Annotated in this window: 41 protein-coding genes and 1 rRNA gene (1 of these 42 running past the window's edge); 24 read left to right on the top strand and 18 right to left on the bottom strand. The window is 70.9% G+C overall.

Annotated elements, in window-relative coordinates:
* The 4 genes from ACFVT5_RS03765 to ACFVT5_RS03750 all read left to right on the top strand — a co-directional run.
* A protein-coding gene (locus ACFVT5_RS03765; RefSeq protein ID WP_389881094.1) for an FHA domain-containing protein crosses the window boundary here: on the top strand, positions 1–388 show its 3' portion. It extends 2,891 nt beyond the left edge of the window; the window shows 388 of its 3,279 coding nt (coding positions 2,892–3,279); the start codon falls outside the window, past its left edge; its stop codon occupies positions 386–388.
* A 224-nt stretch (positions 389–612) separates the two neighbouring features.
* Complete coding sequence (locus ACFVT5_RS03760) at positions 613–1,986, top strand: ABC transporter substrate-binding protein (RefSeq protein ID WP_389881092.1); 1,374 nt, start codon at positions 613–615, stop codon at positions 1,984–1,986.
* Positions 1,987–1,993: 7 nt separating this feature from the next.
* The gene (locus tag ACFVT5_RS03755; protein WP_389881090.1) at positions 1,994–3,352 is read left to right on the top strand and encodes a carbohydrate ABC transporter permease; all 1,359 of its coding nucleotides are present in this window, start codon (positions 1,994–1,996) and stop codon (positions 3,350–3,352) included.
* The gene (locus tag ACFVT5_RS03750; RefSeq protein WP_389881088.1) at positions 3,349–4,278 is read left to right on the top strand and encodes a carbohydrate ABC transporter permease; all 930 of its coding nucleotides are present in this window, start codon (positions 3,349–3,351) and stop codon (positions 4,276–4,278) included. The genes ACFVT5_RS03755 and ACFVT5_RS03750 overlap by 4 nt, the downstream gene beginning before the upstream one ends.
* Before the next feature lie 122 nt (positions 4,279–4,400).
* Here the strand turns inward: ACFVT5_RS03750 and ACFVT5_RS03745 are convergent, their stop codons facing one another.
* Complete coding sequence (locus ACFVT5_RS03745; protein ID WP_389881086.1) at positions 4,401–6,662, bottom strand: CDP-glycerol glycerophosphotransferase family protein; 2,262 nt, start codon at positions 6,660–6,662, stop codon at positions 4,401–4,403.
* A 104-nt stretch (positions 6,663–6,766) separates the two neighbouring features.
* Between ACFVT5_RS03745 and ACFVT5_RS03740 the strand changes: the two genes are divergently transcribed.
* Positions 6,767–10,348, top strand: coding sequence for a CDP-glycerol glycerophosphotransferase family protein (locus tag ACFVT5_RS03740; protein WP_389881085.1), 3,582 nt, complete (start codon positions 6,767–6,769; stop codon positions 10,346–10,348).
* Positions 10,345–11,955, top strand: a complete 1,611-nt coding sequence (locus ACFVT5_RS03735) for a hypothetical protein (protein WP_389881083.1) — start codon at positions 10,345–10,347, stop codon at positions 11,953–11,955. The genes ACFVT5_RS03740 and ACFVT5_RS03735 overlap by 4 nt, the downstream gene beginning before the upstream one ends.
* 50 nt (positions 11,956–12,005) lie before the next feature.
* Here ACFVT5_RS03735 and ACFVT5_RS03730 read toward each other — a convergent pair whose 3' ends face one another.
* Positions 12,006–12,416 (bottom strand): organic hydroperoxide resistance protein, encoded by a 411-nt coding sequence (locus ACFVT5_RS03730; protein WP_389882048.1) that lies wholly within the window; start codon positions 12,414–12,416, stop codon positions 12,006–12,008.
* A gap of 161 nt (positions 12,417–12,577) precedes the next feature.
* Here ACFVT5_RS03730 and ACFVT5_RS03725 point away from each other — a divergent pair, with 161 nt between their 5' ends.
* Positions 12,578–13,063 (top strand): MarR family winged helix-turn-helix transcriptional regulator, encoded by a 486-nt coding sequence (locus ACFVT5_RS03725; protein ID WP_389881081.1) that lies wholly within the window; start codon positions 12,578–12,580, stop codon positions 13,061–13,063.
* Positions 13,064–13,194: 131 nt separating this feature from the next.
* Here the strand turns inward: ACFVT5_RS03725 and ACFVT5_RS03720 are convergent, their stop codons facing one another.
* Positions 13,195–14,715 (bottom strand): glycosyltransferase family 39 protein, encoded by a 1,521-nt coding sequence (locus ACFVT5_RS03720; RefSeq protein WP_389881079.1) that lies wholly within the window; start codon positions 14,713–14,715, stop codon positions 13,195–13,197.
* A 237-nt stretch (positions 14,716–14,952) separates the two neighbouring features.
* Here ACFVT5_RS03720 and ACFVT5_RS03715 point away from each other — a divergent pair, with 237 nt between their 5' ends.
* The 3 genes from ACFVT5_RS03715 to galE all read left to right on the top strand — a co-directional run bounded on the left by ACFVT5_RS03715 (position 14,953) and on the right by galE (position 19,081).
* Positions 14,953–16,293 carry a glycosyltransferase 87 family protein gene (locus tag ACFVT5_RS03715; RefSeq protein WP_389882046.1) on the top strand — a complete coding sequence of 447 codons (1,341 nt, stop codon included), beginning with the start codon at positions 14,953–14,955 and terminating at the stop codon, positions 16,291–16,293.
* 58 nt (positions 16,294–16,351) lie between these two features.
* Positions 16,352–18,019, top strand: a complete 1,668-nt coding sequence (locus tag ACFVT5_RS03710; protein ID WP_389881077.1) for a glycosyltransferase family 2 protein — start codon at positions 16,352–16,354, stop codon at positions 18,017–18,019.
* 72 nt (positions 18,020–18,091) lie between these two features.
* Entirely contained in the window at positions 18,092–19,081 is a 990-nt protein-coding gene (gene galE / locus ACFVT5_RS03705) for a UDP-glucose 4-epimerase GalE (protein WP_389881076.1), read from the top strand.
* A gap of 107 nt (positions 19,082–19,188) precedes the next feature.
* Here galE and ACFVT5_RS03700 read toward each other — a convergent pair whose 3' ends face one another.
* Positions 19,189–19,818: a TetR/AcrR family transcriptional regulator gene (locus ACFVT5_RS03700; protein ID WP_389881074.1), complete on the bottom strand. Its 630-nt coding sequence runs from the start codon at positions 19,816–19,818 to the stop codon at positions 19,189–19,191.
* 192 nt (positions 19,819–20,010) lie between these two features.
* On the opposite strand from ACFVT5_RS03700, the gene ACFVT5_RS03695 reads away from it, so the two are divergent.
* The 4 genes from ACFVT5_RS03695 (at position 20,011) to ACFVT5_RS03680 (ending at position 25,958) form a co-directional block, all read left to right on the top strand.
* Complete coding sequence (locus ACFVT5_RS03695) at positions 20,011–20,961, top strand: ABC transporter permease (protein WP_389881072.1); 951 nt, start codon at positions 20,011–20,013, stop codon at positions 20,959–20,961.
* A 100-nt stretch (positions 20,962–21,061) separates the two neighbouring features.
* Positions 21,062–21,964, top strand: coding sequence for an ABC transporter ATP-binding protein (locus ACFVT5_RS03690; protein WP_389882044.1), 903 nt, complete (start codon positions 21,062–21,064; stop codon positions 21,962–21,964).
* Between the two features lie 101 nt (positions 21,965–22,065).
* Positions 22,066–24,306 carry a CDP-glycerol glycerophosphotransferase family protein gene (locus ACFVT5_RS03685; protein WP_389881071.1) on the top strand — a complete coding sequence of 747 codons (2,241 nt, stop codon included), beginning with the start codon at positions 22,066–22,068 and terminating at the stop codon, positions 24,304–24,306.
* Complete coding sequence (locus ACFVT5_RS03680) at positions 24,303–25,958, top strand: glycosyltransferase family 2 protein (protein ID WP_389881069.1); 1,656 nt, start codon at positions 24,303–24,305, stop codon at positions 25,956–25,958. The genes ACFVT5_RS03685 and ACFVT5_RS03680 overlap by 4 nt, the downstream gene beginning before the upstream one ends.
* Before the next feature lie 62 nt (positions 25,959–26,020).
* On the opposite strand, the gene ACFVT5_RS03675 is transcribed toward ACFVT5_RS03680, so the two are convergent.
* The 3 genes from ACFVT5_RS03675 to ACFVT5_RS03665 form a co-directional block, all read right to left on the bottom strand.
* Positions 26,021–27,508, bottom strand: coding sequence for a hypothetical protein (locus ACFVT5_RS03675; protein ID WP_389882042.1), 1,488 nt, complete (start codon positions 27,506–27,508; stop codon positions 26,021–26,023).
* Positions 27,483–27,992 (bottom strand): GtrA family protein, encoded by a 510-nt coding sequence (locus ACFVT5_RS03670; protein WP_389881067.1) that lies wholly within the window; start codon positions 27,990–27,992, stop codon positions 27,483–27,485. Before ACFVT5_RS03670 ends, ACFVT5_RS03675 begins: the two co-directional genes overlap by 26 nt.
* Positions 27,993–28,145: 153 nt before the next feature.
* On the bottom strand, positions 28,146–33,119 hold the full coding sequence (locus ACFVT5_RS03665) for an NAD-glutamate dehydrogenase (protein ID WP_389881065.1): 4,974 nt from the start codon (positions 33,117–33,119) through the stop codon (positions 28,146–28,148).
* A gap of 542 nt (positions 33,120–33,661) precedes the next feature.
* Between ACFVT5_RS03665 and ACFVT5_RS03660 the strand changes: the two genes are divergently transcribed.
* A complete protein-coding gene (locus tag ACFVT5_RS03660) occupies positions 33,662–34,228 on the top strand; it encodes a DJ-1/PfpI family protein (protein ID WP_389881063.1) in 567 nt (188 codons plus the stop codon).
* Positions 34,229–34,329: 101 nt separating this feature from the next.
* Here ACFVT5_RS03660 and ACFVT5_RS03655 read toward each other — a convergent pair whose 3' ends face one another.
* Positions 34,330–34,992: an HAD family hydrolase gene (locus tag ACFVT5_RS03655; protein ID WP_389881061.1), complete on the bottom strand. Its 663-nt coding sequence runs from the start codon at positions 34,990–34,992 to the stop codon at positions 34,330–34,332.
* A 58-nt stretch (positions 34,993–35,050) separates the two neighbouring features.
* Positions 35,051–35,566 carry a DUF6912 family protein gene (locus ACFVT5_RS03650; protein WP_389881059.1) on the bottom strand — a complete coding sequence of 172 codons (516 nt, stop codon included), beginning with the start codon at positions 35,564–35,566 and terminating at the stop codon, positions 35,051–35,053.
* A gap of 309 nt (positions 35,567–35,875) precedes the next feature.
* Between ACFVT5_RS03650 and ACFVT5_RS03645 the strand changes: the two genes are divergently transcribed.
* Positions 35,876–36,496, top strand: a complete 621-nt coding sequence (locus tag ACFVT5_RS03645; protein WP_389881057.1) for an Rv3235 family protein — start codon at positions 35,876–35,878, stop codon at positions 36,494–36,496.
* A gap of 109 nt (positions 36,497–36,605) precedes the next feature.
* On the opposite strand, the gene secA is transcribed toward ACFVT5_RS03645, so the two are convergent.
* Positions 36,606–39,422 carry a preprotein translocase subunit SecA gene (gene secA / locus ACFVT5_RS03640; protein ID WP_389881055.1) on the bottom strand — a complete coding sequence of 939 codons (2,817 nt, stop codon included), beginning with the start codon at positions 39,420–39,422 and terminating at the stop codon, positions 36,606–36,608.
* Positions 39,423–39,655: 233 nt separating this feature from the next.
* On the opposite strand from secA, the gene ACFVT5_RS03635 reads away from it, so the two are divergent.
* Together ACFVT5_RS03635 and ACFVT5_RS03630 are read left to right on the top strand one after the other, a co-directional pair.
* Positions 39,656–40,303, top strand: a complete 648-nt coding sequence (locus ACFVT5_RS03635; protein ID WP_389881053.1) for a GNAT family N-acetyltransferase — start codon at positions 39,656–39,658, stop codon at positions 40,301–40,303.
* A complete protein-coding gene (locus ACFVT5_RS03630; RefSeq protein ID WP_389881051.1) occupies positions 40,300–41,481 on the top strand; it encodes a winged helix-turn-helix domain-containing protein in 1,182 nt (393 codons plus the stop codon). Before ACFVT5_RS03635 ends, ACFVT5_RS03630 begins: the two co-directional genes overlap by 4 nt.
* Before the next feature lie 62 nt (positions 41,482–41,543).
* On the opposite strand, the gene ACFVT5_RS03625 is transcribed toward ACFVT5_RS03630, so the two are convergent.
* The 3 genes from ACFVT5_RS03625 to ACFVT5_RS03615 form a co-directional block, all read right to left on the bottom strand.
* Positions 41,544–42,287, bottom strand: a complete 744-nt coding sequence (locus ACFVT5_RS03625) for a response regulator (protein WP_389881049.1) — start codon at positions 42,285–42,287, stop codon at positions 41,544–41,546.
* 218 nt (positions 42,288–42,505) lie between these two features.
* Entirely contained in the window at positions 42,506–43,201 is a 696-nt protein-coding gene (gene hpf / locus ACFVT5_RS03620; protein ID WP_389881047.1) for a ribosome hibernation-promoting factor, HPF/YfiA family, read from the bottom strand.
* Between the two features lie 323 nt (positions 43,202–43,524).
* Positions 43,525–44,532: a ComF family protein gene (locus ACFVT5_RS03615; RefSeq protein WP_389881045.1), complete on the bottom strand. Its 1,008-nt coding sequence runs from the start codon at positions 44,530–44,532 to the stop codon at positions 43,525–43,527.
* 178 nt (positions 44,533–44,710) lie between these two features.
* Between ACFVT5_RS03615 and ACFVT5_RS03610 the strand changes: the two genes are divergently transcribed.
* On the top strand, positions 44,711–45,178 hold the full coding sequence (locus tag ACFVT5_RS03610) for a DUF4265 domain-containing protein (RefSeq protein ID WP_389881044.1): 468 nt from the start codon (positions 44,711–44,713) through the stop codon (positions 45,176–45,178).
* A gap of 83 nt (positions 45,179–45,261) precedes the next feature.
* Here the strand turns inward: ACFVT5_RS03610 and ACFVT5_RS03605 are convergent, their stop codons facing one another.
* The 4 genes from ACFVT5_RS03605 to mtnA form a co-directional block, all read right to left on the bottom strand.
* Positions 45,262–47,010: an LpqB family beta-propeller domain-containing protein gene (locus ACFVT5_RS03605; RefSeq protein WP_389882040.1), complete on the bottom strand. Its 1,749-nt coding sequence runs from the start codon at positions 47,008–47,010 to the stop codon at positions 45,262–45,264.
* A 154-nt stretch (positions 47,011–47,164) separates the two neighbouring features.
* On the bottom strand, positions 47,165–49,471 hold the full coding sequence (mtrB, locus tag ACFVT5_RS03600; RefSeq protein WP_389881042.1) for an MtrAB system histidine kinase MtrB: 2,307 nt from the start codon (positions 49,469–49,471) through the stop codon (positions 47,165–47,167).
* 1 nt (position 49,472) lies between these two features.
* The gene (gene mtrA, locus ACFVT5_RS03595) at positions 49,473–50,162 is read right to left on the bottom strand and encodes a two-component system response regulator MtrA (RefSeq protein ID WP_187283109.1); all 690 of its coding nucleotides are present in this window, start codon (positions 50,160–50,162) and stop codon (positions 49,473–49,475) included.
* 4 nt (positions 50,163–50,166) lie between these two features.
* A complete protein-coding gene (gene mtnA, locus ACFVT5_RS03590) occupies positions 50,167–51,315 on the bottom strand; it encodes an S-methyl-5-thioribose-1-phosphate isomerase (RefSeq protein WP_389881041.1) in 1,149 nt (382 codons plus the stop codon).
* Between the two features lie 222 nt (positions 51,316–51,537).
* On the opposite strand from mtnA, the gene ACFVT5_RS03585 reads away from it, so the two are divergent.
* The 5 genes from ACFVT5_RS03585 to ACFVT5_RS03565 are packed head-to-tail and all read left to right on the top strand — an operon-like array spanning position 51,538 to position 57,280.
* Positions 51,538–53,079, top strand: coding sequence for a hypothetical protein (locus ACFVT5_RS03585; RefSeq protein ID WP_389881039.1), 1,542 nt, complete (start codon positions 51,538–51,540; stop codon positions 53,077–53,079).
* Positions 53,080–53,083: 4 nt separating this feature from the next.
* A complete protein-coding gene (locus ACFVT5_RS03580; protein WP_389881037.1) occupies positions 53,084–53,785 on the top strand; it encodes a DUF4129 domain-containing protein in 702 nt (233 codons plus the stop codon).
* Positions 53,782–54,969: a DUF4350 domain-containing protein gene (locus ACFVT5_RS03575; protein ID WP_389881035.1), complete on the top strand. Its 1,188-nt coding sequence runs from the start codon at positions 53,782–53,784 to the stop codon at positions 54,967–54,969. The genes ACFVT5_RS03580 and ACFVT5_RS03575 overlap by 4 nt, the downstream gene beginning before the upstream one ends.
* Complete coding sequence (locus tag ACFVT5_RS03570) at positions 54,969–55,958, top strand: AAA family ATPase (RefSeq protein ID WP_389882038.1); 990 nt, start codon at positions 54,969–54,971, stop codon at positions 55,956–55,958. Before ACFVT5_RS03575 ends, ACFVT5_RS03570 begins: the two co-directional genes overlap by 1 nt.
* A gap of 11 nt (positions 55,959–55,969) precedes the next feature.
* Complete coding sequence (locus ACFVT5_RS03565) at positions 55,970–57,280, top strand: DUF58 domain-containing protein (RefSeq protein WP_389881033.1); 1,311 nt, start codon at positions 55,970–55,972, stop codon at positions 57,278–57,280.
* 108 nt (positions 57,281–57,388) lie between these two features.
* On the opposite strand, the gene rrf is transcribed toward ACFVT5_RS03565, so the two are convergent.
* Positions 57,389–57,505, bottom strand: a 5S ribosomal RNA gene (gene rrf, locus ACFVT5_RS03560).
* Positions 57,506–57,671 lie beyond the last annotated feature (166 nt).

Raw genomic sequence — 57,671 nt, 5'->3', positions numbered from 1 at the left:
GGAGAGGCTCGGTGTGCATCTGGTGGCGGCGGCAGGCCGGGGCGAGCGGGTCGCCGGTACGGAGCTGGCGCTGCGGGCCGGGCTGCGGATCGGCCTCGACGCACCGGGCGCCGGACCGGAGGATCCGGCGCCGGGCCGGGGCGTACTGCGGGGCGCGGACGGCCGGGTGACGGCGTTTCAGGCAGGTCGGGTGACCGGCCGGATCCCCCGGACGGCCACCCTGCGGCCGACGGTCGTCGCGCTGGACTGGGCGCGCATGGGCGACCCGCCGACCCGCCGCCCGGTCAGGGAGCTGGGCAACGGCCCGACCGACCTGGCGCTGCTCGCCAGCGCCCTGGAGCGGGCGGCCCGTTCGGTCCACGCGTCGGAGGTAACGTCCCTCCTGTGAAAGCGGTTGCCCCTCACCCTCCGTGAGGGGCACGCTTCTCGCCGGACACGACTTCGCCGCACCGCCCGGCGTTTGGGGGGTCCATAACGACCCCGTCACGACCGTTCGATTGAGCGGGCCGCCGCCCTTGCCGCCCCTGTCGGGCCGGGACTACACCAGACCCACGGGACAGCGTTCGCAAGGCAAGTACGCGCGATGAAGCGCGGGAATTGGGCGGGGCAGTGATGCGCAGCATCTATTGGCAGCGTAGGGGCAGGGCCCAGGTAGGGGCGGCGGTCGTCGCGGGGGCGCTCGCGCTCACCCTCACCGCGTGCGGCGGTGACGGCGGTGACAAGAAGGACGACGCGAAGAGCACTCCGAAGGAGAGCAAGGCTTCTCTCCAACTCCCCAAGCTGGACGGCGAGGAGATCTCGGTGGCCGCCGTGTGGACGGGCGCCGAGCAGGCCAACTTCAAGAAGGTCCTGGCGGAGTTCGAGAAGCGTACGGGCGCGAAGGTGACGTTCGTCCCGGCGCCGGACCCGATCATCAACTTCATCGGGGCGAAGGTCGCGGGCGGCTCGCCGCCGGACGTCGCGCTGGTGCCGCAGGTCGGCGCCGTCAAGCAGGCGGTCGACAAGAAGTGGGCCAAGCCGGTCGGCGCGGAGGCGCAGGCGCAGCTCACCAAGAACTTCGCGCAGGGCTGGCAGGATCTCGGCAAGGTCGACGGCACCCAGTACGCCGTGTACGTCAAGGCCGCCAACAAGTCGCTGATCTGGTACAACACCAAGGTCTTCGAGAACGCGGGCGCGACGGAGCCGAAGACCTGGAAAGAGTTCATGACGACGGCGCAGACCGTCTACGACTCGGGTGTGACCCCGGTGTCGGTCGGCGGCGCGGACGGCTGGACGCTCACGGACTGGTTCGAGAACATCTACCTCTCGCAGGCAGGGCCGGAGAAGTACGACCAGCTCGCCGCGCACGAGATCAAGTGGACCGACCCGTCCGTGAAGGACGCGCTCACCACGCTCGGTGAACTCTTCGGCAAGAAGGACTTCATCGCGGGCGGCAACAAGGGCGCGCTCCAGGTCGAGTTCCCGCGCTCCGTGGAGCAGACCTTCACGGGCGGCGACCAGCCGAAGGCGGGCATGGTCTTCGAGGGCGACTTCGTCGGCATCAACGTCACCGAGGCGAAGGCCGAGGTCGGCGTGGACGCGAAGGTGTTCCCCTTCCCGGCCGTCGGTGACAAGTCGCCGGCGATCAGCGGCGGTGAGGCGGCGATGCTGCTGAAGGACTCCAAGGCGGGCCAGGCCCTGCTGACGTTCCTCGCCTCGCCCGACGCGGCGGAGCTGTGGGCGAAGCAGGGCGGCTATCTGTCGCCGAACAAGAACGCCGACCTTGCGGCGTACCCCAATGACGTGCAGCGCAACATCGCGAAGGCGCTCATCGACGCGGGCGACGACTTCCGCTTCGACATGTCGGACCAGGCCCCGCAGGCGTTCGGCGGCACGCCCGGCAAGGGCGAGTGGAAGGCGCTCCAGGACTTCCTGCGCAACCCGAAGGACATCGCGAAGATCCAGGCGCAGCTTGAGTCCGACGCCGCCAAGGCGTACAAGGACTGATCCGAGGATGACGTCGGTTTCCGCGGGGGATGTCGCCGGTCGTCCGGCGGCTCCCCCGCCCTCCAGCAAACGCAAGAGCGTGACGGGTACGCGTAAGACGGTGGCGGTGCTGTTCCTGCTGCCCGCCGTGGTGCTCCTGGGCGCGCTCGTGGTCTACCCGATCGGGTACTCACTGGTCCGCAGTTTCCTCTCCGACTCCGCCGGTGGCGGTTTCGCCGGATTCGACAACTACACAGAGGTGTTCAGCGACGACGGCATTCGCACGGCCCTCAAGAACAATGTGTTCTGGATCGTGTTCGCGCCGACCGTCGCGACCGCGCTCGGTCTGGTCTTCGCGGTCCTGACCGAACGGGTCCGCTGGGGCACGGCGTTCAAGCTGGTCATCTTCATGCCGATGGCCATCTCGATGCTCGCGGCCGGCATCATCTTCCGGCTGGTGTTCGACCAGGACCCGGAGCGGGGGGTCGCCAACGCCGTGTGGGTGGGCGTGCACGACACCTTCGCCGACGCCTCGGCGTTCCCGAAGGCGCACCCGGGCCGTCAGTCGCCGCTGGAGAGCGCGGGCGGCGGCGCGTTCGTCACGAAGGATCCGGTACGGGCCGGCGTACCGGTGGCGCTGCCGCTGGTCGGGGTCGCCCCGGACCAGATGCCGGGCAGTGCGAAGGCCGCGAAGGCGCCGGCGGCGGACCCCGGGAAGGTGACCGGGACGACCTGGCAGGACTTCACACGCGGCAAGGGCGTGGGCAAGCTCGGCGAGGTCGACGCGGCGGAGCTGGGTTATCCCGGGATGCGGATCGAGGCCGTCAAGGACGGCAAGGTCGTGGACTCGACGAAGGCCGCGAGTGACGGTTCCTTCACGCTCTCCGCGAAGGCGGACGGCGCCCAACTGCGGCTGCCGGGCTCGAACTTCCGCGAACCGTACAACGGAGTCGACTGGCTCGGCCCGACTCTGGTGACGCCCTCGATCATCCTGTCGTACGTCTGGATGTGGGCGGGCTTCGCGATGGTGCTGATCGCGGCGGGGCTCGCGGCGGTGCCCAGGGAACTCCTGGAGGCGGCGCGGGTGGACGGCGCGTCGGAGTGGCAGGTGTTCCGCAAGGTCACCGTGCCGCTGCTCGCACCGGTCCTCGCGGTCGTCCTGGTCACGCTGATGATCAATGTGCTGAAGATCTTCGACCTGGTCTTCATCATCGCCCCGGGCTCGTCGCAGGACGACGCGAACGTGCTGGCGCTCCAGCTCTACCGGTCGGCGTTCAACGACGGGAGACCGGGCGTCGCGAGTGCGATCTCCGTGATCCTGCTGCTGCTCGTCATCCCATTGATGCTGTTCAACATCCGGCGGTTGAGGCGGGAGGGGCGGCGATGACCACGCAGAGCGATGCCGCACAAAGTGGGGTGCTGAAGACCGCGCCCGGCCCGGCCGCCGGTTCGGTCACGGCGAAGGAGTCGCTCGGCTCCCGGATCGCGCAGTGGACCAGCGGTGGACTCGTCCGGGTCTTCCTGATCGTGGTCGGCCTGTTCTGGCTGGTGCCGACGATCGGGCTGCTGTTCTCCTCGCTGCGCGCGCCGGACGATCTGGCGTCCAGCGGCTGGTGGACGGTGTTCAGCGAGCCGTCGAAGCTCACCTTCGAGAGCTACTCGACGCTGCTCGACAACCCGGCGATCACGGACTCCCTGTGGAACACGATCCTGATCACGGTCCCGACGACCGTCCTGGTGGTGGTGATCGGCTCCCTCGCGGGCTACGCCTTCGCCTGGATGGAGTTCCCGGGCCGCGACTGGTGGTTCCTCGGTGTCGTGGGCCTGCTGGTGGTGCCGGTGCAGGTGGCGCTGCTGCCGATCGCGAAGCTCTTCGGCGACATCGGAGTCTTCGGCTCGATCATGGGTGTGGTGCTGTTCCACGTCGGCTTCGGGCTGCCGTTCGCGGTGTTTCTGCTGCGGAACTTCTTCGCGGAGATCCCCCGGGAACTCCTGGAGGCGGCCCGGCTGGACGGCGCCGGTGAACTGCGGCTGTTCTTCAAGGTGGTGATGCCGCTCGGCGGGCCCGCCATCGCCTCGCTCGGCATCTTCCAGTTCCTGTGGGTGTGGAACGACATGCTGGTCTCGCTGATCTTCGCGGATGCCGCGAACCAGCCGATCACGGTGGCGCTGCAGACCCAGGTCCGGCAGTTCGGCAACAACATCGATGTGCTGGCGCCCGGCGCCTTCATCTCGATGGTGATCCCGCTGGCCGTGTTCTTCGCCTTCCAGCGGCAGTTCGTCTCCGGGGTGATGGCCGGGGCGGTCAAGTAACACCTGCCTGTGAGGGAGGGGCGTGCCCACGGGGTGCGCCCCTCCCTCGCTGTGTCTGTCAGGTGCGGTGTCTGTCAGGTGCCGGCTCTGTCGAGTGGAGGCTCTGTCAGGTGCCGGCTCTGTCAGGTGCCGGTCGTTTCCTCGCCCAGGAACACCCGTCGTACCACCCGCTCGGCGGCGCGCCCGTCGTCGTACGGGCAGAAGCGGGCCCGGAACGCCTCGCGGAGCTTGGTGGTCGCCGGGGTGTTCCAGGCGCCCTGGCGGAACAGGTCGACGAGTTCGTCCTCGGAGGTGGCGACGGCTCCGGGGGTGTCGCCGGGGTGTCCGGAGAGCAGGTCGAAGTAGGTGCCGCGGGCCAGCCGGTACGCCTGCCAGTCAGGCGCGTAGGTGACGATCGGGCGGTCCAGGCAGGCGTAGTCGAACATCAGGGACGAGTAGTCCGTGATCAGGGCGTCGGCGGCGACGCAGAGGTCCTCGACGCTCGGGTGTCCGGTGACGTCGAGAAGTCCGGGGTGGTCGTTCAGGCCGGTGCCGGCGCCGTAGAAGTAGTGGGCGCGGACGAGGACGACATGGCCGGGGCCGAGGGCGCGGACGAAGCGTTCCAGGTCGAGGCGGGGCAGGAAACCCTTCTGGTAGTCGCGGTGCGTGGGCGCGTACAGCAGGGCCGTGTGGTCGGGCGGGATGCCGAGGGCGGCGCGGACGTGGGCGCGGTGGTCGGCGCCGGCGCTGAAGTAGACGTCGTTGCGCGGGTAGCCGAGTTCCAGGGCGCGGTAGGACGTCGACGGGTAGACGCGCTCCCAGATCTCGGTGGAGTGCGGGTTGGACGAGAGGCTGTAGTCCCACTGGTCGGTGTGGTCGAGGACCTTCTGGAAGCTGATGCCATGGGTCCCGGCCGGGTAGCGCCGCTGGTCGAGGCCCATCTTCTTCAGCGGTGTGCCGTGGTGGGTCTGGAGGTAGATCTGGCCGGGGCGCTTGGTGAAGCCGCCCGGGAAGCTGGAGTTGTTCACGAGGTACGTGGCACGGGCCATGGTCTGCCAGTAGCGGCGGGAGCCCTCCACGACGTAATCGACGCCCTCGGGCACCCGCTCCTGGTGCTGCCCCGACACCACCCACACGCCCCGGATGTGCGGGGCGAGTTCGCGGGCCTTGGCGTGGATGGCGGCCGGATTGCAGGAGATGCCGCGGTTCCAGTAGGCGCCGTAGACGGCGAGATGGGGGTCGAGGCCGCGGCGCAGGTCGGCGCGGTAGGCGGCCCGCATGACCTGGCCGCGCAGCTTCTTCTTGTGCCGCTTCAGCCGGACGGCCATCCGCCGGCGCCGGGTGTCGGCCTTGCGGAGCTTGTCGTACGTGAGGAAGGAACCGGCGGCCAGGGCGCGGGCCTCGGCGGTGGCGGGGGTGTGTCCGGCGGGGGCGTGCGCGCGGTGCAGCCGGGCGGCCTCGCGGAAGAAGTCACGCCGGTCGGCCTGCCGGACCCGGCCGGTGTCGGTGAGCACGGCGAGCAGCCGGTCCGCGAGATACGGGAAGAGGCGGGCGCGGTCGTCGGCGCCGATGCCGGTGAGCAGGGTCTCGTACCGCTCGAAGAGGGTGAAGTGGGCGCGGCCCGGGGTGGTGGAGACACTGCCGCCGCGGCGTTTGCGCCAGCGCACACAGACCCGGTCGAGTACGGCGACGCGCTCGCCCGCGAGGAGGACGGCGCGGTGTACGGGGACGATGTCCTCGTAGGGGGCGTGGTCGGCGAAGCGGAGGGTGTGGGCGGTCCAGAAGGCGCGGCGCACGACCCGGTTCCAGGCGGCGGGGGTGACGGCGAGCGGGTCGGCGGTGAGGTTGTCTTCGGCGGGGCGCACGGTCTCCCACCAGTCGACGGTGTCGTGTCCGAAGATCAGTACGTCGGGGTCGGCGGCGCGGGTGAGGGCCCGGTCGAGGGCGGCGAGGGCGCCGGGCAGCAGGAGGTCGTCGCCGTCGAGGAAGAGGAGATAGTCGCCGCGGGCGCGTTCGGCTCCGATGTTGCGGGCGGCGCCGGTGCCGGAGTGCCGGTCGAGGCGGACGAGTTGCACGCGCGGGTCGCGCTCCGCATACTCCGCGGCGATCGCGGCGTCCGCGTCGGGCGACGCGTCGTCCACGACGATCACTTCGAGGTCGGCGGCGCCGGTTCCGCAGGGGCCGGTGGCCTCTGGTCCCGAGGGGGCGGTGGCGTCTGGTCCCGAGGGGCCGGTGGCGTCTGGTCCCGAGGGGGCGGTGGCCACCCCGTCCGATGGGGCGGTGGCCCATCCTTCCCCGGGGACGGTGTCTCGGGTTCCTGCGGACTGGCCGAGCACGGATTCGAGGCATTCCCGCAGATACCCCTGGACGCGGTGGGCGGGGACGACGACGGAGAAACGGCACATATCTCCCGAAGGTAGTCAGCGAGGGAGTAGGTGTCGAAGACCTTCCGTCACCCGGAAGGGTGATCAGAGGCAAAGAAAGTGACAGAAACGGGAAAAGGCGACAAATGCCTACTGTCACCGCGCAACCCCGTCTCACCGTCGTCGTACCCGTCTACAACGTCGAGGAATATCTGGCGGAGTGCCTGGAGTCGATCGCCGGGCAGACCTTCCCCGACTTCGAGTGCCTGTTGGTGGACGACGGATCCACCGACGACAGCCCCCGTATCGCCCAGGAGTTCGCCGCCCGCGACCCGCGCTTCCGCTATCTGCGCCAGGAGAACGCGGGGCTGAGCGCCGCGCGCAACACCGGGGTCCGGGAGTCCTCGCGTTCCACCGCGTTCCTCACCTTTGTCGACAGCGACGACATCGTGGTGCACGACGCCTACGAGCGGATGATCACCAGCCTCGACACGACCGGCTCCGACTTCGCGACGGGCAACGTCTGGCGGCTCGGCGAGCGCGGCCGGTACCAGGCATGGCAGTACACCTGGCTCACCGCACCACGCGAGGCCACCCATGTCACCCGCGATCCGGATCTGCTCGCCGACCGGGTCGCCTGGAACAAGGTGTTCCGCCGGGCGTTCTGGGACCGGCACGGTCTGACCTTCCCCGAGGGCAAGCTCTACGAGGACACGCCGGTGATGATCCCGGCCCACTTCCTCTCCGGCGCGGTGGACGTCCTCGCGGACCACGTCTACTACTGGCGGGTGCGCGAGGGCTCGATCACCCGGCGGCGCACCGACGTCAAGGGCGTCCGCGACCGGATCGCCGCCTGCGACCACGTCAGCCGCTTCCTGTCCGTGCACGCGCCCGCGCACAAGAAGACCTACGACGCGTCCTGTCTGCGCGACGACTTCCTGTACTTCCTCGACGGCCTGCCGATGGGCGGCCCGGAGTACCGGAACACCTTCCTCGACGGCACCGCCGAATTCCTCCGCCGGGCCGCCCCCGACGTGGTCGCCGACCTGCCCGTCGACCTGCGCGTGAAGTGGCAGCTGGTACGGGAACGCCGGCTGCCGGAACTCGTCGCGCTGCTCGCGGCGGGACAGCGCGGCCAGGACGCCTTCCGGGTACGCGGATCGGTGCGGCGCCGGGCCGAGTACCCGGGCGTGGGACCCGTACCGGAGAAGACCGCGCGGCTGCGGCGGGGGGACCTGCCGGTGATCGCGCGGGTGCGGGATGCCGGCTGGCAGGACGACGGCACGCTGCGGATCAGCGGCTACGCCTATGTCCGCAACCTGGAAGCGAGCAAGCCCGGACCCTCCGGCAGGAACGCGCTCTCCGGCAAGAACGGACTCTCCGGCAGTAACGGGCACTCCGTCAGGACCGGGCTGCTGAGGGCCACGCGCAACCGCACGCAGGTGCGCCGGGTGCCGGTGCGGACCGTGATCGACCCGGTCGCGACCGAGAACTCCCGGCAGCGGCTGCACTGTTACGACGCGTCCGGCTTCGAGATGACGATCGATCCGGAGCAGCTGAAGATCCGGGGCCGCTGGCGCCCCGGCACCTGGCTGCTCGGCATGGTCGTCGCCGGGCACGGCGCCGTCCGCCGCTCCGCCGTCCGCGCGATCGACGCCGCCGCGGCCCGCTCCGTGGTCCGCGAACTCGGCAACGGCATGCGGCTGACGCTCGGCTACAACCGGGGCCGCCTCGTCCTGCGCATCACCGAGTACACGGCCCTGGTCCAGGCCCACCGGCGGGACGGCGACGACCTGGTCCTCAGCGGCCGGGTCCGCGGGATCGCGCCGACCGCGCTGCGGCTCACCCATCCGGGCGCCGGAACCGAGTTCGACTACCCGGTCACCCTCAACGGGGAACGCTTCGAGGTCCGGCTGCCGGTCACCGCTCTGGAGGACGTCCCTCCCGCCCCGCACCGGGCGCCCAAGGAGGTCGAACCGCCGCACGGCGACCGCTGGCAGGTCAACCTCGTCCTGCCCGACGAGACCTTGAAGTCCGTCGCCGCCGCCCTCGCCCTGCCGCCCGGCCGGTACGCGACCCGGCCGGGCCGCGAGGTCTGCGCGATGGCCAACGACCGGGGCCAACTCGTCGTCGAACTCACCCGCCAGCCCTTCGCATCCGAGCTGACCTGGGCGAACGACGGCACGGTCACCCTGTCCGGGCCGATGGCGGACGCCAGTTGGGGCCCCGCCGAACTCGTCCTGCGGCACAGCGGACTCGGCGAGGAGATCACCGTCCCCCTGGAACGCGGACCCGACCGCTTCACGGCCCGCTTCACCCCCGGCGGCGGGGCGCTGTTCGAGGGAAGCTGGTACGTGTTCCTGCGCGAGACGACGGTGGGGGACGCGCCGGGGGCAGGGGATGTCCCGGCGGCGGAGGGCGCCGTACTGGCGGCGCGTGCGGAGGACGGGGTCCCGGTACGGCTCCTCGCACCGGTCGCCGCGGGGTTGCCGGTGCGACGGGCGAGCGGTGGACGGGCCGGCGGCGGACGGGAGTTCACCCTCGACGTACGGTTCGGCGACCGCCTGGTGGTACTCGCCGGTTCGGTCCTCGCCCCCGAGGAACGCGGCGCGTACCGGAGCCACCGGCTGCGCACCCTGCACTATCCCGCCCAGCGCGCCCTGCCGCTGCGGGACGCGGTCCTGTACTTCGACGGGGACTCGCCGCGCGCGGTCCACGACGAACTGGTCCGGCGCGGCACCGAGGTCGAGCACCTGTGGGTGACCCGCGACCGTCGCACCCCGGTACCGCCCGCCGCCCGGGGCGTCGAGGAGTACAGCACGGCCTGGTACGAGGCGCTGGCCCGCTGCCGCCGTATCGTCACCGCCGGACACCTGCCGGACTGGTTCGAACGGCGCACCGGCCAGACCGTCGTCCAGACCTGGCACGGGGCGCCCCTCAAACGGGTCGGCGCCGACCTCACCGACACGCTCTACGCCGACCACGCGCACCTCGACCTGCTGCCCGCCCTCTCCCGCCAATGGGACGTCCTCGTCTCCCCGAACCGGTTCTCCACCCCCCGTCTCACCCGCGCCCTCGGCTTCGAAGGGGAGGTCCTGGAGGCCGGTTCCCCGCGCAACGACCTGCTGTTCGCCGACGACCGCGACAAGATCGCCGAGCGCCTCCGCAGGAAGCTCGGCATCGAACCGGGCCGCCGCGTCGTCCTGTACGCGCCCACCTACCGTGACCACCTCCCGCACTCCCATGGCCGGTTCCGCTACGACGGCGCCTTCGACTTCCGCGCCGCCGAACGCGCACTCGGCGAGGACCATCTGCTCCTGGTCCGCAAGCATCCGCTGACGTCGGGCCGGCTGACCGGTGCCCGCGCCCCCTTCGTCCGCGATGTCACGGACCATCCACGCGCCGCCGAACTCCTCCTCATCGCCGATGTGTTGGTGACGGACTACTCCTCTCTGATGTTCGACTTCGCGCACACCGGCCGCCCGATGCTCTTCCACACCTACGACCTGGCGCACTACCGCGACACCGTCCGCGGCTTCTACGTCGACTTCGAGGCGGGCGCCCCCGGCCCGCTGCTCGCCTCCACCGACGAGGTGATCGCGGCCCTGCGCGACCTGGACGGCACCGCGGCCCGGCACGCGGAGGCATACGCGGCCTTCCGCCGGGCGTACTGCGATCTGGACGACGGTCAGGCCACCTCCCGGGTCGTCGAACGGTTGATGCGATGAGTTCCGGTCTGCTGGAGAAGAGCGGTGCGCGGGGCGCGACCGCCTTGCGGGGCGGCCGGTGGCACCCCTCCCCCTATCTCGTGTTCGGCGCCCTGTTCTGGGTGGTGATGACGCTGGCCTACTGGCGGGTGCCGATGTGCTGCGACTTCGGTCAGCACGCGGCGGTCGTCGAACGGCTCAAGGCGAATCTGCTGCACCCCCGGCACCCGATGGCGGACCTGCCGGGCGCGGGCAGCCCCTACTACTCGCCCTACGCCGTGGCGCAGGCACTGTTCGCCCGGCTGACCGGACTCGCCGGCTGGGAGGTCGTCAAACTCACCGGCCCGCTGAACCTCCTCGTCCTCCTCACCGGCATCGGCCGCTTCGTCCGGACCCTGACCCCGCACCGCTGGGCGCCGGTGTTCGCGCTGTACGCGATGGTGCTGCTGTGGGGCACCCGGATGGCCTGGTGGAGCGGCTATCTGGGTCTGATGTCCATGACGGGCAACCTGGCCTATCCCTCGACGTTCGCCATCGGCCTCACTTTCTGGATCTGGTCCTGGACAGCCCACCTCACCCGCACTGAGACCCGCACAGGCACTCACACCCGCACCGGCACCCGCACTGAGACCAGCACCGGCACCGGCACCGACGCGGCCCCCTTCTGGCAGTACGCAGCCGTGGGCGCCCTGACCGGTCTGACCCTCCTGATCCATCCGATCACGGCGGTGGGAACGGTGACCGGGGTGGTGGCGTTCGCCCTGTCCCGACGCACCGGCCGTAAGGACGGACAGCTCAAGAGGTGGGGGTTGGCACTGGTCACGGCGGGCGCCCTCGCCGCGATCTGGCCGTACTACTCCGTCTTCTCCCTGGTCGGAGACCAGAGCGTGGACGCGATGCACCGGCAGCTCTACCAGGAGATGCCGGCCCGCTTCTGGCTGGCGGCAACCCTCGGTCTCCCCTCCCTCTACCTCCGCTGGAACCGCGACCGCCGCGACCCCCTGGTCCTGATGTTCGCCCTGAACTGCGCGGTCATCGCCTATGGCTGGGTCACCGGCCACTACACCTACGGCAGGATCATCGGCCTCACGCTCGTCCCCTTGCAGTTCGCGCTCGCCGTGGAGCTGACGGTGCCCCGGCCCTGGTCGAGGGCGCGCCGGGCGCTCGGGGTGGCCGCGGTGGCCGGTGCCCTTGTGGGGTTCCTGACCATTCAGGCCGGTGCGGTGGTGCCGCGCGCGCTGGACCCGATCGGTTTCGACCAGCCGCCGCGCTGGCCGACGTACACCTGGGCGGCGCGGTACATCGCACCTGGCGAGGTGGTGCTGACGGACGGCTACCGGCCGACCCGGTCGCTGCCGGCGTACGGGCCGAACCTGGTGGCGCCCGCCTGGCCGGACCCCGCCCTGGACGAACGTGAACGGTCACGGCGGATGTCCGCCGTCCACACCTATCTCGCCCCGACCTCGTCCCGCGCCGAACGGGAGTCCATCGCCCGGCGCTATCACGTGCACTGGCTGCTCCTCACCCGTGGGCAGCGGCTGCCTCCGGAGGCGGTCGTGGTGGCCTGGAGCCGCAAGACGGGCGAGGTGCTGGCGCGGGTCAACGGGGGCGCGCCGAGGGAGGGGTGAGGGGTGAGGGAGAGATGAGGGCCGGATGAGGGCGGGGTGACCGCCGGGCCCTACTCGACGACCAGCTCGACGGGAATGTTGCCACGGGTGGCCCGGGAGTAGGGGCAGACCTCATGGGCCTGCTTGACCAGCTGCTCGCCGACCTCGCCGGCGAGGGATTCGGGCAGCTCGACCCGGAGGGTGACGGCGAGTCCGAAGCCGGGGCCGTCCTTGCCGATGCCGACCTCGGCGGTGACGGACGCCTCGCTCGTGTCGACCTTCGCCTGGCGGCCGACGAGGCCGAGGGCGCTGGCGAAGCACGCGGCGTATCCGGCGGCGAAGAGCTGTTCGGGGTTGGTGCCCTCGCCATTTCCACCCAGGGCTGGGGGCATGGCCAGGGCCAGGTCAAGTTGACCGTCGGAGCTGACGGCGCGGCCCTCGCGGCCGTTGGCGGTGGCGACAGCGGTGTACAGCGCGTCCATGGGGAACCAGACCTCTCTCATGTCGGCGGCCCGCCTCGGACCGCCCTCTGGATCAAGTAGAGCACACAACCCAGTTGTGCACAACCGAGCTATGCGAAACTGAGCAGCGCGAAATCAAATGGTGCGAAATCGAGTGATGTGCGGCGAGCTACACTGGCCGCATGACGTCCGCGACCCCGCACGACCTCGACGAAGTGCCCGAGGAGGAGTTCCTCCGCCTCGACCGGCAGATCTGCTTCTCCCTGCACGCGGCGTCGCGTGCGTTCGGCGGCGTGTACCGCGTGCTGCTCAAGGAGTTGGGGCTCACCTATCCGCAGTACCTGGTGATGCTGGTGCTCTGGGAGCACGGCGAGCAGCCGGTGAAGCGGCTCGGGGAGTATCTGCGGCTGGATTCCGGGACGTTGTCGCCGCTGCTGAAGCGGTTGGAGGCGGCGGGACTCGTGCGGCGGGAGCGGAGCGTTCTGGACGAGCGGTCGGTGCACGTGCACCTCACCGGTGAGGGGATGGCGCTGCGTGCCCTGGCCGTCCGCGTGCCGCGCCGCATCGCCGAGGCGACGGGGTTCGACCTGGCGGAGATCCAGGACCTCCACACCCGCCTGGACCGCCTGACCCAGGCCCTGGACACGGCGACCGTGGGCACCGAGTAGCCGACTCTCTCGGCGAAATGCGTGGCGGCTCCCGGCGAGGGGCCGGTCAGGTCTGGGGGCCGGTCAGGTCCGGTGGCCGGTCAACTCCAGGAGCAAGCTCAGCTCCGGGAGCCCGTCAGGTCCGGGGGCGGTCACGTCCGGGGCGCGGGTGTATTCGGCAGGCGGATGTAGAGGCGCAGTCGTGCGCCGTGCCCCCGCCGCTCCTCCCGCACGGCGAACTCCCTCTGGAGCACGTCCCGTTTGGCGCGTTCCGTCGAAGTGGTCGGGTGCCAGTCGGGGCCGGCCGCGTAGGACTCGGTCAGGACCCAGACCCGGGTGAGCGGGGCCAGTCGGCGGCGGAGTTCGGCCGGCCCGACCTCCCGCCCGTACAAGGTGCCGGAGGCAGCCGCCGCCGAGCGGAGCGCCACGTCACGGGTGCCCAGGAAGCCCTCCGGGTACACCAGTTCCGTGCGGCGCCCGATCGACGGCATGTACAGCACCGCGTCCCCCGCCCGGAGGGCACCCGTCGCCATCGCCGCCACGGCCGCCGGATCGTCGGGCCGTTCGGTGGCCAGCCGGTCCGCCCGCAGCAACGGCACCTGCCACCAGAAGGCGAGTCCCACCACCGCCGCCCCGAGCAGCGCGCCTGCCGCCCGATGGGGCACCTGCCCCGGCGGCCGGAACCCCCGTACCACCCCGGCCAGCCGCTCCCCGCCCGCCGCGGCCAGCAGTGGCGCTCCGGCCAGCGAGAACAGCACATAGCGCGCGTCGTACAGCGGCCACACCTGGGAGATCGAGAGCAGCGTCGCCGGCGGCACGACGAGGAGCGGCACGGCGACCGTCACCAGGGTCGGCCGCCCCTGACGGCTGGACGACCGCCACGCGCCCGCCCAGCCCGCCGCACCCGCCCCGCTCACCGCGCTCACCGCCAGCGCCGCCAGGCCCAGTTGGACCGCGACGACCAGCGGCGCGGGCCCGGTGAAGTCCCGTAGCAGGGCGACCGCGTCGCCCCCGGTGGGCCGCCGGAGCCAGGACAGTTGCGCGGACTGCCCGCGCGAGACGAGCACCAGCGGCAGCGCGGCCACGCACACACCGGCCGCCGCGCACCCCCACCCCCGCCACCGGTCACCCGCCACGCGCGCGAGGAGCAGCGTCACGGCGTGCGCGAGCAACATCAGGACGGCCAGTTCGTGCAGCAGTACGGTGCCGCCCACGACGGCCCCGTAGCCGAGCCAGGCGCGGACCGTTCCGGTACGGACGGCCCGTACCAGCAGAAGGGTCGCCGCCAGGGCGCCGGCCGCGACGAGCGCGTACGAGCGGCCCTCCTGCGCGTAGTGGCCGGTCATCGGCGTGACCGCGTACAGGAGGCCCGCCCACAGGCCCACGCGCGGGCGCGCGAGGCGGGTGCCGAGGGCGCCGACCAGGCCGGCCGCGACGGACGCGGCGAGGGCCGACGGCAGCCGCAGGACCACCTCGCCGGGGTGGACGGCGAGTACGGCGTGCATGGCGAGGTAGTACGCGCCGTGCACCGCGTCGACGGTGTGCAGCAGGTGCCAGATCTCCGGCAGGGACCGCCGCGCCACCTGGAAGGTGACCGCCTCGTCGCGCCACATGCCGCCCCGGTCGATGCCCCACAGCGCGAGCGCGAGCATCGTGAGGGCGGGTACGAGCACGGCCACAGTGCGGGACGCGGGACGGGCCGCACCCCGACGCCGCACCCGCGGCAACTGAACGACCTGAACCACCATGTGCCCGATTTTGTGCCGATAGCGACTCATTAAGCCGTATCGACAGGCTGTCACACACTTTGTCGGCTTACGCTCCGCTCGATGACGCACGAGACGCTCGCCCCTCAGAACGCCCCCGCGGGCTCCCGTACGCTCCCGCTCCCGGCAACCCGCCACCGTCTGATGGCACTCGGCGCCGGATGGCTCGGCACGCGCGCGCTGATGCTGTGGCTCCTGCTGCGGGACGACGCCGGATGGCTCGGCTCGGGCGGGGTGTCGCGCGAGGTGCACCAGTTGTACTTCCACTGGTACGGCGTGCTCAAGCAGGGCGGCTTCCCGATGGCCGATCCGCTGTGGCAGTACCCGCCGGGCGCGGGTCCTGTCCTGCTGTCGCCGGGACTGCTGCCGTGGCTGACGTACTTCCAGGCGTTCGTCACGCTCACCCTGCTCGCCGACGCAATCGTCACCGTCGCCCTCGCGCGCGCGGGCACGCGTCCCGGGCGGACCCTCGCCGGGGCCCTGATGTGGACGGGCGGCCTGCCGCTGCTGCTGCACGTTCCGCTCGCCCGGTACGACGTCCAGGTCACCGCGTTCGCCGTCCTCGCCCTCCTCGTGACGGCACGCTCCCCGCGCGTGGGCGGTGTCTTCGCGGCGTTCGGGGCAGTGATCAAGGTGTGGCCGGCACTGACTCTCCTCGGCACGCCACGCGGGCGTGCCACGCGCGCGGCGTGGACGGCGGCGGCCGTCGCCGTCGGCGCCTCGATGACGGCCCTCGCGGTCACCTTCCGCCATCCGCTGGAGTTCCTGGGCGAGCAGGGCGCGCGCGGGGTGCAGATCGAGTCCCTGGGCGGCACGCTGCTCGGCGTGGCCCGGCGGCTGGGCTGGCCGGGCGAGGTGCGCTACCGGTACGGGGCGATGGAGTTCACCGGGCCGTACGTGGACGCCGTCGCGGGCGTCTCGCTCGTGCTGACGGTGGCCGCCCTCGGGCTGCTGCTCATGTGGCGGCTGCGGGCACGGCACTGGAACGAGGCGACGCCGTTCGACGCGGCGCTCACCGCGGTGCTCCTGTTCACCGTCACGAGCCGGGTGATCAGCCCGCAGTACATGGTGTGGCTGATCGGCCTCGCGGCCGTGTGCCTCACCTCGCGGCACACCACGCAGCGGCCCGTCGCGCTCCTGCTCGCCGCCGCGACGGCCACCAGCACGGTGGTGTATCCGGTGCTGTACAGCGAGGTCATCGCGTCCACCTGGGCCGGCTGTCTGCTGATGCTGCTGCGCAACGGGCTGCTCACGGCCGCGACGGTGCTGTCCTTCCGGCGGCTGTGGCACTCCACGCGCGCGGGGCGGCCGACAGCGGCCGAGGGCTCCGCCCAAAGCGTGGGGTCCACCCAGAGCGTCGGCTCCGCTCAAAGCATCGACTCCGCCGAAAAAGCCGACTCCGGACGAAACGACATCGACTCAGGACAGAACACCGGATCCGCACAACCGGCGGGGCCTCTCGGCCGTCCAACAAAAAAAGCGTAGGAATCCTCTCAACCGATACTTACCGGATGATTACCCGCACCGCCTAAGGTCTCGCTCCGTGGATCTCTCCTCCCCGCACTCCGCACAGGCCGATACGTCGCCGACCGGCGTCTCCCAGGTCGGCGTCGTCGTGATCGGTCACAACGACGCCGCGCATGTGCTGGACGCCGTGCGTTCGGCGCTCGCCCAGGGCGCGGCCGTCCGCGAGGTCGTCGCCGTCGACGACCGCTCCACGGACGACAGCGCGGACCTGCTGGGCCGCCTCGCGGCGACCGAGCCACGCCTGCGGGTGATGCGCCGGGAGACCAACAGCGGCGGCTGCGGCACCCCGCGCAACGACGGCATCGCCGCCACCACAGCCCCGTACGTGATGTTCCTCGACAGCGACGACGTACTGCCGCCCGGCGCGGTGGACGCGCTGCTGCGCGCCGCCGTCGCGCACGGCGCCGAGGTCACGTCGGGGCTGTGCGTGCGCCGGGAGCTGCCGTCCGGGCGCGAGGTGCCCTGGCAGCCCCGGCTCTACGCGAAGGAGACCGTCGTCGCGCGTCCCGTGCGGCGGCCCGGTCTGGTGCGGGACACGCTCTGCGTCAACAAGCTGTACCGCGCCGACTTCCTGCGCGAGCACGGCATCCGCTTCCCCGACGGACGCTTCCCGTACGAGGACTTCGTGTTCACCGCGCGCGTGTTCGCCGCCGCGCCGCGCGTCGCGCTGATCCCGGACACCGTCTACGTGTGGCATGTGCGGCGCGACGCGGACCGGCTGTCGATCTCGCTGGACCGCTCCGGCGTCGACAACTGGCGGGCGCGCACGGAGGCCCACCGCCAGGCCGTCGAAACGTTTCTCGCGGCCGGTGAGAAGCGGCTCGCGCGCGCGAGTCGTAGCTCGTTCCTGGACCGCGGACTGCGCATGTACGCGCGGGAACTCGACCAGCGCGGCGCCGAGTACCGGCGTGTCTGGTGGGCCCATACGCGCGCGTACCTGTCGACGTTCGACGCCGCCGACCTGGAGCGGGCGCCCGCTCCCGGGCGGGTCGTCGCGCGCGTGATCCTGGCGTCGCCCGAGCCGCGTGACCTGACCCGTATCAAGGAGATCGCCGCTCGTCCCGCGCGGTTGCGTCCGCCCTACGCGCGCGCCGCCGACGGCACCCCCGTCTGGTCCGATGACCTTCCGCAGGTCACCCTCGACCATCTGCTGGTACGCCCGCTGCATCTGCTGCCGCTCGCGGTGGACGCGGAACTGCGTCCCCGCGCGCGTGCGTCCGTTCTGCGGCTGCGTCTGCACGAGCTGTACGGGCGGGTCGCGCAGGCCGGTCCCGAGGCGGTGGACGCCGAGTTCGTGGACCGGGCGAGCGGGCGGGTGGGGCAGCGGCGCACGGTGCCGTTCGCCCCGGAGACCGGGGCGTCCGGGGCCGACGTGTCCGAGGACGACACCTGGATCGCCGAAGCCACGGTGGACCTGTCGGCGCTCGGCGCGGGCACCTGGGACCTCCGGCTGCGGCTGCGGTTCGCCGACGGCACGAGCCGGGACGCGTCGGCGCACGCGGTGCCGGGACCGAAACTGCTGCGGCGCACGGCAGTACCGAGTGTGCGCCGAGGTGTGCTCCTGATACAGCCGTACGCGACGCACGCGGGGGCGCTCGCGGTGCGGATCGCGCCGGGCGCGCGCGGGGTCGCGGGGGTGGTACGACGCCGGGCGGCACGTCTGCTCGGCCGCGCGAGACGATGACCCCGACAGGCCACCGACCGCGGCGGCCCCCGACGCCCGCCTCCCCCTACCCGACAAGGTGAGTACGACCCCATGACCTGGCTGATCACCGGCGGTGCCGGCTACATCGGAGCGCATGTCGTCCGCGCGATGACCGAGGCGGGCGAACGGACCGTGGTCTACGACGACCTGTCCACCGGTGTCGCCGAGCGCGTCCCCGACGGCGTACCGCTGGTCGTCGGCTCGACCCTGGACCGGGCGCTGGTGACCCGTGCGATCGCCGGGCACGGCATCAAAGGCGTGGTGCACCTCGCGGCGAAGAAGCAGGTCGGCGAGTCCGTTGACCTGCCGCTGCACTACTACCACGAGAACATCGAGGGGCTGCGGGTCCTCCTGGAAGCCGTGGTCGACGCGGGCGTCGGGTCGTTCGTGTTCTCGTCGTCGGCGGCGGTCTACGGCATGCCGGACGGCGCGCCCGGCACCCTGGTCACCGAGGACACCCCCTGTGTGCCGATGAGCCCGTACGGCGAGACCAAGCTCGCGGGCGAGTGGCTGGTACGGGCCGTGGGCCGGGCGCACGGCCTGGCGACGGCGTCGCTGCGGTACTTCAACGTCGCGGGCGCCGCGACGCCCGAACTCGCCGACACGGGTGTGTTCAACCTCGTCCCGATGGTCTTCGAGAAGCTGACGGCGGACGAACCCCCACAGATCTTCGGCGCCGACTACCCGACCCCGGACGGCACCTGCGTCCGCGACTACATCCACGTGGTCGATCTCGCGGAGGCCCACGTCGCCGCCGCCCACCGCCTGGCCGCGGCCCCCGGCACCGACCTGACCCTCAACATCGGCCGCGGCGAAGGCGTTTCGGTCCGCGAGATGATCGACCGGATCACCACGATCACGGGCCACACGGTGACCCCCACGATCGCCCCCCGCCGCCCCGGCGACCCCCCGAGCGTGGTCGCGTCGGCGGACCGCATCGCCGACGCCCTCCACTGGAAGTCCACCCATGACACCGACGCCATGATCACCTCAGCCTGGCAGGGCTGGCTCCACCACCATCCGACGGAACGGAAGGGCTGACGATTCCGAGGCCGCCCTCAAAGGCCCCTCGCTCAAGGACCTCCGGCTCAAGGACCTCCGGCTCAAAGGCGGTCGACTCAAAGCCGGTCGGCTCAAGGGCGGTCGGCTCAAAGGGACTTCAATGCCGCTGCCGTTGCCCGCGCCAGGGATGGTACGTAGCCCTTCGGGACGGGGTCGCGCATGACGGCTGTGTGCCAGTACAGGGGGCCCGAGATCAGGTCGAGGGCCAGGGACTCGTCGAGGGTCGGGGTGAGTTCGCCGCGGGTCGTGGCGGCCTGGAGGATGCCGCTCGCCACCCCGTGCTGCCCCTCGCGCAGTGCCTTCTGGAGGGCTTCGGCGATCTCCGGGTTGCGGGCCGCCTCCGCCTGGAGGTCCGGCAGGATCTGCGAGGCCAGCGGGTGCCGCAGGGCCCGGGACATCACCTCGTACAGCAGGCGCAGGTCGCCTTCGAGGGAGCCCGTGTCCGGCATGGGCAGGCCCTGTACCGCGACGGCGGAGACGACGTCCAGGACGAGGTGGAGCTTGGAGCGCCAGCGCCGGTAGACGGCGGTCTTGCCGACGCCGGCTCTGCGCGCGATGCCCTCGATCGACATCCGGCCGTAGCCGACCGCCGCGAGTTCCCCGAAGACGGCCGCACGGATCGCCTCGGTCTTGTCCTCGCGCAGCACGGCCGCCCCGGCGGGGGCGCGGCGGCGGCGCGGCGGCTCGTCACGTGCCGTTTCGCTCGTCGTCGACATACGGACAGCATAAAGCGTGACGACGATACGGTTGCGTTCCGACGTGCTAACGGCCTAGTCTCGACGTTGCGACGATACGGGTCCGTTCCGACGGAGCAGCGAACAGCCCGCGCGTTCCGGCACACGTTCCGGCACGGGATCACCCCACCCCCCGTATCCCCGCGTCAGCCTCCCCGAGCGAAAGCAACGGTTGTGAGCCAGGTCATCGACGCGCCGCCCGGTCCGGCGGCCACCCCCTCCGGCGCCTCACCCGGCACCCCGCCCTCGTCCGGCGCCCTCTCCCCCGCGGAGCTGGCCGCCCGGCACGGTCTCACGGTCAGCGGCGCCCGCCCGACGCTGCCCGCCTATGTCGGACAGCTCTGGCGGCGGCGGCATTTCATCACCGCCTTTGCCACCGCCAAACTCACCTCGCAGTACAGCCAGGCCAAGCTCGGCCAGGTCTGGCAGGTCATGACCCCGCTGCTGAACGCGGCGGTGTACTACTTCATCTTCGGCGTGCTCATGAACACCCGGCGCGGCGTCGAGGACTACGTCCCGTTCCTCGTCACCGGCGTCTTCGTCTTCACGTTCACGCAGCAGTCCGTGATGGCCGGCACCCGCGCCATCTCCGGCAACCTCGGCCTGGTCAGGGCCCTGCACTTCCCGCGCGCCGCGCTCCCCGTCTCCTTCGCGCTGCAACAGCTCCAGCAACTGCTGTTCTCCATGTGCGCGCTGGTCGTCATCCTGCTCGCCTTTGGCGTGCCGCCCACCCCGGCCTGGCTTTTGGTCGCCCCGGTCCTGGTCCTCCAGTTCACGTTCAACACCGGCCTCGCGCTGATCGTGGCGCGGATGGGCAGCAAGACCCCGGACATCGCCCAGCTCATGCCCTTTCTGCTGCGGACCTGGATGTACACGTCCGGAGTGATGTGGAGCATCGAGAAGGTGGTGGCGGGCCGGGACATCCCGGAGTTCGTCAAGGTCCTGCTGGAGTGCAATCCGGCCGCCGTCTACATCGACCTGATGCGGTTCGCGCTGATCGACAGCTTCCACGCGAGCCAGCTGCCCGCCCACGTCTGGGCCTGGGCCCTCGGCTGGGCCCTGCTCGCCGGCGTCGGCGGCTTCATCTACTTCTGGAAGGCAGAGGAGACCTACGGCCGTGGCTGACATCTCCGCAACCCAAGGCACCCCCGACACCACAGCCCAAGGCACCGCCGACACCACAAACCAAGGCACCCCCGACACCAGGGCAACCAAAACCCCCGGCATCCCCGACACCACAACCCACGGCACCCCCGACTCCCTCGTCCCCACCGTCATCGTCGACGCCGTCGACATCGTCTACCGCGTCCACGGCACCGGCTCCGGCCGCGGCACCGCCACCGCCGCCCTCAGCCGTATGCTGCGCCGCCGCAGCCGTACGGGCCGCGAGAAGAGCGACCGCGCCGCAGGCGTCCGTACCGTGCACGCCGTCAAGCGGGTCTCGTTCACCGCCTACCGCGGCGAGGCGATCGGCCTGATCGGCACCAACGGCTCCGGCAAGTCCACCCTGCTCAAGGCCGTCGCGGGCCTGCTCCCCGTCGAGAACGGCCATATCTACACCGGCGGCCAGCCCTCCCTCCTCGGCGTCAACGCGGCCCTGATGAACGACCTGACCGGCGAGCGCAACGTCCACCTCGGCGGCCTCGCCATGGGCATGTCCCGCGACCAGGTCCGCGAGCGCTACGACGGCATCGTCGACTTCTCCGGCATCAACGAGAAGGGCGACTTCATCTCGCTGCCCATGCGGACGTACTCCTCCGGCATGGCCGCCCGGCTCCGGTTCTCCATCGCCGCCGCCAAGGACCACGACGTCCTGCTCATCGACGAGGCCCTGGCCACCGGCGACCGCTCCTTCCAGCGCCGCTCCGAAGCCCGTATCCGCGAACTGCGCAAGGAGGCCGGCACGGTCTTCCTGGTCAGCCACAGCAACAAGTCCATCCGCGACACCTGCGACCGCGTCCTGTGGCTGGAGCGCGGCGAGCTGCGCATGGACGGCCCCACGGACGACGTGCTCAAGGAGTACGAGGCGTTCACCGGCGGCGCGGACAAGCCGTCCGCACCCAAGAAAAAGCCACCGAAACAGCAGAAAGCGGAACCGCCGAAGACGGACGTGCTTCTTCCTTCTTGACGAATCGGCCTGTTACGGACTTTCTGACGATACGAACTTTCTGACGAATTGCTCCGTTACGAACACTGTGGGAGCGTCAACCGAAAGAGTGAGGGGTGAGGATGCCGGAGCAGATGCCGGAGCAGCCGCGCCTAAGCGTCATCGTCCACGGCCGCAATGTCCAGGGCCATCTCGGCGCCTGCCTGGACGCCGTCGCCGACCGGCCGTCGACGGCGACCGAGGTGATCGTCGCCGCCGTCGGCGCCTCGGCCCGGCGCGTCGCCGACACCTACGCCGCCCGTGACCCCCGCTTCGTCACCGTGCCGCTGTCCGACGACACCTCGCTCGGTGCGGCCCGCGCGGCCGGCGCCGAGCGGGCGCGCGGCACCTGGCTGCACTTCGCGCACGCCAAGGACCGGCTCCCCCCGGGCGCCGTCCGGAGCATCGCGGACGCCACGGCGGGCCAGCCGGACGAGGTGGACGTCGTCGTCATGGACCACGTCCACTCGACCTGGCACACCTCCGGGGTACCGTCCGACGACGGCACGGTCCTGGCCCGCGCGGGCCGCTCACCCCTCGGCCTCGGCGACTTCCCCGACCTGCTGCGCCTCGCACCGCTCCTCGGCAACCGCACCCTGCGCGCGACGTTCTGGCAGGACGCCCGCCACGCCTTCGCCGCCCTGGACGACGAGCCGACCCTGGCCTACGCCACCCTCGTCCACGCCCGCCGTGTCGCCGCCCTCGACCAGGTCGTCCTGGACGACCGCAGACTGCGCACCGCGAGCCTGCCGCCGCTCACCCCCGCGGAGCAGTTCGCGGTCGTGGAGCGGTACGAGGCGGTGCAGAGCCTGATGGCGGGTCTCGGCACGGCCAGGGCGGCGCGCGGCGTGTTCTACGACGTGATGGTCGGCGAGTGGCTGCGGATCATCGCCCGTGACGCGCTGCCCGGACCGGTCGCCAAGGAGTTCTTCCACCGCGCGTCACGCGCCGCCGCCCGCTGGCGCCCCGAGGGCCATGTCCGCCCCGAAGGGCTCGACGGCATCCGGCACGCCCTCCTGGAACAGGACGCCTACGAAAGGTACCGCGCGTTCCAGACCGTCAACCACAAGCGCCGCGAGCTGCGGTCCGAGTTCGCGCGCCGCAAGCGGAAGGTCGGCACCACGCTGCGCGACCACCGCTACCGCAAGGCCCTGGCGGGGCCCGTCGACCCGGACCTCGCCGTGTTCTCCGCGTACTGGGACCGGGGCGTCGCCTGCAATCCGGCGGCGATCGCGGCGAAGCTCGGCGAACTCGCCCCGCACATCCACCCGGTGTGGGTGGTGTCGACCGCGAACGCGCCGCTGCTGCCGCCCGGCACCGACCATGTGGTGCCCGGCACCCGGCGGTACTGGGAGGTGATGGCCCGCGCCAAGTACCTCGTCAACAACGTCAACTTCCCCGGCGCGATCGTCAAACGCCCCGACGCGATCCACCTCCAGACGCATCACGGCACCCCGCTGAAGCGGATGGGCCTGGACCAGCTCGACTATCCGACGGCGTCCAAGGGCCTCAACTTCCGGGGTCTGCTCGCCCGTGTCGACAAGTGGGACTACAGCGTCTCGGCGAACACCCACTCCAGCGAGACGTGGGAGCGCGCGTACCCTTCGCACTTCGTCTCGCTCGACCACGGCTACCCGCGCAACGACGTCCTGCACCGCGCGACGGCCGCCGACATCCTCGCCGTCCGCGAGCGCCTCGGTATCGCCCCCGGCCGCACCGCCCTGCTGTACGCGCCGACGCACCGTGACTACGAGGCGAGTTGGACGCCCCGGCTCGACCTCGCGGACCTCGCCGAACGGCTCGGCGACGAAACCGTGATCCTGGTGCGCGGCCACTACTTCTACGGCGGCGCCGCGTCCCCGCTCGCCGGTCTGCGGCGCGGCGGCCGGATCATCGACGTCTCCGCGTACGACCCGGTCGAGGAACTGGCACTCGCCGCCGACGCGCTCGTCACGGACTATTCGTCGATCATGTTCGACTACGCCAACCTGGACCGCCCGATCGTCGTCTACGCCGATGACTGGGAGACGTACGCGAAGACCCGGGGCGTGTACTTCGACCTGACGGAGAACGCCCCGGGGCAGGTGGCCCGTACCCAGGACGAGTTGACCGAGGTGTTCCGGTCCGGTGCGTGGCGCGACGGGTCGGCGGCGAAGGCGCGGGCCGCGTTCCGGCGCCGCTTCTGCGAGTTCGACGACGGACGGGCCGCCGAGCGGGTGGTGCGCCGGGTCTTCCTCGGCGCGGACGAGTCCGCCCTGCCCCCGGTGATCCCGGTCGACCAACGCGTCCCCGCGCCCACCCCGGAGGAGGCCGCCGCCCTATGACCAGCCGCCCCGAGCCCGATGTGACCGTGACGGTCATCGTCTTCAACGACGCCGAGCGGCTGCCGCGTGCCGTGGCGTCGCTGCGCCGGCAGACCCACGCGAACATCGAGATCGTCATCAGCGACGACCACTCCACGGACGAAACGCCCCAGGTGGCCCGCGCGTTGGCGGCCGAGGACGACCGGATCACGTATGTGCGGCTCCCGGAGAACAGCGGCGGATGCAGCGCGCCCCGCAACCGCGCGCTGGACATCGCCCGCGCCCCCTATGTGATGTTCCTCGACAGCGACGACGAACTCCCGCCCCACTCGGTCGAGTCGCTCCTCGCCGCACACCACGAGCGGGACATCGACTTCGCGATGGGCGCGGTCGAGCGGGTACGCACGGACACCGGCCGGGTCTCCACCTGGATGCCGCATCTGGTCGCCGAGCGCCGCACGGTGGACGGCATCGACGCCGAACCCCGGCTGCTCTTCGAGCACTTGTCGACCAGCAAGATGTACCGCAAGGACTTCCTCGACCGGCATGCCCTGCGCTTCCCCGAGGGCATCCACTACGAGGACCAGTTGTTCTCGGCCCAGGCGTACTGTCTCGCCCGCTCGTTCACGATCGTCCCGGAGCCGGTGTACCGCTGGTACATCGCGCCGTACGTCGCCGCCGCGGACGCCTCGATATCGAATCAACGGCACAGACTGGCCAACGTCCGCGACCGCGTCCATGTCCAACGCCTCATCGACGCCTTCCTCACCGACAGCGGCCACGCGTCGATCCGCGAGGACAAGGACTACAAGTTCCTCAAGCACGACTTCCGGATGTACGCGGGCGACCTGCCGTTCCGCGACGACGCCTGGCTGGCGGGCTTCGCCGAGATCATGGACCCGTACCTCGCGACCCTGTCCCCCGCCGCGTACGCCCGACTGCCGCGCGCGGAACGGGTGGTGATCCAGCTCGTACGGGACGGCCGCTTCGCCGATGTCCGGCTCGCGGCACGTGGGCTCGGGCAGGGCGTGGCACCCCGCGAGACGGTCACGGACGCGGACGGCCGGATCTACTGGGGCGACCGGGTGCCCGACACGGAGGACGGCCGGGCCGCGCTGGACCTCACCGACCAGCGGGTGGACAGCAGGCCGTTCCCGAGCGCCCTGTTCCGGCACGAGATCCTGTCGGTGGAGCGGGGGCCCGGCGCGAACGTCGACCTGAGCGTCCGCACCTACGACCCGGGGCTGCGGCTGCCGGTCGGACCGCGCGTGGCGAGTATCGCGGTGGCCCCGGCCCGACGCCGCCTGACGGTGCGGTTCCGGTTGGACCCCGTACGCCCCGGCGTCTTCGAGGGCCGCGTACGCCTGGACCTGGCAGCGGCCCCGCTCCCCCTCCAGGGCTTCGACGGCACCCGCCACCCGATCCTGATCCTGGAGGAACAGGGCCTCCGCAACACGGGCCTGCTCCTCGCCCCGTTGACCTTTCCGCCCCTGACGACAAGGGCACCCCACCACCAACTCACGGTAGAACCGGAGGGCAGGGGACCGGGCCGCCTACAGATCCACTGGTCACCTACGGGCGCCACAGCCCGCCTGATCCAACCGGCGGCCCGCAGACTGGCAGTCCCGAAATTGCGCAAGGCAGCGGAACTGATAGCCAGCGCGCTGCGTTAGCACTGAAACGGGCAACCGCGGACCGCCCGCACAGGACCCTCAGACCGACCGCACAGGTCCCCTCAGCCCCGGACAACCTCGTACAACACCAGCCCCTGAGGCCCCGTACCCACAGCCCGTACCCCACTCCATTCCGGCCCCCCGACCACCCACCGCACCCCGTACTCCCGAAGCACCCTCCCCCGCTCCCCGTCCGAAGCCGAAGGCGAGTAGTACAGGTTCCGGTCCCGCACCCGCACCCCCTCATCCGGAAGAAACACATCCGGATACCCGGGCGCCACGGTGTACCCCCCGTACGCCGGAATCTGCCGAGCGGGAAACGTCTGAGCCATCACGACATCCCCGTACCGCACCCACGGGGTGATCCACCGGTACCCCACCCACGGCACCTGGTACTTCTCGGCCACCACTGAAGGCAACACCCGTTCCGGCACCACATACCCGAGCGTCCCGGACTGGGCGAAGGCCCCCACGGCCAGCGCAGCGCACAACACCCCGCCGAAAGCCCGCCGCACGGCGAGAGACGACACCTCGAACACCTCAAGCGCCGCCGCGACCTGCGCCGGGATCAGCGCCGCCGGCAACACCCGCCCCCACGCGTAGTGCCCGGTCACCCCACCCGCCACGAACACCACCGCACCGAGTGCGAAGAAGATCACCAGCGGATCCCTGCGGTCCCGGCGCCAGCGCAGGGCGAGCGCGACGACCCCGAGCAGCGCGAGCCCGAGGTGCGGCAGCACCTGCCGGTACAGCGACCGGTGGATCGCGTCGAGCCCACCGCCGGTACGCAACAGCGCGAAGAAGTCGTAGTACGGCCAGCCGACGAGCACCACGATTCCGAGCACGAGCCCGGCCGCGAGCCGCAGCCAGACGGCTCTGCCGGGCCATGGCCGGGCGCCGAGCAGCATCGCGAGGGCCCCGAAGGTCGCGACCACACCGGAGAACTGATGACACAGCAGCACCACGGCCCACAGCAGCCCCAGACCCAGGAACACCCACCAGGACGCCGCGATCCGCAGGGCGCGCCGCAGCCCGGCCCACAGATGGAAGGCGAGCCCCAGCGCGAACGTGCTGGGATACGCGACCGTCAGCGCCAGTGACCCGAGCCCGGGAAAGCCGCTCCAGTTGAACCGCTCCGTCCCCCACAGCAGCAGCACGCACAGTACGGCGACGGCGGGCGCCGCCCGGTGCGCGCTCAGTGTCCGCACGAACCGCCACACCCCGGTGACGAGCACGGCCAGCCCGACGACGGCGGCGATCCGCAGGACGGTGAAGGTCCCGAGCCCGGTGACCTTGGCGAACGCGCCGAGGAGCACGGTCCAGGGCGAGTAGTACGGGCTCGGCGTGTCCGCGTCGACCAGCGGGTTGCCGGGGTCGAGGAGGCTGTGCCGGAGGCGTTCGAGGGTGGCGGCGTGCATACCGAGATCGCCGGCCCACGGCAGCCGCACGATGACCAGGGCGAGCAGCAGCAGGAGGGCCCCGGCGGCGGTCCAGGAGACGGCCACAGGGGCGGCGCCGGACCGGTTAGCCGCGGGCTCCACAGGCTCCATCGCGTTCCGGTTCAAGACACCCATCGTGCTGGAAAACCCACGTGCGGTACACCAGGAACCGGAAAGCGGAGGCCAGGGCGATCGACAGTGCCTTGGCGGCGTTGGATTCCAGTGGCCCTGTCATGCCCGCGCCGTGATAGGCGGCGTAGAAGAGGACGCTCTCCATGAACACGCCGATGCCGCTGAAGACGAAGAACAGCAGGATCTGCTGCCGGGTGCGCGAGGCCCGGTCGCGGTAGGCGAAGAAGCGGAAGCCGATGTAGTTGGTCCCCATGGCGACACAGCTCGCGAGGACGGTCGCGGTCATCGGGCCGGACGCCAGGCCGTGCAGCAGCAGGTTGAAGACGACGAAGTTGACCGCGACGCCACTGCCGCCGACGATCCCGAACTTGACGACTTCGAGCGCGAGACGGCGTAGGCGGGCGAGCGCGGGCCCGGCCGCGGGCAGTTGCCGCAGTGGGCTGTCGGACACATTGACGGTCACGAAGTGGACACCCCTCAAGTCTGACAATCGGGTCCACTTTAAACGGAATGCCGGAATTTTCCCTGAACGTCGTCCCTGAGTGCCGTCCCTGAACGCCAACGGGGGCGCCCCGCACCGCGTGGTGCCGGACGCCCCCGCAGGGTCCCGTACGGATCAGGTGTGCGTACGCAGCAGCGTCCGCATGGTCCGCATCGCGACCGACAGGTTCGCCAGGTCGAACGCGTCCGAACTCTGGATCTCCTCCAGGGTCGTCCGGGCCCGGCTGAGGATCGGCGCGTTCTTCTCCTCCCACGACTTGAACCGCTGCTCGGGCGTCGACGCGCCGTTGCCGACGGCGAGGATGTCCGCGGTGAGTGCCGCGTGCGCCGCGAACAGGTCCTCACGGATCGAGGCCCGCGCCATCGACTGCCAGCGGTCGGCCCGCGGCAGTTCGATGATCCGGTCCATGAGTTGCGCGATCCGCAACCGGTCCGCGAGGTCGTAGTACACCTCGGCGACCGCCATCGGGTCCTTGTCCATCCGGTCCGCGATGGCGACGATGTCGAGCGCCGGGAACGCCGACGAGAACCCGGCGACCCGGGTAGCCAACTCGCCCGGCACCCCGGCCTCGGTCAGCTCGTCGTGGATCCGCTGGTACCACTCGACGTCCGCGCCGCGCAGCAGCTTCGGCAACTCGGACCAGACCTCGGCGACGCCCTCACGGAAGAAGTCGATGGTCTCGGCGAGTTGCAGCGGCTGCGGCCGGTTGTTCAGCAGCCAGCGGGTGCCGCGCTCGACCAGGCGCCGCGAGTGCAGCCGGATCCGGGTCTGGATGTCGGCGGCGACCACGGTGTCGAGCGCCTCGACCGCGTCCCACACCGCGCCGAGCCCGAAGATCTCCCGCGCGGCGAGCTGCGCCCGCACGATCTCCTCCAGGGAGGCGCCCGACTCCTCGCGCAGCCGGTGCAGGAACGTCGAACCGCCGGAGTTCACGGTGTCGTTGACGAGGACGGTCGTCACGATCTCGCGGTTCAGCGCGTGCCCGTCGACCTGCTCGGGGAACCGCTCGACCAGTGCCTGCGGGAAGTACGCGTGCAGCAGCCGGCGCAGATACGGGTCGTCGGGGAGCCCTGTGCCGATCAGCTCCTCGGCGGCCGTGATCTTGGTGTAGGCGAGCAGGACGGCGAGTTCGGGCTGGGTCAGACCGCGGCCCGCGTTCATCCGCTCCCGGATCTGCCGGTCGCTCGGCAGGAACTCCAGGCCACGGTCGAGCGCGCCGTCCTTGCCGAGGCGGCGCATGAACCGCTGATGGGCGTGGAGCAGCGAGGCGGACTGGGCCATTCCGTTGGCGAGGGCCACGTTCTGCGCGTAGTTGTTGCGCAGGACGAGACGGCCGACCTCGTCGGTCATCTCGGCGAGGAACGTGTTGCGCTGCTTGACGGTCATGTCGCCGTCCGCGACGACCGAGTTGAGCAGGATCTTGATGTTCACCTCGTGGTCGGAGGTGTCCACGCCCGCGCTGTTGTCGATGGCGTCGGTGTTGACCTTGCCGCCGCCGGTGGCGAACTCGATCCGGCCGAGCTGGGTCAGGCCCAGGTTGCCGCCCTCGCCGACGACCTTGGCACGCAGGTCGGCGCCGTCCACGCGGATCGCGTCGTTGGCCTTGTCGCCGACCTCGGCGTTCGACTCCGTGGACGCCTTCACATACGTGCCGATACCGCCGTTCCACAGCAGGTCGACCGGTGCCTGAAGGATCGCGCGCATCAGGTCGGCCGGGGTCATCTTGGCGGTCCCCGACTCGATGCCGAGTGCCTCGCGGATGTGCGAGTTGAGCTGGATCGCCTTGGCCGTACGCGGGAAGATCCCGCCGCCCGACGACATCAGCGACTTGTCGTAGTCGGCCCATGAGGAGCGCGGCAGCTCGAACAGGCGGCGCCGCTCGGCGTAGGAGACGGCCGCGTCCGGGCGCGGGTCGATGAAGATGTGCCGGTGGTCGAAGGCCGCGACCAGCCGGATGTGCTCGGACAGGAGCATGCCGTTGCCGAACACGTCACCGGACATGTCGCCGACGCCGACCGCCGTGAAGTCCTGGGTCTGCGTGTCGTGCCCCAGCTCCCGGAAGTGCCGCTTCACGGACTCCCAGGCGCCGCGCGCGGTGATGCCCATGCCCTTGTGGTCGTAGCCCGCGCTGCCGCCGGACGCGAAGGCGTCGCCGAGCCAGAAGTGGTAGCTCTGCGCCACGTCGTTGGCGATGTCCGAGAACGTCGCGGTGCCCTTGTCGGCGGCGACGACGAGATAGGTGTCGTCCTCGTCGTGCCGGACCACATCGGCGGGCGGCACGATCTCACCGGCCACCATGTTGTCGGTGATGTCGAGCAGCGCCGAGATGAACGTCTTGTACGAGGCCACGCCCTCGGCGAGCCACGCGTCCCGGTCCACGGACGGGTCCGGGAGCTGCTTGGCGACGAAGCCGCCCTTCGCGCCGACCGGCACGATGACGGTGTTCTTGACCATCTGCGCCTTGACCAGGCCGAGGATCTCCGTACGGAAGTCCTCACGCCGGTCCGACCAGCGCAGCCCACCGCGCGCGACCTTCCCGAACCGCAGATGCACGCCCTCCACGCGGGGCGAGTACACCCAGATCTCGTACGCGGGCCGCGGCGCCGGCAGGTCCGGGATGGCCTGCGGGTCGAACTTCATCGAGACGTACGCGTGCGGGGTGCCGCCCGGGATCTGCTTGGAGCCCTGGGCGTCGGCGCTCTGGAAGAAGTTGGTGCGCAGCGTGGCCTTGATGACGGTGAGGAAGGACCGCAGGATCCGGTCCTCGTCGAGCGAGGCGACCTGGTCGAGCGCGCCGTCCAGCTCCTCCAGGAGTCCGTCGATCAGCTCCGTACCGGCACGCTGGCGCTCGGGCGCCATCCGGGCCTCGAACAGGTTGACGAGCAGCCGGGTGGTGTGGACGTTGTTGCGGAGGGTGTCCTCCATGTAGTCCTGGCTGAACGTCGAACCGGCCTGGCGCAGATACTTGGCGTAGGCGCGCAGCACCATCGCCTCACGCCAGTTGAGCCCGGCGCTCAGCACCAGCGCGTTGAACCCGTCGTTCTCGGCGGCGCCGGTCCAGGTCGCGGCGAACGCCTCCTGGAACCGCTCGCGGCCGTCGTCTCCGAGGTAGTCGCCGTTGCCGCTGCCGAAGCGAGGCATGCGCAGGCCGAAGTCGTAGATCCACGCCGTGGTGCGGTCCGAGCAGCGCAGCTCGTAGGGCCGCTCGTCGGTGACCTCGACGCCGAGGCGGTTGAGGACCGGCAGCACCGCGGACAGGGAGACCTGCGCGCCGGTGCGGTAGATCTTGAAGCGGCGCTCGTCGGGGGCGCTGCCGACCGGCTCGTACAGGCTGAGCGCGAAGTCCTTCTCGGCGTGGGTGAGCGCCTCCATGTGGACCAGGTCGGCGACGGCGGCGCGCGGGGTGTGGTCCGCCTTGTAGCCCTCAGGGAAGGCGTTTCCGTAGCGGCGCAGGAGTCCGGCGGCGCGCTCCTCGCCGCACTCGGCGTTCAGCGCCTCCGCGAAGCCGTCGGCCCAGGAGCGGGCGGCGTCCACGAGCCGGGCCTCGACGCGGTCCTTGTCGGCGTCGCTGAGGCGCGGCAGCTCGGTGCCGGGCGCGACGCGGACGACGAAGTGCAGCCGGGACAGGATCGACTCGGTGTTCCAGGCCGTGAAGTCGACGCTGGTGCCGTGCAGTTCCTCCTTGAGGATGTCGATGATCCGCAGCCGCACCCCGGTCGTGTACCGGTCACGCGGCAGATACACCAGCGCCGAGTAGTAGCGCCCGTACTCGTCCTTGCGCAGGTACAGCCGCAGCCGGCGGCGCTCCTGGAGGTACAGCACGCTGGTGACGATGGACCGCAGCTCGTCGACGGGCGTCTGGAACAGTTCGTCGCGCGGGTAGGTCTCCAGGATCTGGAGCAGGTCGCGGCCGTCGTGGCTGTTGGGCGAGAAGCCCGCGCCCTGGAGGACCTCCTCGACCTTGCGCCGGATGACGGGCACGCGCCGCACCGACTCGGTGTAGGCGGCCGACGAGAACAGGCCGAGGAAGCGCCGCTCACCGACGACATTGCCTTCGGCGTCGAACTTCTTCACCCCGACGTAGTCGAGGTACGAGGGCCGGTGCACGGTGGCGCGGCTGTTGGCCTTGGTCAGGACGAGCAGCTTGTGCTCACGGGCCTTGGCGCGGGCGTCGGCGGGCAGCCGGCTGAAGGACGGGCTCACCGGGTGGTGGTCCTCGGTGCCGTGCTGCGGGTCGGAGCGCAGGATGCCGAGGCCGGTACCGGGCACGGGCGCGAGGGAGTCGTCGTCGCGCAGGTCGTACTCGCGGAAGCCGAGGAAGGTGAAGTGGTCGGCGGCGAGCCAGCGCAGCAGCTCCCGGGCCTCCTCGACCTCCTGGTCCCGCAGATCGTCGGCGGTGGGTTCGGTGGGCAGCTCGTCGGCGATGCGCAGCGCCGCGTCGCGCATCTTCTCCCAGTCCTCGACGGCCTCACGGGCGTCGGACAGCACCCGCAGCAGATCGGCGGTGATCTGCTTGAGGTCCGCGCGGTCGGTCTCGCGGTCGATCTCGACATGGATCCACGACTCGACGAGCGCGTCGTGCGGCAGGTCCTGCTTCCTGAGCGCCGCGCCGCGCTCGACGGGCAGCACCTCCAGGAGCTTGCCGGTGAGGTCGCGGCGGACGACGACCTGCGGGTGGATCACCACATGGATGCCGCGGCCCTGCCGGGACAGCTCATTGGTGACGGAGTCGACCAGGAACGGCATGTCGTCGGTGACCACCTCGACCACGGAGTGGCTGCACGTCCAGCCGTTCTCCTCGACGGTCGGTGTGTGCACCCGGACGTTCGCCGTGCCCTGGGGGCGGGTCTCTCCGAGCCGGTAGTGGGAGAAGGCGGCGCCGAAGACATCGACCGGGTCACGGTCGGCGAGGTCCTCCGGGGCGGTGTGCAGGTAGTAGCGCTGGAGGAACGCGAGCACGGTGTCCTGGTCGGGCATGCCCTCGTCCGTCGTCCCAGTCGGTAGAAACCCCCCGACCGGGCTGTTCTCAGCTACCCGGGCGGCCCGTGCGAGCAGCTCGGCCTTGGCTTCGTCCAGCTTGGTCTGCATTGTCCTCTGGCTCCTGTCGCGCGCCGTTGCGTGACGTAGAAGAAAGTGAAGAGACGTAACGCCGCGACGCGGGGTGTCCGGTCGATGTCGACGGTATGCCGGGATGAGAGATACGCGGGGCGGAATCGGCCATTTTCGACCACTCGACCCGGCTGCGAAGATCAGCGACCGCCCGTGCACGGATGTCCTCCATGTGCACCGGGCGCAGGGCAGGGGCAACGACGCCCCCGCGAGATATCGCGCTGATCACGGGTCAAGGCTATCGCTCCCCACCCGGGAGCCGTCATGAGCCGTATGTGTACAAAACCAGCGGTCAAACTTTGACACTCTGCACAGGGTCTCGCGGGTGCGGAATGTGCGGCCCGACGCGGTCGGGGTGTACCTCGCGGTGTACCCGCGGTGCGGTCGGCTTGGCATTTCCCGGTGGCGGGGGCACGGTGGGCAGGAGGGAAACGCCTTCTCGGGGGCCTACGGGCAAGGCATCAGGGGCGTACGAGGAACGTACGAGGAACCTACGGGGAACGTGACGGGAGAAGAAGGCCATGCCAGCGAAGATCCTCATCGTGACCGGCGACGCGGCGGAGTCACTCGAAGTCCTCTATCCGTATCAGCGCCTGCGTGAGGAGGGCTACGACGTCGACATCGCCGCCCCCTCCCGCAAAAAGCTGCAATTCGTCGTCCACGACTTCGAGCCGGGCTTCGACACCTACACCGAGAAGCCGGGTTACACCTGGCCCGCCGACCTGGCCTTCTCGGAGGTCGAACCCGGCCAGTACGTCGCCCTGGTCATCCCCGGCGGCCGGGCACCGGAGTATCTGCGGGGCGACGCGGAGCTGCGCAAGATCCTGAAGTCATTCTTCGACGCGGACAAGCCGGTGGCGCAGATCTGCCACGGTCCCCTGCTGACGGCGGCTATCGACACGCTGCGGGGGCGCCGTGTCACGGCCTACCCGGCCCTGGAACCGGACATGGAGCAGGCGGGCGCGGAATTCCAGGACACGGAAGCCGTGGTCGACGGAACCTTGGTCTCCTCCCGAGCCTGGCCGGACCACCCGGCCTGGATGAGAGAGTTCCTGAAAATCCTCCGAGCCACGTCACCAGCGACCTGACCCACCCACCCACCCCGTTGTGGGCAGGCGTTCCGCACGGCGGAACGGGTGGGCACAACGCCAAGTGCCGGGCACCCGGAATGAAACGGCAAGCAAGCAGGCTAAGCCGCAAGTTCCCCCGCCAGGGCAACGGCGTCAGCCAAGGTGTCCACCACAGGAACCCCCACCCCTTCAAGCGCCCCCCGGCTATGGGACCCCCCGGTATAAAGAACAGCTCCCGCGCCCACCCCTACGGCAGCCACGGCGTCATCCACCGCATCCCCGATGACAACAATCCGCTCAGGCGCCACCCCGGCCAACGCCCCCACATGCCGCACCATGTGCTCCGCCTTGCTCCCCCCGGACGGCCCCGTCCGCCCATCCACCCGCACAAACCGCCGCTCGATCCCGAACCCCCGCACCAACGGAACCAGTTCCTCGTGCCCGTACATACTCAGCAGCGACTGACTGTGCCCGGCGTCCTGCCACCCCGCGAGCAGCGACTCGGCCCCGTCCGTCAGCCCGCACCCCTCCCGCTCCCGCGTGTAGTGCCGATGGAACACACCGTCCATGGCCTGCCACTCGGTGTCGGTGGGCAGCCGGCCCATCAGCCGCTCGTAGAAACGGGGTATCGGCACGCAGTACAGCTCGCGGTACTGCTCCAGCGTGATCGGCCCGAGCCCGATCTTCGCGAACGCGGCGTTCGTCGCGCCGACGACCGCGTCGATGTCGTGGAACAGCGTGCCGTTCCAGTCCCAGATGATGTGCGCTGTCTGCTTCCCCATACCCGCAAACGTACCGGCCGCCACTGACAACGGGCCGTTCGGCGACCGTTTCCGCAGGTCAGCCGCCGATACCGAGCAGATGCGGGATCTCCTGGGTCGCGTACCAGAGCAGCTCGTGGTCCTCGGCGCCGTCCACCGTGAACTGGGCGTCGTCGTCCCCCTGGTCGGCGGCCCCGAGGGCACTCGCCGCCGCGGACACATCCGGCTCGGCGTCATCGGAGTCGACGTGCACGGCCGCGGCCTTGGTGAGCGGTACGGCGTCGGCGAGCCGGACCTCGCCCAGCGCACCGGGGTCGAGCCCGCGGTCGGGGTCGGCGACGGCGGCACTGTCGGGCACGTCCAGGGCGACGACGACCCGGCGGCGTACGACACCGGGGTCGACGGCGAGCAGCCGCAGGGAGGCGACGGCGGCCCGGTTCAGGGCGGCGTACTCCAGCTCCTCGATGTCGTCCGAGACGTACCACTCCCGCAGCGCGGGCGTCACCGCGTACGCCGTGAGGGGACCGGGACCCACTTCACCCGCTTTGTGCGCCTCTGCCAGACCGGGGAGGGTCAAGGGAACGTAGACGCGCATGGCTGACCGCTTTCCTGGTCGGGGGATGGGTCCACTTCTGGGGCAGGTGTCCACAGGATACGTGCGGGAGTCCCCCTTCGGGGCCGCCTCCCCCACCACCGCACCGTCCACCCACGGCACACCGGACCCTGCCCCCGTAGGCGCACACGGGGCCACCCGACCCCCTGATAGGTGATTCCGCCCGCCCCCGCCCCGGCCCTCCTCGCCCCTTGCACCACCACCCCCCGCCCCAGACAAGATCCACACCACAAGCTACTGCTCGGTATCTTCGCCGGGCCCCGGATCGGGGGCGCCATCATGCACAAGGTCATGTCAAGGAACCGACCGACACCGTCCGCACCGCGGGCACCGGGGGCCGTCCCCCGGCGCCCCCCTGGGCGCCGCGACAGCCGCCGTCCGGGCGGCGGGCCCGGAGGCACGTCACGGGCGGGTACCGTCCGGCCTGGCGGCACTCCCGGCGGCACCTCGGGCGGCACCTCGGGCGCCTCGGGCGGCACTTCCGGCACCTCGGGCGGCACTTCCGGCACCTCGGGCGGCACTTCCGGCGGCACCCCCGCCCGTACCGCCGCACCGCACGACGGCGGCCCCCGCCCCACGGACCTCTTCGCCGACCGGCTGGTCGCGGTGCTCAGCGGGCGCCGACCCGTGCACTGGATACTGCGCCACACCGCCGGCCGCGCCTACGACGAGCTGGCCTGGCTCGCCGAACGCACCCCGCTGCGTACCCGCGGACCCGCGCCGGTCGTCCGCGACATTGGCTACTTCGTGCCCCGCGCCGACGCCATCGAGGCGTTCGCCCGGATCGCCGCGGGCGAACAGCTCCGCGCGATGGCGTTCCGCCTGGAACGCGGCGTCGACCTGCGCTGGCGCTGCACGGCCGTCGAACTCGGCGGCACCCGTATGCCCCACCGGCAGCGGGCGCCGGCCTGACCGGGCACAGCAAAGGGCCGGACCCTGTAAGAGTCCGGCCCTTCACCTCGTTCACACCACGGCGTACACCCCGTCACGTCACATCCCGGCGTGCACCTCGTGGACAGCGCTACTTGCGGCGGCGACGTCCGCCCTTCTGCTGCTTGCGGCGCTCCGCGCGCGTGAGGCCGTCCGACTCGGAACGGACCTCTTCGCCGTTGTCGAAGTCGCCCTCGACGACCCCGCCCTCACCGTCGACCGTCGGCGCCGAGAAGTGCAGCCGGTCCGGCCGCTGCGGCGCGTCGAGCCCCTTGGCGCGGATCTCCGGACGCCCACCACCGGCCGGAACGGCGTCCTGCGGGCCCTTCTGGAGCGACGTCGGCGACGCGTCCTCGACCGGGACCTCCTCGACCTGCTGCTCGACCTGGACCTCCAGGTTGAACAGATAGCCGACGGACTCCTCCTTGATGCCGTCCATCATGGCCGTGAACATGTCGAAGCCCTCGCGCTGGTACTCGACCAGGGGGTCCTTCTGCGCCATGGCGCGCAGACCGATGCCCTCCTGGAGGTAGTCCATCTCGTAGAGGTGCTCACGCCACTTGCGGTCCAGGACCGACAGGACGACCCGGCGCTCCAGCTCCCGCATGATCTCCGAGCCGAGCTGCTTCTCACGCGTCTCGTACTGCTCGTAGATGTCGTCCTTGATGGACTCCGAGATGAACTCGGCGGTGAGGCCCGCACGGTCGCCCGTGGCCTCCTCCAGCTCCTCGACGGTGACCTTCACCGGGTACAGCTGCCGGAAGGCGCCCCACAGCCGGTCGAGGTCCCACTCCTCCGCGAAGCCCTCGGAGGTCTCCGCCTGGATGTACGCGTCGATGGTGTCGTTCATGAAGTGCTGTACCTGCTCGTGCAGGTCCTCGCCCTCCAGGACGCGGCGCCGCTCGCCGTAGATCACCTCACGCTGCCGGTTGAGGACCTCGTCGTACTTGAGGACGTTCTTCCGGGTCTCGAAGTTCTGCTGCTCGACCTGCGACTGGGCCGACGCGATCGCGCGCGTGACCATCTTGTTCTCGATCGGGACGTCGTCGGGAACATTCGCCATCGACATCACGCGCTCGACCATCTGCGCCTTGAACAGCCGCATCAGGTCGTCACCGAGGGACAGATAGAACCGGGACTCGCCGGGGTCGCCCTGACGGCCGGAACGACCACGCAGCTGGTTGTCGATACGCCGCGACTCATGGCGCTCGGTACCCAGCACATAGAGCCCGCCGAGGTCCTTGACCTCCTCGAACTCCGACTTCACGGCCGCCTCGGCACGCTCCAGGGCGGCGGGCAGCGCGGCGGCCCACTCCTCGACGTGCTCGACGGGGTCCAGACCGCGCTGCCGCAGCTCCGCCTCGGCGAGGTCGTCGGGGTTGCCACCGAGCTTGATGTCCGTACCACGACCGGCCATGTTGGTGGCGACGGTGACGGCGCCCTTACGACCGGCCTGGGCGACGATCGTCGCCTCGCGGTCGTGCTGCTTCGCGTTCAGCACCTCGTGCTGCACACCGCGCTTGGAGAGCTGCTGCGAGAGGTACTCGGACTTCTCGACCGAGGTGGTGCCGACGAGGATCGGCTGCCCCTTCTCGTGCTTCTCCGCGATGTCGTCCACGACGGCCGCGAACTTGGCGACCTCGGTGCGGTAGATCAGGTCCGACTGGTCCATGCGGATCATCGGCCGGTTCGTCGGGATCGGCACGACGCCCAGCTTGTAGATCTGGTGGAACTCGGCGGCCTCCGTCATGGCCGTACCGGTCATACCGGAGAGCTTGTCGTAGAGGCGGAAGAAGTTCTGAAGGGTGATCGTGGCGAGCGTCTGGTTCTCGTCCTTGATGTCCACCCCTTCCTTCGCCTCGATCGCCTGGTGCATGCCCTCGTTGTAACGACGGCCGGCGAGGATACGGCCGGTGTGCTCATCGACGATCATGACCTCGCCGTCGATGACGACGTAGTCCTTGTCCTTCTTGAACAGTTCCTTCGACTTGATGGCGTTGTTCAGATAGCCGACGAGCGGGGTGTTCACCGACTCGTAGAGATTGTCGATACCCAGCCAGTCCTCGACCTTGCTCACGCCGGGCTCATGGATGGCTACGGTGCGCTTCTTCTCGTCGACCTCATAGTCACCGGTCTCCTCGATGCCCTTGAGGGGGTTGCCGGGCTCGCCCTTCTTCAGGCGGGTGACAAGCTTCGCGAAGTCGCTGTACCACTTGGTCGCCTGGTCGGCGGGGCCCGAGATGATCAGCGGCGTACGGGCCTCGTCGACGAGGATCGAGTCCACCTCGTCGACCACGGCGAAGTTGTGGCCGCGCTGCACCAGCTCGTCCTGCGACCACGCCATGTTGTCGCGGAGGTAGTCGAAGCCGAACTCGTTGTTCGTGCCGTACGTGATGTCGCAGCGGTACTGCTCGCGGCGCTGCGCCGGCGTCATGTTCGCCAGGATGCAGCCGACGCTCAGACCGAGGAACTTGTGGACCCGGCCCATCATCTCGGAGTCACGCTCGGCCAGATAGTCGTTCACCGTGATCAGGTGGACGCCCTTGTCCGACAACGCGTTCAGATACGTGGGCAGCGTGCCCACCAGGGTCTTGCCCTCGCCCGTCTTCATCTCGGCGACATAGCCGAAATGGAGGGCGGCGCCACCCATGATCTGCACGTCGTAGTGGCGCTGTCCCAGGACGCGCTTGGCGGCCTCACGGACGGTCGCGAACGCTTCGGGCAACAGGTCGTCGAGGCTCTCACCCTCCGCGAACCGCTCCTTGTACTCCTCGGTGAGAGCGCGCAGCTCGGCGTCGGAGAGGGACACGAAGTCCTCTTCGATGGAGTTGACCTGGTCCGCGATGCGGTGCAGTTTGCGCAGGATCTTGCCTTCGCCTGCACGCATGATCTTCTGGAGGACGGACACGGGGGTTGATCTCCTTGCCGGTCGGGCCTGGCACGGTCGGATTCCGTTGAGCAACGGCCATCGTATGCGAGGACCGCACCGCACCGGGAGGTGTGGCCACACGAGAGCCACCAGGACAACGGACGGGGGGCGCCGAAGGTGCCGCACCCCTGCACGAAATGTGACGGTGTGCTCACGCGCACGTACCCGTAATGCGATGGCGTACCCCTACGCGCGCGAGCAGAATGCGGGCGATGGAGCCCCTCACACTGACCACCGAACGCCTGATTCTGCGCCCCTTCACGCCCGTAGACACGGACGAGGTCTTCGCCGCCTGCCAGGACCCCGACATCCAGCGCTGGACGACGATCCCGTCGCCCTACGCGCGCGGGGACGCCGAAAACTTCGTCAGGCGGACGGTGCCGGACGGCTGGCGCTTCGACACCGAGTACACCTTCTCGGTACGCCCCCGCGCGGGCGGCCCGCTCCTCGCCGCCGCCGGCGTGCACCATCCCCGCTCCGGCGCCTGGGAAATCGGCTACTGGACCGCCAAGGAGCACCGCGGCCGGGGCTATATGACCGAGGTCATCCTGGAACTGGCCCGCTGGAGCTTCCGCGACCTGGCCTGTGTCCGCCTGGAGTGGCGGGCCGAAGTCGGCAACGCGGGCTCCCGCGCGGTCGCCGAGCGCGCCGGATTCACCGTCGAGGGCGTGCTGCGCGCGGGCCTGCCGAACAAGGGCACCCTGCGGGACTGCTGGGTGGGCTCCCTGCTCCCCTCGGACCTGGACCTGCCGTCCGCCGAGCCGTACCTGCCCGCACGGGGCACGGAGGCCGGTACGAAGGCGGGCACCGGGACCGGGACCGGCGATGTCAGTGGCGCCCTCTATCGTTTCGAGGCATGACCACCGTGCCGCGCTCCGCCGTCGACCTCTCCGCCGATGAGGCCCGCCGCATCGCCCTGCGGGCCCAGGGATTCCTGGGCGCCCCCGACCGCAGGGCCGGCGTCCGAGGAGTGCTGCGGCACCTGGGCGCGGTCCAGCTCGACACCATCTCGGTCCTGGCCCGCTCGCACGAACTGATCCCGTACGCACGCCTGGGCGCCGTCGGCCGCACCACCGTGGACCAGGCGTACTGGACCCCGGGAACCCGGGGCGCCGCGCCGCACGCCTTCGAGTACTGGTCGCACGCCGCGTGCATCCTGCCCGTCGAGGAGTGGCCGCACTTCGCGTTCCGCCGCCGCGCCTACCGCGCGCGTCCGCACTGGCACCACGAACTGCCCGACGGCGCCTACGACCAGGTGATCAAGCAGCTCCGCGTCGAGGGCCCCCTGACGGCCACGGAGTTGGGCGGCGCGAAGAACGGCGGCGAATGGTGGGACTGGTCCGCGTCGAAGGTCGCCGTGGAGCGGGCACTGATGTACGGCGAGGTGGTCTGCACCGAGCGCCGCGGCTGGAAGCGGGTCTACGACCTGGCGGAGCGCGCCATCCCGGACGACCTGCTGCACGACGAGCTGAGCGACACCGAGTGTCTGCGCCGCCTGATCCGCCTTGCCGGCCAGTCGCTGGGCGTCGGCACACGCGCCGACATCGCCGACTACCACCGGGTGAAGGGCGAGCAGTTCGACGCGGTGGTCGCCGACTCCGGCCTGGTTCCGGTACGGGTCGAGGGCTGGGACAAGCCCGCCTGGGCCGATCCTGCGGCCCTGGAAACCGTCCCGCGCGGCCGGCACCGTACGACACTGCTGTCGCCCTTCGACTCCCTCGTCTGGGAACGGGCGCGCACGGAGCGGATCTTCGGCTTCACGCACCGCCTGGAGGCGTACGTACCCCGGCCGAAGCGGATCCACGGGTACTTCGCGATGCCGCTGCTGTCCGGCGGCCGGCTCCTGGGCCGCGTCGACCCCGCGCGCGACGGCCGCACTCTGGTGGCGAAACAGGTGTCCCTGGAGTCCCCGAAGGCGGTGGCCCCAATGGCCCAGGCGCTGCGGGAGGCGGCGGAGTGGGTGGGCTGCGACGCCGTACGCGTCGAACGCGTCGACCACCCGGAACTGGCCGCCCACCTGGTCGCGGCGCTCGCCTGACCGGGAGGATGGCGGTGACCGGGAGTATTCGGGTGACCGCGAGCATCAGGTGAGCGGGACGGTCACCTGATCTCCAGGATCTTCTCCCGCATCGCGTAGACCACGGCCTCCATCCTGGAGTGCAGTTGCAGCTTCTCCAGGATGTTGCGGACATGGTTCTTCACGGTGTTCTCGCTGATGAAGAGTTCCTTGGCGATGTCCCGGTTGTTCATTCCGGTGGCGACCAGCTTCAGCACCTCCAGCTCCCGGTCGGTGAGCCGGGGCGCGGGCACCAGCCTGCGCTCGTCGGTGCGCTGGATCATCGACTTGAACTCGGTGAGCAGCTTCGACGCCATCGACGGACTGATCTGCGACTGCCCGTCCGCGACCGCGCGGATCGCGGTGGCCACCTCGTCCGTGGAGATCTCCTTGAGGAGATATCCCGTGGCACCGGCCTTGATCGCGTCGTAGAGATCGGCTTCCTCGTCGCTGATCGTCAACATGATGATCTTCGCGCTGGGGGCCACCTCCTTGATGGAGGTGCACGCCTCGATACCGCCGCGCTTGGGCATCCGGACATCCATCAGCACGATGTCGGGGAGCAGATCGGCCGCCTTGTCGACGGCCTCCGCCCCGTCGCCCGCCTCGCCGACGACCTGGATGTCCTCCTCGGCGGCGAGGACGATCTCCAGACCGCGGCGGAACAGCGCGTGGTCGTCCACCACCAGGACCCGGATGGGTTCCTTGCGGGGGGAGCCCACCGGGCCCATGCCGACGGCGCCGTCGCCGGCGTCGTCGTCACGCATCGGTCCGAAGCTGTCCGCCATCGTTCCTCCCCCTGAAGGCCATGGCCCCTCTTCCGCGCCGCCCGGTCCGTCTCGCGCCAACCCGGGGCGGCAGCAACCCGGTTGGCGTGTGGCCGCCATGATTTCATGCCCGGACGTCGACGCGACCACCGTGACGTTCACCGGGGGGTCGCGCGCGGGTGCCCCTGGGGGCGCACAGGCGCTCCAGGGGCACCGGTTCATGGTGCGAACGGGGCTACTCAGCCGCCGAGTGCGCCGCCTGCTCCGGGCGGCGGCGCCTGGGCGACCATGGGGTCGGTCGTGAGGTGGATGACACCGTAGTCATAGGCGTGGCGGCGATAGACCACGCTCGGTTCCTTCGTTTCGGAGTCGACGAAGAGATAGAAGTCGTGCCCGACCAGCTCCATCTCGTAGAGCGCCTGGTCGAGGCTCATGGGCGACGCGACATGGGTCTTCTCGCGTACGACGAGGGGGCCTTCGCCCTTGACCTCCAGCGAGCCCATCTTCCTGGTCGGTACGCCGCCGTCGGACTGGTCCTCCTTGGCGATCGTGCCGTCCCCGTTGAGACGCGCGGCGTCGGGGACCCGGTCGGCGACCTCGGCAGCGGAGATCCGCTGGGCGCCGCGGCGGGTGCGCCGCTTGTCGTGCTGCTTGCGCAGCCTTGCCTCAAGCTTGTCCGTCGCCAGATCGAGCGCCGCATACGGGTCACTGGCCGCGGCCTCCGCCCGGATCACCGGACCGCGGGAGCGGAGCGTGATCTCCACTCGGTCACAGCGGTCGGCCTGTCGCGGGTTGGGCTCCTTGGACACCTCCACGTCGAGGCTGATCACCTTGCCGTCGAGCTTCTGGATCTTCTCCAGCTTCAGCTTCTCGGCCACGTGCTTGCGGAACCGCTCGGGCACCTCGGTCTTGCGGCCCTTGACGACGATGTCCACGCAGAACTCCGTTCCCGGATAGCTCCGCTCGACCGGCGGAGCTTCTCCCTTTCGCACCAGGCCCCGGTCACCCCGGAGCCTCGGACTCGGTGACTTTCACCTCCTCCTCCCCCGTGGACAAGATCTACACCCCACCTTCCCGGGTGATGGTGAAAATCTCGTCAACACTGCGGACAGGGCATCCCTATATGCGAGGGTCGGCGTCGGCCATTCCTCACAACCGAACATATCTCTCCCGGCCTGATGCCGTCACCCTCTCCAGTGCCTCACCTCTGTTCAGGTGAATTAAACCCGTCACTACCTGCAACGATGCAACTTCTCAGTCAGTTCCGGTTTATATCGAAGGAATCCGGAGAGGCTGCGATCACGGCGGCACTGATCCCCATTTCGGTGCCCGCAGCACGTAATGCGCGGGCGCCCTCACTCAATGACGCCCCGGTGGTCATCAGATCGTCCACGAGCACGACACGACTACGCCCACCGACACCACTTCCGTAAGTTCCGCCACCTCCGCGAGTTCCGGGACCTCCGCCTCCTCCGCCCCCGCGAGTTCCCCGGCTTCCGTGACTTCTCCGCCGACCTTCACCGCTTGTCCGGCGACCTTCGCCACTTCCACGACTTCCGTCACCGCGGCTGTTTCCGTCACTGCGGCTCCTCGCGCCGCTTACGTCACTGCCGTGACTGCCGTCACTCGCACCGGTTGGCCATGGCGCTCCGGCGGCCAACAACCGTGCGCCTCCAGCGGGTACGTGCAGTGCCCCCGCCATGTTCATGTGCCGCTCACGGGAGTTGAGCCCGGCCTGGTCGGCGACGGGCCGCCGCTGACGCAGCACCGAAAGCACCCTCACCGGCTGCCCCGCGCCCCGCAGCACCCTCGCGGCGGCCAAGGCGATCCGCCGCGTCGGATCATGACCACGGGCCCGGGTGGCACGGGGTGCCGAGGGAAGGGGGACGAGAATCAGGGGGGCGGGGGCATCGGCGGTGTGGGGGGAGAGGTCGGGGAAGCCGTGGCCACTGTTGGGGACCCCACCCCCTCCCCTCCCCACCACTCCCCGCACCGCCCCCGCCAAGCTCTCGCCCAGCGGTCCCGCCAGTCCGAGCGCGCCCCGCTCCTTGTGCGCGAGCAGCACCGCCCGTACCGCGTCCTGGTACGGCGCCGCCGCGCACACCACGGGTAGCCCGCGTGGCTCCGGCACCGGACGGACCCGGCGCGGCCCGGCACTCGTCAGCGCCGCACGGCACTCGGCGCAGAGCACCGCCCGGGGTGTTCCACAGCCGCCGCACTCGGCCGGCAACACCAGATCGGCGAGGTCCTGCCACCACCTGCGCATACTCACCACTGTGCCCATCCGGGCGGGATTCGGCCACCCCTGTGGACAACGCCTGTGGACAACGGGCACGGGGTGCCGCGGGGCGCTCTCTTTCCGGTGTACGGGTGGCCTGGGTCGGCGCCCTGCCGTAGACCTGTTGGACCTGTAGCCCCAGAGGACCTGTGGGACGATCGCACACGTGACAACGCCCGATCCCCAGCCGCCCACCGCCACTCACATACGCCTCCTGGCCGGCCACGCGTCGTCAGGGCGCCCGGTGTTCGAGGTGTTGCCGGCGCTGGCGCTGGAGTCCGACCTGTTCGAACTGGCGGGCAGTCCGGGCCTGGTGCTCGGATGTGCGGCCGGTGATGTGCTGCGCATCGGCGAGGACGAGCAGTTCGAGGTCGTCGCGCAGGGTGAAAACCTGTGCGTTCAGGCGTATCGGCAGGGCCACTTCAGTCCTGAGGTGTTCGCGGAACTCAGGAAGGCGATCGGGGATGTCAGTGGTCTGGCCGAGGCGCCGCCGGACCTGAGCTTCGTCGTTGTCACCGTCAGCCGCTCCGTCGGCCTGCCCGCGATCGAGCGGGTCATGGACGCCTGGGCCGCGCGCACCGACGGGATCGAGTGGTGGTTCGCCAACGACGATCAGGCGGACGCTGCCCACTGAACGGATCAGCGGACACCGCCCACTGAGCGGATCAACCGGGGGACGCCGCCCGGCAGTCACCGGTGACCGGAAAGAACCGGCGCCTACCCCGGATACACCGGCCCCGTCCCCTTCCGAAGCACCATCTGCCAGGGCTCGCCGGGCGGCAACCGCACGATGCCGTCGTCCGAGTGCGCGACCACCGGGAGCCGGTCGTCGTCGGATGCCGCTATCTCCCGTACCCCGGTCAGTCCGGGCAGAACAGGTGTCGTGGGTACCGAGCCGTCGCACTGCACGTACCGGATCTGCTGGACCCCGCCGGCCTCGCGGCCGACCACGACGAGGCGGCTGCCGCCTGCCCAGGACATGGCGGTGACCTCCTCCATCTGCGGTGCGGCGGCACGCGCTTCGACGACGGCGACCTCGGCCGGTTTCCCCTGCTCGCCGGTGCGTTCGACCCGGCCGACGCGGAGGGTCTGCTTGCCGCCCTCCTCCACGAGCAGCGCGATCCGCACGCCGTCGGCCGCGACCCGTACCGCTTCGATACGACTGCCTTCCAGGCCGGGCGTCTTGACCTGGACGGGTTCGCCCTCGCCCTGGACGAGCAGCATCAGGCGCGGGTTCTTCGGGTCGCGGTCGGCCACCCACAGGTCGCCCTGACCGTCCCAACTGGGCGTGCTCAGGCGGTCCTTCTCCAGCGGCGCCTTGCTGCGCAGCACCGGGTCGCCGAGCGAGGCGCCGGCGACGAGCGCGCTGACGAACAGTGACTTCCGGTCGCTGGACACACCGGCGGCGCGCCCCTCGTCCCGGGACACGGCGGCGGTGCCGAGCGTCTGCGTTCCGGCGCCCAACGGTCCGGGGACGGCTTCCGGATCGGTGCTCGTGCCCTTGCCCGGCAGTCGTACGAGGCGCTGCTTGGCGTCGAGGAAGTACTGGAAGTCGGTGCGCCCCACGGACCGTTGCGGGGCGATGGCCTCGGCGCTCTCGGCGCTGAGCACGCACAGCTGGGACCCGTCGGAGCGCTGTAGCTCGACCTGCTCGATGCCGTTGGACGGCCAGTCCTGCAAGGTGAAGATCACCTGCGCGGCCATCCTGGTGCACTGCGCCTGCCCGACCCGGTCGGCCGCCGAATTCAGCGGCACTTTAAGGACGTTGTGGCTGTCGGGGGTGAGTGTGGCGGTGCCCGCCTTGAGCTGTGTACGGGACGGGAAGCTGGAGCGGACGACCGGGTCGAGCCACCGGGTCGGGCCGGCCAGGAGCAGTTTCACCGACTGGGTGATCGGGTCGATGCGCTGACGGACATACACGGGGTCGGCGACGAGCCCTTCCTGGCCTTCGCCGCCGGACGAGGTGCCGACGGCGAAGTAGTACTTGTTGACCGGCTCGTAGATGCGGTGGAAGTCCGATTCGCCGAGTACGACTCCGGCGGGTGGCCGGTCGATGCGCCATGCCTTGCCGGGGCCGCTGTCCTGGGTCAGGTGGACGGCTTCGCTGTAGGTGCCTTCGGCCGGTTCGTACGCGTGGCGGTCGTCGACGGTGGCGACGCGGTTCCCGCTGAGGGTGTAGACCCGGCCGCCTTCGCCGTCGTCGCCCGGCCTTGTCTCTCCGGCGGTGTTGGGGCCGTCCTTGAGGACCGTGGTGGTCGCTTCCGGGCGCCACTTCTTCGCGGCGTCGTCGGTCAGGTATTTGCGGGCCATGTCGAACTGTGGGTCGTCGCTGGTCAGCGCTTCGAGGAAGCCTTGGACGATCTCGGCGGGGCCGGCGTTCTCGCGTGGCGGCATGGCGAAGACCCGTACCTGCGAGTCGGGCAGCTGGGATGCGTCCACGCCGCGCACGTCGCCGGTGTCGGGCATGCCCGCGCAGCCGGCGAGCAGTACGGCGCAGCAGCCCAGCACCACTCCGCCGCGTACGACTCCGCCACGCGCCGAACCCCCACGCCCCGGACCCCCGCGCACCACTCCCGCGCGCACCTCTCCGCCGCGCGCCGTCCGCGTGCGGCGGCCTTTGTCAGCGCCCACGGGATCCGTCCCCCCGCCCACTGTCGCTCCCCGCGCTCCCGGCCGCGCTCGGCCGTTTCCCGTGCTCGTGGTCCCGCCCGTTACGGGGCTCGGGTCCACGACCGTTCTGTGGCTCACCTTCGCGCCCGACGCGACCCACCAGGTCCGCCGTGTCCGCCAACTCCGCCGCGTCCGCCGTGTCGAGTCCACCGGCGCCGTTACGTTCGCTCTGCTTCGGGGATTCGTCCCCAGGCGCCGCCGTCCCCGTCGCCGTAGTGGCGTTCCGTACGCGCGCGGACGGGCCCTGCGGTTCGGCGCCCGGCCTGGCGACGACCCGCGCGCCGCTGCTCGGCAGCGCCGTGGGGTCCACGGTCGGGGCGGACCCGGCGGCCGTCAGCAGGGGTGCGACCGGGGTGCGCGACGGTATCGACGGCACCCGGTCCCCACGCGGCCCGCCCGCCGGTGCCTGCGCCGGTACGGTCGCCGTCTTGCCGCTTCCGCCGAGCGGACGCCCGGCGTCACTGAGGCCGCGGTGGCGCCGCGAGTCCTCCGGTTCCAGGGGTATCGGTGAGCCGCGCAGCGGCTCGTCCGCCGTACGGGGCAGGGTCAGGCGGAACTGTGAGCCGCCGCCCGGTTCCCCCCATGCCTGGAGCCAGCCGCCGTGCAGGCGCGCGTCCTCAAGGGCGATGGACAGGCCGAGGCCGGTGCCGCCAGTGGTGCGGGCGCGTGCCGGGTCGGCCCGCCAGAAGCGGCTGAACACGCGGGTCGCCTCGCCGGGCTTCAGGCCCACGCCGTAGTCGCGTACGGCGACGGCGACGGCGCCGCCCGCCGAGGCGAGCCGGACGGTGACGTCCTTGCCGTCGCCGTGCTCCACGGCGTTGACGACGAGGTTGCGCAGGACCCGCTCCACGCGGCGCGCGTCGGCCTCCGCGACGACGGGCTGCTGGTCGCCGAGGATCCGTATGTACGTGCCTTTGCGCTCGGCGAGCGGTTCGGCGCCGCCGACGACGCGGCGTACCACCTCGCGGAGGTCTATCGCCTCGGCCTCCAGGGCCGCCGCGCCGGCGTCGAACCGGCTGATCTCCAGCAGATCGGCGAGCAGTGACTCGAACCGGTCGAGTTGGTCGGCGAGCAGTTCCGCCGAGCGTGCCGTCACCGGATCGAAGTCGACGCGCGCCTCGTGGATGACGTCGGCGGCCATCCGTACGGTCGTCAGCGGTGTCCGCAGTTCGTGCGAGACATCGGACACGAAGCGGCGCTGCATCCGTGACAGCTCTTCCAGTTGCTGGATCTTCAGCTGGAGGTTCTGCGCCATCTTGTTGAACGCCTCGCCCAGGCGGGCGATGTCGTCCTCGCCGGTGACCTTCATCCGCTCCTGGAGCCGCCCCGCGGACAGCCGTTCGGCGATGCCCGCGGCCATCCGTACGGGCGTGACGACCTGGCGTACGACGAGCCAGGCGATGGCGCCGAGCAGGACGACGACGAACAGTCCGGCGGTCGCCAGGGTGCCCTTGACGAGGCTGAGGGACTTCTCCTCCTGGGTGAGCGGGAAGAGGTAGTACAGCTCGTACCGGTCGCTGGAGGGGCTGGTGAGCTGGCGGCCGATGACGAGGCCCGGCTGTGAGGGGCGGCCGTCGCTGTAGACGATCCGCGTATAGCTCTGGGACGGGCCGGTGTTCTGGTCGACGCGGCTGCGCAGCGCCTCGGGCACACTCGCGGGCGCGTCCACATATCCGGAGCCGCGTGGCGCCCGCGCGCTGCTGCCGGTGCCGCCCTCGCCGGGGGAGCTGAGGGTGACCACGTTGAACGCCCCTTGGCCGCCGCTGGAGAGCGACTGCACCAGGTCGTTCAGCCACACGGCCGAGTTCTGCGCGATGCGTCCGTCGGCGGTGTTGCCGTCCTGTCCGGCGCGCTGGCCGACGTCCTTGGCCGATGACTCGGCGACCTTGAAGCCACCCACGGCCTGGCTCTGCGAGGCTTTCACCTTGGCGTCGAGCAGTCCGTTGCGGACCTGGCCGATCACGACGAAGCCGAGCAGCAGGACGACGCCCAGCGACATCAGCAGGGTCGTCGCGACCACCTTGAGCTGGATGTTCCGCCGCCACAGCCGGGCGGCGGGCAGCAGCGGGCGGCGCACCCAGCGGGTGAACAGCCGCAGCAGCGGGCTGCTGCCCTGCACACCGCCCTGGAGCAGCGGCCCGCCGTCCAGGAAACGCGCCACACGCGCGCGTGTGGTGCTCCGGCCGACAGGCCGCCCCGCGCGCGGCCCCGGCACCCCGGTCGCCGTGGCGGACGCGGCACTGTCGTCCCGGGGCATGTCAGCTCGGTCCGGCCTTGTAGCCGACGCCGCGCACGGTCACCACGATCTCCGGCCGCTCGGGGTCCTTCTCGACCTTCGACCGCAGCCGCTGGACGTGCACATTGACCAGGCGGGTGTCCGCCGCGTGCCGATAGCCCCACACCTGTTCGAGGAGGACCTCACGGGTGAAGACCTGCCACGGCTTGCGGGCGAGCGCGACCAGCAGATCGAACTCCAGCGGGGTCAGCGCGATCGACTGCCCGTCCCGCTTCACGGAGTGACCGGCCACGTCGATCACCAGATCACCGATCGCGAGCTGTTCCGGAGCAGGCTCCTCCGAGCGGCGCAGGCGGGCCCGGATCCGGGCCACCAGCTCCTTCGGCTTGAACGGCTTCACGATGTAGTCGTCGGCGCCGGACTCCAGGCCCACCACGACATCCACGGTGTCGCTCTTGGCCGTGAGCATCACGATGGGCACCCCGGACTCCGCCCTGATCAGGCGGCACACCTCGATGCCGTCGCGACCGGGCAGCATCAGATCGAGCAGCACCAGGTCCGGCTTGGCCTCCCGGAAGGCGGCCAGCGCCTTGTCGCCGTCCGCGACGAACGACGGCTCGAAACCTTCACCACGCAGCACAATGCCGAGCATCTCGGCCAGTGCCGTGTCGTCGTCGACGACAAGGACTCGTCCCTTCATAAACGACATCATCCCATTAGCTAATCGTTACCTGGCGTGACCTGGCACACAGCTCGCCCAGCGCCTCCGCTGTCACGGGCGATACGGCGCCTTCTTCGGTGACGATGGCGGTCACCAGCTCGGGTGGCGTCACATCGAACGCCGGGTTGTACGCCTGGGTGCCCAGGGGTGCCACCGGGGTCCCGCCCCCCGCTTCCGTCCCGGCCCCCGCCATCTGTGGGGCCGTGACCTCCGTCACCTCATGTCCGGGCCGCTGTTCGACCTCGATGGACGCGCCGTCGGGGGTGTCCAGATCGACGGTCGTCACCGGCGCCACCACGATGAACGGCACATGGTGGTACCGGGCGAGGACCGCGAGCGGATAGCTCCCCACCTTGTTCGCCACCGAACCGTCGGCGGCGATCCGGTCGGCGCCTATCAGTACCGCGTCGACCTCGCCCGCCGCGAACAGCGACCCTGCGGCATTGTCCGTCAGCAGCGTGTACGCCATCCCTTTGCGGGCCGCTTCGTACGCCGTCAGCCGGGCGCCCTGGAGCAGGGGCCGTGTCTCGTCCACCCACAGCCGTCGCAGCCGCCCTTCCCGGTGTGCGGCCAGTGCCACCGCGAACGCCGTGCCCTCACCGCCCGAGACGAGTGCCCCGGTGTTGCAGTGTGTCAGGATCCGGTGATTCCCGCCGGGCAGCAACTCGTCGAGCAGTGCGAGACCGTGCCGGGCCATGCGCGCGCTGGCCTCCGCGTCCTGCGCGTGCAGCTCCCGCGCCGCCGCGAGTGCCGCCGCTGCCGCCTGTTCCGCGTCACCGCCCGCCTCGGCACTGGCCCGGTACGCGGCGTGCGCCTTGCGTACCCCGCGGCTGAGGTTCACCGCGGTGGGCCGCGCGTCCGCGAGGGCGTTCGCCGCGTCGTCCACGTCGAATCCGCGCGCCGCCGCCAGCGCGACCCCGTACGCCCCGGCGATGCCGAGCAGCGGTGCTCCCCGTACGGCGAGGGTGCGGATCGCCTGGACGAGGGCCGGCGCGTCCGTGCAGACCAGCTCGGCTTCCTCGGCCGGCAGCCTGGTCTGGTCGAGAAGGACCACGACGGGGCCTTCGGGGGGTTCGTCCCAGCGGATCGCCGGGGTCTCCGGTGGTCGTGCGTCCTCGCGCGAGCGCGCGTACTGATCACCCATCCGCCCAGTCTGCCCCTTACCCGTAGGACAAAAGAAGGTGCGGATCTCCTGGGAGCACGGTGCGGATCCCCGGAGAGCACCTGGAGAGCACCTGGTCCGGCCCCAAGAACGCCAGGTCCGCACAGTGCACCTGGTCCGCCCGGTCCCCTCGCGCGTGCAGCGTGGCACGATGGCAGCCAACCTGCCACCGCAACCGCGGACCGGCACCGTGAAGGAGCGACGATGAACGACACTCCGGGCTGGGCCTCGCCCGGATCTGCCCCCTCCGACGGCCAGGAGCCGGGTACGCCCCGCCCCGACGCGCCTTCGGACGGTCCGACGGATTCCACCGGTCCCGCCTCGAAGTGGTCGAAGGAGCAGCCCCCGGGCGCCCAGTGGTCCGCACCGAGCGGCCAGGATCAAGGTCAGGGCCAAGGTCAGAACCAGGGGCAAGGTCAGGGCCAGAACCAGGGCCAAGGAGCCGGTCCCGGTCAGGGAGCCGGACAGATTCCGGGGCAGGGACCGGTCCAGGCTCCGCCGCCGCCCCCCGCGGGGCCGGGCTGGGGCGGTCAGGCACCGGGCGGCCCCGGCGGCGCCCCCGGCTGGGGCCAGGGCCCCGCAGGACCGGGCTGGGGCGGCCAGGGCCCGACCGGACCCGGTGGTCCCGGCGGCCCGGGAGGTCCCGGCTGGGGCGGTCCCGGTGGTCCCGGTGGCCCAGGCGGCCCCGGATGGGGCGGACCGGGCCCCACAGGCCCCGGCTACGGCTGGGGTGGCTGGCAGGGCCCACCCCCCGCCGCCAAGCCCGGAGTCATCCCGCTGCGCCCCCTCGGCGTCGGCGAGATCCTCGACGGCGCCGTGTCCACCATGCGTACGTACTGGCGCACGGTCCTCGGCATCTCGCTCACGGTCGCCGTGGTCACCCAGCTCGCCGTCGTCCTGCTCCAGGGCCTCGTCCTCAACGACAGCAGCACCACCCGCGCCCTCGACGACCCGAACGCCTCCCTCGACGAGCTGACCCGCGCCCTGGGCACCGCCCTGCTGACGTCCGGCCTCGTCCTGGTGGTCACCCTGCTCGGCACGATCGTCGCGACGGCCCTGCTCACGACGGTCACCAGCCGCGCGGTCATCGGCAAGGGCGTGAGCGCATCCGAGGCATGGCGTGACGCCCGCCCGCAGTTGCTCGGACTGCTCGGTCTGACCCTGCTGCTGCCGCTGATCGCCGTGGCCGTCATCGGCATCGGCACGGTGCCCGGCATCCTGATCGCCGTCGCCGGCAGCACCGGCGGAGGTGTCGCCCTGGCCGTGATCGGCGGGTTCGCGGGCTTCATCGTCGCGATCTGGCTGATGGTCCGCTTCTCGCTGGCCTCGCCCGTGCTGATGCTGGAGAAGCAGGGCGTCGGCAAGTCGATGGGCCGCTCCGCGAAGCTGGTCCGCGGCTCCTGGTGGCGCGTCTTCGGCATCCAGCTCCTCGCGGGGATCATCGCGAACGTGCTGGCGTCGATCATCGTCATCCCCTTCACCCTCATCGCGGGCATCGCGAGCGGCGACGGCGTCACCGGCTTCCTCGAAAGCAGCACCGCCACCTACGGCTGGACGTTCCTCGTCATCAGCGGCATCGGCTCGGTGATCGGATCGATGCTGACCTTCCCGATCAGCTCCGGTGTCACCGTGCTGCTCTACATCGACCGGCGGATCCGCCGCGAGGGCCTCGACCTCGAACTCGCGCGCGCGGCGGGCCTCCCGGGCTACGGCTCCCAGGCGACCGGCGCCACACCGGGGAGCTGACGGGGTGGGCATCACGGGGGGAACGGTCACGGCGGCACTGCTGCGGGCCCGCACCGGCGACGACGCGCCACCGGTGACGATCCCGCGCGACCCCGCGCGCGAGGCGGCCAAGGACGAACTGTCCAAGCCGATGTACCACGAGAACGACCCGAGCCTGCTCCAGCGCGCCCTGAACCGCTTCTGGGACTGGGTCGACCGCCTGTTCAACGCGGCGTCGGGCGCCGCCCCTGGCGGCACACTCGGCCTGATCGTCATCGTCCTGGCGGTGCTGGCGCTCGCCCTCGCCCTGTGGTGGCGCCTGGGCACCCCGCGCCGCGCCCCCGTGTCGTCCGCGCCACTCTTCGACGACCGCCCGCGCAGCGCCGCAGAACACCGCTCGGCGGCCGAGGCACACGCGGCCCAGGGCCACTGGAACCAGGCCGTCCAGGAACGCATGCGCGCTGTTGTGCGCTCCCTGGAGGAACGGGCCCTCCTCGACCCGCGCCCCGGCCGCACCGCCGACGAGGCCGCCGCCGAAGCAGGCCGCCCCCTGCCGTCCCACGCGGACCGCCTGCGCGCGGCGGCGCACGACTTCGACGACGTCACATACGGCGGACGCACCGCCGACCGGCACACATACGAACGCCTCTCCGACCTGGACCGCGACCTGGACGCCACCAAACCGGTCCTCACCGGCCCGGCCTTCGCCCGAGGGGCCGCCGAATGACCGAGGCCACCCTCCCGTCGACCTCGGCATCCCCCACCGTCCGCCAGGTGTGGACACGCGCGCGGGGAGTGCTGTTCGCCCTGGTGATCGTCCTCGCGGCGGCCGTCGCCATCGCCATGGTCCGCTCCGGCGCACAGCACGGCCGGCTCGACCCGCGCTCCGCCGACGCGTCTGGCAGCCGCGCCGTCAGCGAACTCCTCGCCGACCGGGGCGTGTCCACGCGCGTGGTGACCACCAGCGACGAAGCCGCCGCTGCCGCAGGCGCCGACACCACCGTCCTCGTCGCCGTACCCGACCTGCTCACCGCCGACCAGCAGACCCGGCTCCGGTCGGCGACCGAAGGGTCCGGCGGCCGGACGGTCCTGGTCGCCCCCGGCGCACCCTCCGTCGGCACCCTCGCCCCCGGCGTCTCGGCGGACCCGGCCCCTAGCTACGACTCGACGCTCGCCCCGGACTGCGCCCTGCCCGACGCGCGGCGCGCGGGCGACGCGAACACCGGAGGCCACCGCTACCACGTCACCGTGTCCGACGCCGACTCCTGCTACCCGAGCGGCGGCCTGCCCACGCTGGTCCGTGTCCCGGCCGCCGAAGGACGCGACGGCGACACCGTCGTCCTCGGCTCCCCCGGCCTGCTCTACAACGACCGTCTCGACGAGCACGGCAACGCCTCGCTCGCCCTGCAACTCCTCGGCTCCCGCCCTCATCTGGTCTGGTACCTCCCCTCACTGTCCGACGACACCGCCGGCGGCGACCGCAGCTTCTTCGACCTGATTCCGTCCGGCTGGCTCTGGGGCACCCTGCAACTCGCCTTCGCCTGCGTGCTCGCCGCCTTCTGGCGGGCACGCCGACTCGGCCCCCTGGTGCCCGAACGTCTCCCCGTCGCGATCCGCGCCTCCGAGTCCGTCGAAGGCCGCGCCCGCCTCTACCGCAAGGCCAACGCGCGTGAACGCGCCGCCTCCGCTCTTCGCTCCGCCACCCGCACCCGGCTCGCCCCCCTCATCGGTGTCTCCCCCGCTCAGGCCCACGCGCCCGAGTCCCTGATCCCCGCTCTCACCACCCGGCTGCACACCCCGGGCCTCGAACTGCACCCGCTCCTCTTCGGGCCGCCGCCGGGCGACGACGCGGCCCTGATCGCCCTCGCCGACCAACTCGACGCCCTCGAAAGAGAGGTACGCACTTCATGATGGACCCGACCACTGACAATGCCGGTACCACCGGGGATTCCCCCAGCTCACGGGCCTCTTTGGAGGCTCTGCGCGCGGAGATCGCCAAGGCCGTGGTCGGTCAGGACCCCGCCGTCACGGGCCTCGTCGTCGCGCTCCTGTGCCGAGGCCATGTCCTCCTCGAAGGCGTCCCCGGCGTCGCGAAGACCCTGCTCGTCCGCGCTCTCGCCGCGTCCCTCGAACTCGACACCAAACGCGTCCAGTTCACCCCCGACCTGATGCCCAGCGACATCACGGGCTCCCTGGTCTACGACACCCGTACGGCCGAGTTCTCCTTCCAGCCCGGCCCGGTCTTCACCAACCTCCTCCTCGCGGACGAGATCAACCGCACCCCTCCGAAGACCCAGTCGTCCCTCCTCGAAGCGATGGAGGAGCGCCAGGTCACGGTCGACGGCACCCCCCGCCCGCTCCCCGAGCCGTTCCTCGTCGCCGCGACACAGAACCCCGTCGAGTACGAGGGCACCTACCCGCTCCCCGAAGCCCAACTGGACCGTTTCCTCCTCAAACTGACGGTCCCTCTCCCCGCCCGCCAGGACGAGATCGCCGTCCTCACGCGCCATGCGGACGGCTTCAATCCGCGCGACTTGCGCGCCGCCGGCATACGCCCCGTCGCGGGCCCCGCCGACCTGGAGGCCGCCCGCGCGGCCGTCGCCAAGACCTCCGTATCGCCCGAGATCACCGGCTATGTAGTCGACATCTGCCGCGCCACCCGCGAGTCGCCGTCCCTCACGCTCGGCGTCTCCCCGCGCGGGGCGACGGCCCTGCTGTCGACCGCCCGCGCGTGGGCATGGCTCACGGGCCGCGACTACGTCATCCCGGACGACGTGAAGGCCCTCGCACTGCCCACACTCCGCCACCGCGTCCAGCTCCGCCCCGAAGCGGAGATGGAGGGGGTCACCGCCGACTCCGTCATCAACGCGATCCTCGCCCACGTCCCCGTACCCCGCTGAGCCGAGGATCCATGGCACTCACCGGACGCGCCGCCCTCGTCGCGGCCATCGGCACACTCCCTGTCGGCCTCTGGGAACCCAGCTGGACGGGCATCCTTGCCGTCAACGTCCCGCTGGCCCTGGCGTGCGCCTGCGACTTCGCGCTCGCCGCCCCCGTACGCCGCCTGGGCCTGACCCGCTCCGGCGACACCTCGGTACGCCTCGGAGATCCCGCCGAGGTCACGCTGACGGTCACCAATCCCACCCGCCGCCCGCTGCGCGCCCAGCTCCGCGACGGATGGCCGCCGAGTATCTGGCGGCCCGGCACCGAAATCGAGGCGTCACGGCACGCTCTGACGGTCCCGCCGGGCGAACGCCGCCGCGTCACCACCCGGCTGCACCCGACCCGCCGCGGCGACCGCCCGGCCGACCGCGTCACGATCCGCTCGTTCGGCCCGCTGGGCCTGTTCACCCGCCAGGGCACCCACAAGGTCCCGTGGACGGTCCGTGTCCTGCCGCCGTTCCACAGCCGCAAACACCTCCCGTCCAAACTGGCCCGCCTCCGTGAACTCGACGGTCGCACCAGCGTCCTGACCCGCGGCGAGGGCACCGAATTCGACAGCCTCCGCGAGTACGTCCCCGGCGATGACACCCGCTCCATCGACTGGCGCGCCACGGCCCGCCAGTCCACGGTCGCCGTCCGCACCTGGCGCCCGGAACGCGACCGCCGCATCCTGATCGTCCTCGACACGGGCCGCACCTCCGCCGGCCGCGTCGGCGACGCCCCGCGTCTCGACGCGTCCATGGACGCGGCTCTGCTCCTCGCCGCCCTCGCCTCCCGCGCGGGCGACCGGGTGGACCTGCTGGCGTACGACCGCCGGGTACGGGCCCTGGTCCAGGGCCGCGCCGCGGGCGAGGTCCTTCCGGCCCTGGTCAACGCGATGGCCCCGCTCGAACCCGAACTGATCGAGACCGACGCCCGAGGACTCACGGCGACAGCGCTGCGCACCGCCGCCCGGCGCTCCCTGATCGTCCTCCTGACCAGCCTCGACGCGGCCCCCATCGAGGAGGGCCTGCTCCCGGTCCTCGGCCGCCTCACGCAGCGCCACACCGTGCTGGTCGCCGCGGTCGCGGACCCGCATATCGAGGCCATGGCGTCCGCCCGTGGGAACACGGATGCGGTGTACGAAGCAGCCGCAGCGGCACAGGCCCAGTCGGAACGCCGTCGCACCGCGGAACAACTGACCCGCCACGGCGTCACGGTCGTCGACGCCACTCCCACGAACCTGGCCCCGGCACTGGCGGACGCGTACCTCTCCCTGAAAGCAGCCGGCCGCCTCTAAAAGAAGGTGGTCGGCGGCCGGCCCGGAAAGACCCGGAATGGGTCTGGAAAGGGTCCGGAAAACGAAAAAGCCCCCGCACCGAGGTGCGGGGGCTTTCCCATAAAGATAGTTCGGCGGTGTCCTACTCTCCCACAGGGTCCCCCCTGCAGTACCATCGGCGCTGTGAGGCTTAGCTTCCGGGTTCGGAATGTAACCGGGCGTTTCCCTCACGCTATGACCACCGAAACACTATGAAACTGTGAATACCGCACCATACCCGTGGCCCTGGGTACGGGGTTGTTCGTGGTTTCAGAACCAACACAGTGGACGCGAGCAACTGAGGACAAGCCCTCGGCCTATTAGTACCAGTCACCTCCACCCATTACTGGGCTTCCAGATCTGGCCTATCAAC

Source organism: Streptomyces sp. NPDC058001 (genome assembly GCF_042886315.1).
Classification (GTDB): Bacteria; Actinomycetota; Actinomycetes; order Streptomycetales; family Streptomycetaceae; genus Streptomyces.
This window is presented reverse-complemented; position numbering and strand designations above follow the sequence as displayed.

Bases quoted from the DNA above. Each gene is read 5' to 3' on its own strand.
- ACFVT5_RS03760 (WP_389881092.1), top strand. From the start codon at position 613: ATGCGCAGCATCTATTGGCAGCGTAGGGGCAGGGCCCAGGTAGGGGCG.
- ACFVT5_RS03755 (WP_389881090.1), top strand. From the start codon at position 1,994: ATGACGTCGGTTTCCGCGGGGGATGTCGCCGGTCGTCCGGCGGCTCCC.
- ACFVT5_RS03750 (WP_389881088.1), top strand. From the start codon at position 3,349: ATGACCACGCAGAGCGATGCCGCACAAAGTGGGGTGCTGAAGACCGCG.
- ACFVT5_RS03745 (WP_389881086.1), bottom strand. From the start codon at position 6,662: ATGTGCCGTTTCTCCGTCGTCGTCCCCGCCCACCGCGTCCAGGGGTAT.
- ACFVT5_RS03740 (WP_389881085.1), top strand. From the start codon at position 6,767: ATGCCTACTGTCACCGCGCAACCCCGTCTCACCGTCGTCGTACCCGTC.
- ACFVT5_RS03735 (WP_389881083.1), top strand. From the start codon at position 10,345: ATGAGTTCCGGTCTGCTGGAGAAGAGCGGTGCGCGGGGCGCGACCGCC.
- ACFVT5_RS03730 (WP_389882048.1), bottom strand. From the start codon at position 12,416: ATGGACGCGCTGTACACCGCTGTCGCCACCGCCAACGGCCGCGAGGGC.
- ACFVT5_RS03725 (WP_389881081.1), top strand. From the start codon at position 12,578: ATGACGTCCGCGACCCCGCACGACCTCGACGAAGTGCCCGAGGAGGAG.
- ACFVT5_RS03715 (WP_389882046.1), top strand. From the start codon at position 14,953: ATGGCACTCGGCGCCGGATGGCTCGGCACGCGCGCGCTGATGCTGTGG.
- galE (WP_389881076.1), top strand. From the start codon at position 18,092: ATGACCTGGCTGATCACCGGCGGTGCCGGCTACATCGGAGCGCATGTC.
- ACFVT5_RS03700 (WP_389881074.1), bottom strand. From the start codon at position 19,818: ATGTCGACGACGAGCGAAACGGCACGTGACGAGCCGCCGCGCCGCCGC.
- ACFVT5_RS03685 (WP_389881071.1), top strand. From the start codon at position 22,066: ATGCCGGAGCAGATGCCGGAGCAGCCGCGCCTAAGCGTCATCGTCCAC.
- ACFVT5_RS03680 (WP_389881069.1), top strand. From the start codon at position 24,303: ATGACCAGCCGCCCCGAGCCCGATGTGACCGTGACGGTCATCGTCTTC.
- ACFVT5_RS03675 (WP_389882042.1), bottom strand. From the start codon at position 27,508: ATGGAGCCTGTGGAGCCCGCGGCTAACCGGTCCGGCGCCGCCCCTGTG.
- ACFVT5_RS03665 (WP_389881065.1), bottom strand. From the start codon at position 33,119: ATGCAGACCAAGCTGGACGAAGCCAAGGCCGAGCTGCTCGCACGGGCC.
- ACFVT5_RS03660 (WP_389881063.1), top strand. From the start codon at position 33,662: ATGCCAGCGAAGATCCTCATCGTGACCGGCGACGCGGCGGAGTCACTC.
- ACFVT5_RS03655 (WP_389881061.1), bottom strand. From the start codon at position 34,992: ATGGGGAAGCAGACAGCGCACATCATCTGGGACTGGAACGGCACGCTG.
- ACFVT5_RS03650 (WP_389881059.1), bottom strand. From the start codon at position 35,566: ATGCGCGTCTACGTTCCCTTGACCCTCCCCGGTCTGGCAGAGGCGCAC.
- ACFVT5_RS03645 (WP_389881057.1), top strand. From the start codon at position 35,876: ATGTCAAGGAACCGACCGACACCGTCCGCACCGCGGGCACCGGGGGCC.
- ACFVT5_RS03635 (WP_389881053.1), top strand. From the start codon at position 39,656: ATGGAGCCCCTCACACTGACCACCGAACGCCTGATTCTGCGCCCCTTC.
- ACFVT5_RS03630 (WP_389881051.1), top strand. From the start codon at position 40,300: ATGACCACCGTGCCGCGCTCCGCCGTCGACCTCTCCGCCGATGAGGCC.
- ACFVT5_RS03625 (WP_389881049.1), bottom strand. From the start codon at position 42,287: ATGGCGGACAGCTTCGGACCGATGCGTGACGACGACGCCGGCGACGGC.
- ACFVT5_RS03615 (WP_389881045.1), bottom strand. From the start codon at position 44,532: ATGCGCAGGTGGTGGCAGGACCTCGCCGATCTGGTGTTGCCGGCCGAG.
- ACFVT5_RS03605 (WP_389882040.1), bottom strand. From the start codon at position 47,010: ATGCCCGACACCGGCGACGTGCGCGGCGTGGACGCATCCCAGCTGCCC.
- mtrB (WP_389881042.1), bottom strand. From the start codon at position 49,471: ATGCCCCGGGACGACAGTGCCGCGTCCGCCACGGCGACCGGGGTGCCG.
- mtrA (WP_187283109.1), bottom strand. From the start codon at position 50,162: ATGATGTCGTTTATGAAGGGACGAGTCCTTGTCGTCGACGACGACACG.
- mtnA (WP_389881041.1), bottom strand. From the start codon at position 51,315: ATGGGTGATCAGTACGCGCGCTCGCGCGAGGACGCACGACCACCGGAG.
- ACFVT5_RS03585 (WP_389881039.1), top strand. From the start codon at position 51,538: ATGAACGACACTCCGGGCTGGGCCTCGCCCGGATCTGCCCCCTCCGAC.
- ACFVT5_RS03575 (WP_389881035.1), top strand. From the start codon at position 53,782: ATGACCGAGGCCACCCTCCCGTCGACCTCGGCATCCCCCACCGTCCGC.
- ACFVT5_RS03570 (WP_389882038.1), top strand. From the start codon at position 54,969: ATGGACCCGACCACTGACAATGCCGGTACCACCGGGGATTCCCCCAGC.
- ACFVT5_RS03565 (WP_389881033.1), top strand. From the start codon at position 55,970: ATGGCACTCACCGGACGCGCCGCCCTCGTCGCGGCCATCGGCACACTC.